This window comes from Stenotrophomonas sp. HMSC10F06, from assembly GCF_001807865.1.
Lineage (GTDB): Bacteria > Pseudomonadota > Gammaproteobacteria > Xanthomonadales > Xanthomonadaceae > Stenotrophomonas > Stenotrophomonas bentonitica_A.
This window is the reverse complement of the sequence record NZ_KV791259.1, coordinates 1-55,331: the sequence shown is the minus strand read 5'-3', so window position 1 is coordinate 55,331 and position 55,331 is coordinate 1. Positions and strand designations below refer to the sequence as shown.

General features: G+C 66.7%; 56 protein-coding genes and 3 tRNA genes (1 of these 59 running past the window's edge). 33 read left to right on the top strand and 26 right to left on the bottom strand.

Annotation, left to right across the window (positions count from 1 at the left end):
• The 6 genes from nusA to pnp form a co-directional block, all read left to right on the top strand.
• Positions 1-130 carry the final stretch of a transcription termination factor NusA gene (nusA, locus tag HMPREF3113_RS03900; protein ID WP_019182690.1) on the top strand. The gene continues 1,382 nt to the left of window position 1, outside the view, so 130 of the gene's 1,512 nt are visible here — the last part of the coding sequence; its start codon lies beyond the left edge, outside the window; its stop codon occupies positions 128-130.
• Positions 131-225: 95 nt separating this feature from the next.
• Positions 226-2,868: a translation initiation factor IF-2 gene (gene infB / locus HMPREF3113_RS03895; protein ID WP_070470910.1), complete on the top strand. Its 2,643-nt coding sequence runs from the start codon at positions 226-228 to the stop codon at positions 2,866-2,868.
• 75 nt (positions 2,869-2,943) lie between these two features.
• Positions 2,944-3,366 carry a 30S ribosome-binding factor RbfA gene (gene rbfA, locus HMPREF3113_RS03890; protein ID WP_019182692.1) on the top strand — a complete coding sequence of 141 codons (423 nt, stop codon included), beginning with the start codon at positions 2,944-2,946 and terminating at the stop codon, positions 3,364-3,366.
• Between the two features lie 118 nt (positions 3,367-3,484).
• Positions 3,485-4,396 (top strand): tRNA pseudouridine(55) synthase TruB, encoded by a 912-nt coding sequence (gene truB / locus HMPREF3113_RS03885; RefSeq protein ID WP_070470908.1) that lies wholly within the window; start codon positions 3,485-3,487, stop codon positions 4,394-4,396.
• 173 nt (positions 4,397-4,569) lie between these two features.
• On the top strand, positions 4,570-4,830 hold the full coding sequence (gene rpsO, locus HMPREF3113_RS03880; RefSeq protein WP_019182694.1) for a 30S ribosomal protein S15: 261 nt from the start codon (positions 4,570-4,572) through the stop codon (positions 4,828-4,830).
• Between the two features lie 147 nt (positions 4,831-4,977).
• On the top strand, positions 4,978-7,089 hold the full coding sequence (pnp, locus tag HMPREF3113_RS03875) for a polyribonucleotide nucleotidyltransferase (protein ID WP_019182695.1): 2,112 nt from the start codon (positions 4,978-4,980) through the stop codon (positions 7,087-7,089).
• A 241-nt stretch (positions 7,090-7,330) separates the two neighbouring features.
• Here pnp and HMPREF3113_RS03870 read toward each other — a convergent pair whose 3' ends face one another.
• The gene (locus HMPREF3113_RS03870; protein WP_216636719.1) at positions 7,331-7,714 is read right to left on the bottom strand and encodes a VOC family protein; all 384 of its coding nucleotides are present in this window, start codon (positions 7,712-7,714) and stop codon (positions 7,331-7,333) included.
• A gap of 364 nt (positions 7,715-8,078) precedes the next feature.
• On the opposite strand from HMPREF3113_RS03870, the gene HMPREF3113_RS03865 reads away from it, so the two are divergent.
• Both HMPREF3113_RS03865 and HMPREF3113_RS03860 read left to right on the top strand, forming a co-directional pair.
• Complete coding sequence (locus HMPREF3113_RS03865) at positions 8,079-9,263, top strand: glycoside hydrolase family 18 protein (protein WP_070470907.1); 1,185 nt, start codon at positions 8,079-8,081, stop codon at positions 9,261-9,263.
• Between the two features lie 50 nt (positions 9,264-9,313).
• On the top strand, positions 9,314-10,912 hold the full coding sequence (locus tag HMPREF3113_RS03860; RefSeq protein WP_254427755.1) for a winged helix-turn-helix domain-containing protein: 1,599 nt from the start codon (positions 9,314-9,316) through the stop codon (positions 10,910-10,912).
• On the opposite strand, the gene HMPREF3113_RS03855 is transcribed toward HMPREF3113_RS03860, so the two are convergent.
• The 4 genes from HMPREF3113_RS03855 to HMPREF3113_RS03840 form a co-directional block, all read right to left on the bottom strand.
• The gene (locus tag HMPREF3113_RS03855) at positions 10,881-11,960 is read right to left on the bottom strand and encodes a serine hydrolase domain-containing protein (protein ID WP_083298716.1); all 1,080 of its coding nucleotides are present in this window, start codon (positions 11,958-11,960) and stop codon (positions 10,881-10,883) included. The genes HMPREF3113_RS03860 and HMPREF3113_RS03855 overlap by 32 nt on opposite strands.
• Before the next feature lie 108 nt (positions 11,961-12,068).
• Positions 12,069-13,634: a PepSY-associated TM helix domain-containing protein gene (locus tag HMPREF3113_RS03850; RefSeq protein ID WP_070470904.1), complete on the bottom strand. Its 1,566-nt coding sequence runs from the start codon at positions 13,632-13,634 to the stop codon at positions 12,069-12,071.
• Positions 13,635-13,644: 10 nt separating this feature from the next.
• A complete protein-coding gene (locus tag HMPREF3113_RS03845; RefSeq protein ID WP_070470902.1) occupies positions 13,645-13,908 on the bottom strand; it encodes a hypothetical protein in 264 nt (87 codons plus the stop codon).
• Positions 13,908-14,204, bottom strand: a complete 297-nt coding sequence (locus tag HMPREF3113_RS03840) for a hypothetical protein (RefSeq protein ID WP_019182702.1) — start codon at positions 14,202-14,204, stop codon at positions 13,908-13,910. The genes HMPREF3113_RS03845 and HMPREF3113_RS03840 overlap by 1 nt, the downstream gene beginning before the upstream one ends.
• 407 nt (positions 14,205-14,611) lie before the next feature.
• Here HMPREF3113_RS03840 and thrS point away from each other — a divergent pair, with 407 nt between their 5' ends.
• From thrS to HMPREF3113_RS03795, 9 genes are all read left to right on the top strand, one after another.
• Positions 14,612-16,516: a threonine--tRNA ligase gene (thrS, locus tag HMPREF3113_RS03835; RefSeq protein ID WP_070425580.1), complete on the top strand. Its 1,905-nt coding sequence runs from the start codon at positions 14,612-14,614 to the stop codon at positions 16,514-16,516.
• 48 nt (positions 16,517-16,564) lie between these two features.
• Positions 16,565-17,104: a translation initiation factor IF-3 gene (gene infC / locus HMPREF3113_RS03830; protein ID WP_172838068.1), complete on the top strand. Its 540-nt coding sequence runs from the start codon at positions 16,565-16,567 to the stop codon at positions 17,102-17,104.
• 451 nt (positions 17,105-17,555) lie between these two features.
• Positions 17,556-17,753, top strand: coding sequence for a 50S ribosomal protein L35 (gene rpmI, locus HMPREF3113_RS03825; RefSeq protein ID WP_017355265.1), 198 nt, complete (start codon positions 17,556-17,558; stop codon positions 17,751-17,753).
• Between the two features lie 10 nt (positions 17,754-17,763).
• Positions 17,764-18,123: a 50S ribosomal protein L20 gene (gene rplT, locus HMPREF3113_RS03820; RefSeq protein WP_017355264.1), complete on the top strand. Its 360-nt coding sequence runs from the start codon at positions 17,764-17,766 to the stop codon at positions 18,121-18,123.
• Positions 18,124-18,318: 195 nt separating this feature from the next.
• Positions 18,319-19,314: a phenylalanine--tRNA ligase subunit alpha gene (locus HMPREF3113_RS03815; protein WP_070470901.1), complete on the top strand. Its 996-nt coding sequence runs from the start codon at positions 18,319-18,321 to the stop codon at positions 19,312-19,314.
• A gap of 90 nt (positions 19,315-19,404) precedes the next feature.
• On the top strand, positions 19,405-21,786 hold the full coding sequence (gene pheT / locus HMPREF3113_RS03810; protein ID WP_070470899.1) for a phenylalanine--tRNA ligase subunit beta: 2,382 nt from the start codon (positions 19,405-19,407) through the stop codon (positions 21,784-21,786).
• Between the two features lie 26 nt (positions 21,787-21,812).
• Positions 21,813-22,112 (top strand): integration host factor subunit alpha, encoded by a 300-nt coding sequence (locus HMPREF3113_RS03805; RefSeq protein ID WP_005410432.1) that lies wholly within the window; start codon positions 21,813-21,815, stop codon positions 22,110-22,112.
• Positions 22,093-22,449 carry a MerR family transcriptional regulator gene (locus tag HMPREF3113_RS03800; protein WP_019182707.1) on the top strand — a complete coding sequence of 119 codons (357 nt, stop codon included), beginning with the start codon at positions 22,093-22,095 and terminating at the stop codon, positions 22,447-22,449. The genes HMPREF3113_RS03805 and HMPREF3113_RS03800 overlap by 20 nt, the downstream gene beginning before the upstream one ends.
• A gap of 67 nt (positions 22,450-22,516) precedes the next feature.
• Positions 22,517-22,593 (top strand) — tRNA-Pro (locus tag HMPREF3113_RS03795).
• A gap of 193 nt (positions 22,594-22,786) precedes the next feature.
• On the opposite strand, the gene HMPREF3113_RS03790 is transcribed toward HMPREF3113_RS03795, so the two are convergent.
• Positions 22,787-23,248 carry an Lrp/AsnC family transcriptional regulator gene (locus HMPREF3113_RS03790; protein WP_070470897.1) on the bottom strand — a complete coding sequence of 154 codons (462 nt, stop codon included), beginning with the start codon at positions 23,246-23,248 and terminating at the stop codon, positions 22,787-22,789.
• 119 nt (positions 23,249-23,367) lie between these two features.
• Here HMPREF3113_RS03790 and HMPREF3113_RS03785 point away from each other — a divergent pair, with 119 nt between their 5' ends.
• The 4 genes from HMPREF3113_RS03785 (at position 23,368) to HMPREF3113_RS03770 (ending at position 25,959) form a co-directional block, all read left to right on the top strand.
• Positions 23,368-23,985, top strand: coding sequence for a LysE family translocator (locus HMPREF3113_RS03785; RefSeq protein WP_019182770.1), 618 nt, complete (start codon positions 23,368-23,370; stop codon positions 23,983-23,985).
• Between the two features lie 30 nt (positions 23,986-24,015).
• Entirely contained in the window at positions 24,016-24,861 is an 846-nt protein-coding gene (panB, locus tag HMPREF3113_RS03780; protein WP_070470895.1) for a 3-methyl-2-oxobutanoate hydroxymethyltransferase, read from the top strand.
• A 372-nt stretch (positions 24,862-25,233) separates the two neighbouring features.
• Positions 25,234-25,689 (top strand): GNAT family N-acetyltransferase, encoded by a 456-nt coding sequence (locus HMPREF3113_RS03775; RefSeq protein ID WP_019182773.1) that lies wholly within the window; start codon positions 25,234-25,236, stop codon positions 25,687-25,689.
• Positions 25,690-25,785: 96 nt separating this feature from the next.
• A complete protein-coding gene (locus tag HMPREF3113_RS03770) occupies positions 25,786-25,959 on the top strand; it encodes a DUF1328 family protein (RefSeq protein WP_019182774.1) in 174 nt (57 codons plus the stop codon).
• Positions 25,960-26,053: 94 nt separating this feature from the next.
• Here HMPREF3113_RS03770 and HMPREF3113_RS03765 read toward each other — a convergent pair whose 3' ends face one another.
• The 4 genes from HMPREF3113_RS03765 to HMPREF3113_RS03750 all read right to left on the bottom strand — a co-directional run bounded on the left by HMPREF3113_RS03765 (position 26,054) and on the right by HMPREF3113_RS03750 (position 28,418).
• Positions 26,054-26,824 (bottom strand): transporter, encoded by a 771-nt coding sequence (locus HMPREF3113_RS03765; protein ID WP_070470893.1) that lies wholly within the window; start codon positions 26,822-26,824, stop codon positions 26,054-26,056.
• Between the two features lie 135 nt (positions 26,825-26,959).
• Positions 26,960-27,376, bottom strand: coding sequence for a hypothetical protein (locus HMPREF3113_RS03760; protein WP_070470891.1), 417 nt, complete (start codon positions 27,374-27,376; stop codon positions 26,960-26,962).
• A gap of 38 nt (positions 27,377-27,414) precedes the next feature.
• Entirely contained in the window at positions 27,415-27,627 is a 213-nt protein-coding gene (locus HMPREF3113_RS03755; RefSeq protein WP_046273230.1) for a hypothetical protein, read from the bottom strand.
• A gap of 2 nt (positions 27,628-27,629) precedes the next feature.
• Entirely contained in the window at positions 27,630-28,418 is a 789-nt protein-coding gene (locus HMPREF3113_RS03750) for a MipA/OmpV family protein (protein ID WP_070470889.1), read from the bottom strand.
• A 115-nt stretch (positions 28,419-28,533) separates the two neighbouring features.
• Between HMPREF3113_RS03750 and HMPREF3113_RS03745 the strand changes: the two genes are divergently transcribed.
• The 3 genes from HMPREF3113_RS03745 (at position 28,534) to HMPREF3113_RS03735 (ending at position 30,887) form a co-directional block, all read left to right on the top strand.
• Positions 28,534-29,208, top strand: coding sequence for a response regulator transcription factor (locus HMPREF3113_RS03745; RefSeq protein WP_019182779.1), 675 nt, complete (start codon positions 28,534-28,536; stop codon positions 29,206-29,208).
• Positions 29,205-30,569 (top strand): sensor histidine kinase, encoded by a 1,365-nt coding sequence (locus tag HMPREF3113_RS03740; RefSeq protein ID WP_052727520.1) that lies wholly within the window; start codon positions 29,205-29,207, stop codon positions 30,567-30,569. Before HMPREF3113_RS03745 ends, HMPREF3113_RS03740 begins: the two co-directional genes overlap by 4 nt.
• Before the next feature lie 69 nt (positions 30,570-30,638).
• Positions 30,639-30,887, top strand: a complete 249-nt coding sequence (locus tag HMPREF3113_RS03735) for a hypothetical protein (RefSeq protein ID WP_070470887.1) — start codon at positions 30,639-30,641, stop codon at positions 30,885-30,887.
• 12 nt (positions 30,888-30,899) lie between these two features.
• On the opposite strand, the gene HMPREF3113_RS18305 is transcribed toward HMPREF3113_RS03735, so the two are convergent.
• Positions 30,900-31,160, bottom strand: coding sequence for a peptidase (locus HMPREF3113_RS18305; protein WP_080341530.1), 261 nt, complete (start codon positions 31,158-31,160; stop codon positions 30,900-30,902).
• A gap of 288 nt (positions 31,161-31,448) precedes the next feature.
• On the opposite strand from HMPREF3113_RS18305, the gene HMPREF3113_RS03730 reads away from it, so the two are divergent.
• The 3 genes from HMPREF3113_RS03730 (at position 31,449) to HMPREF3113_RS03720 (ending at position 33,536) form a co-directional block, all read left to right on the top strand.
• Entirely contained in the window at positions 31,449-32,489 is a 1,041-nt protein-coding gene (locus HMPREF3113_RS03730; protein WP_070471066.1) for a linear amide C-N hydrolase, read from the top strand.
• 118 nt (positions 32,490-32,607) lie between these two features.
• Positions 32,608-32,811, top strand: a complete 204-nt coding sequence (locus HMPREF3113_RS03725) for a hypothetical protein (RefSeq protein ID WP_019182784.1) — start codon at positions 32,608-32,610, stop codon at positions 32,809-32,811.
• A 167-nt stretch (positions 32,812-32,978) separates the two neighbouring features.
• A complete protein-coding gene (locus HMPREF3113_RS03720) occupies positions 32,979-33,536 on the top strand; it encodes a DUF3011 domain-containing protein (RefSeq protein WP_046273229.1) in 558 nt (185 codons plus the stop codon).
• A gap of 116 nt (positions 33,537-33,652) precedes the next feature.
• Here HMPREF3113_RS03720 and dxs read toward each other — a convergent pair whose 3' ends face one another.
• The 9 genes from dxs to HMPREF3113_RS03675 form a co-directional block, all read right to left on the bottom strand.
• The gene (gene dxs / locus HMPREF3113_RS03715) at positions 33,653-35,563 is read right to left on the bottom strand and encodes a 1-deoxy-D-xylulose-5-phosphate synthase (RefSeq protein ID WP_070470885.1); all 1,911 of its coding nucleotides are present in this window, start codon (positions 35,561-35,563) and stop codon (positions 33,653-33,655) included.
• Between the two features lie 116 nt (positions 35,564-35,679).
• Entirely contained in the window at positions 35,680-36,339 is a 660-nt protein-coding gene (locus HMPREF3113_RS03710) for an HNH endonuclease (protein ID WP_019182787.1), read from the bottom strand.
• Positions 36,340-36,599: 260 nt separating this feature from the next.
• Positions 36,600-38,393 (bottom strand): acyl-CoA dehydrogenase C-terminal domain-containing protein, encoded by a 1,794-nt coding sequence (locus tag HMPREF3113_RS03705; protein WP_070470882.1) that lies wholly within the window; start codon positions 38,391-38,393, stop codon positions 36,600-36,602.
• Between the two features lie 47 nt (positions 38,394-38,440).
• The gene (locus HMPREF3113_RS03700) at positions 38,441-38,926 is read right to left on the bottom strand and encodes an LEA/WHy family protein (RefSeq protein ID WP_070470880.1); all 486 of its coding nucleotides are present in this window, start codon (positions 38,924-38,926) and stop codon (positions 38,441-38,443) included.
• 174 nt (positions 38,927-39,100) lie between these two features.
• Entirely contained in the window at positions 39,101-39,640 is a 540-nt protein-coding gene (locus tag HMPREF3113_RS03695; RefSeq protein ID WP_070470878.1) for a lipocalin family protein, read from the bottom strand.
• A 123-nt stretch (positions 39,641-39,763) separates the two neighbouring features.
• The gene (locus HMPREF3113_RS03690; RefSeq protein WP_083298715.1) at positions 39,764-40,480 is read right to left on the bottom strand and encodes a hypothetical protein; all 717 of its coding nucleotides are present in this window, start codon (positions 40,478-40,480) and stop codon (positions 39,764-39,766) included.
• A gap of 127 nt (positions 40,481-40,607) precedes the next feature.
• Positions 40,608-41,144 (bottom strand): hypothetical protein, encoded by a 537-nt coding sequence (locus HMPREF3113_RS03685; RefSeq protein WP_070470876.1) that lies wholly within the window; start codon positions 41,142-41,144, stop codon positions 40,608-40,610.
• Between the two features lie 95 nt (positions 41,145-41,239).
• Positions 41,240-41,315, bottom strand: a tRNA-Phe gene (locus HMPREF3113_RS03680).
• Positions 41,316-41,518: 203 nt separating this feature from the next.
• Positions 41,519-42,700: a YbfB/YjiJ family MFS transporter gene (locus HMPREF3113_RS03675; protein ID WP_070470874.1), complete on the bottom strand. Its 1,182-nt coding sequence runs from the start codon at positions 42,698-42,700 to the stop codon at positions 41,519-41,521.
• A gap of 99 nt (positions 42,701-42,799) precedes the next feature.
• On the opposite strand from HMPREF3113_RS03675, the gene HMPREF3113_RS03670 reads away from it, so the two are divergent.
• Positions 42,800-43,600, top strand: coding sequence for an AraC family transcriptional regulator (locus tag HMPREF3113_RS03670; RefSeq protein ID WP_254427754.1), 801 nt, complete (start codon positions 42,800-42,802; stop codon positions 43,598-43,600).
• Here the strand turns inward: HMPREF3113_RS03670 and HMPREF3113_RS03665 are convergent.
• On the bottom strand, positions 43,590-43,979 hold the full coding sequence (locus HMPREF3113_RS03665) for a hypothetical protein (protein ID WP_070470870.1): 390 nt from the start codon (positions 43,977-43,979) through the stop codon (positions 43,590-43,592). The genes HMPREF3113_RS03670 and HMPREF3113_RS03665 overlap by 11 nt on opposite strands.
• 223 nt (positions 43,980-44,202) lie before the next feature.
• On the opposite strand from HMPREF3113_RS03665, the gene HMPREF3113_RS03660 reads away from it, so the two are divergent.
• Positions 44,203-45,225, top strand: coding sequence for an NADP-dependent oxidoreductase (locus HMPREF3113_RS03660; RefSeq protein WP_070470868.1), 1,023 nt, complete (start codon positions 44,203-44,205; stop codon positions 45,223-45,225).
• Positions 45,226-45,349: 124 nt separating this feature from the next.
• A complete protein-coding gene (locus HMPREF3113_RS18745; RefSeq protein ID WP_167390307.1) occupies positions 45,350-45,520 on the top strand; it encodes a hypothetical protein in 171 nt (56 codons plus the stop codon).
• A 69-nt stretch (positions 45,521-45,589) separates the two neighbouring features.
• Here the strand turns inward: HMPREF3113_RS18745 and HMPREF3113_RS03655 are convergent.
• Together HMPREF3113_RS03655 and HMPREF3113_RS19085 are read right to left on the bottom strand one after the other, a co-directional pair.
• A tRNA-Ala gene (locus HMPREF3113_RS03655) sits at positions 45,590-45,665 on the bottom strand.
• Between the two features lie 103 nt (positions 45,666-45,768).
• Positions 45,769-45,891: a hypothetical protein gene (locus tag HMPREF3113_RS19085; protein ID WP_261798213.1), complete on the bottom strand. Its 123-nt coding sequence runs from the start codon at positions 45,889-45,891 to the stop codon at positions 45,769-45,771.
• Between the two features lie 278 nt (positions 45,892-46,169).
• On the opposite strand from HMPREF3113_RS19085, the gene HMPREF3113_RS03650 reads away from it, so the two are divergent.
• Positions 46,170-48,515: a TonB-dependent receptor gene (locus HMPREF3113_RS03650; protein WP_026069716.1), complete on the top strand. Its 2,346-nt coding sequence runs from the start codon at positions 46,170-46,172 to the stop codon at positions 48,513-48,515.
• Positions 48,516-48,601: 86 nt separating this feature from the next.
• On the opposite strand, the gene rnd is transcribed toward HMPREF3113_RS03650, so the two are convergent.
• Positions 48,602-49,681: a ribonuclease D gene (gene rnd, locus HMPREF3113_RS03645; protein WP_070471061.1), complete on the bottom strand. Its 1,080-nt coding sequence runs from the start codon at positions 49,679-49,681 to the stop codon at positions 48,602-48,604.
• A gap of 252 nt (positions 49,682-49,933) precedes the next feature.
• Here rnd and HMPREF3113_RS03640 point away from each other — a divergent pair, with 252 nt between their 5' ends.
• On the top strand, positions 49,934-51,805 hold the full coding sequence (locus HMPREF3113_RS03640) for a formylglycine-generating enzyme family protein (protein ID WP_254665232.1): 1,872 nt from the start codon (positions 49,934-49,936) through the stop codon (positions 51,803-51,805).
• Between the two features lie 103 nt (positions 51,806-51,908).
• Positions 51,909-52,811, top strand: a complete 903-nt coding sequence (locus HMPREF3113_RS03635) for a M48 family metallopeptidase (RefSeq protein ID WP_070470864.1) — start codon at positions 51,909-51,911, stop codon at positions 52,809-52,811.
• 30 nt (positions 52,812-52,841) lie between these two features.
• Here the strand turns inward: HMPREF3113_RS03635 and xseA are convergent, their stop codons facing one another.
• Entirely contained in the window at positions 52,842-54,182 is a 1,341-nt protein-coding gene (gene xseA / locus HMPREF3113_RS03630; protein WP_102788044.1) for an exodeoxyribonuclease VII large subunit, read from the bottom strand.
• Positions 54,183-54,243: 61 nt separating this feature from the next.
• Positions 54,244-55,331: tRNA epoxyqueuosine(34) reductase QueG (gene queG / locus HMPREF3113_RS03625; RefSeq protein ID WP_343124048.1), on the bottom strand; the 1,088-nt coding region annotated here is incomplete at its 5' end.

Genomic DNA, 55,331 nt, shown 5'->3' with positions numbered 1-55,331 from the left:
GGACCTGTCGGACCTGGCCGCCGACGAGATCCTCGAGTTCGGCATCGAGGACATGGACCAGGAGCGCGCCGCCGCCCTGATCCTTGCCGCCCGAGCCGAGGAGATCGCCCGCCTGGAGCGCGGCGAATGAGCCAGCGATGAACAGTGCCCTGACCCGCTCAGGGCTTAGACTCCGCGCTGCCTTCGCACGTTTCGAGGGAGCGCCAACCAGATCATAGGATCCGAATGTCGCAGCAAACCACCATCCGCAAGCTTGCCGAACTGGTCAATACCCCGGTCGATAAACTGCTCGTACAACTTGCCGAAGCCGGCATGAAGTTCAGCGGTCCCGACCAGGTCGTGACCAGTACCGAGAAGGTGAAGCTCCTGGGCTTCCTTCGTCGCTCGCACGGCAAGACCGAGCAGCCCGTCGAGAGCACCGACGAAGCCGCCAAGAAGATCACCCTGAACCGTCGCAAGTTGCAGGAAGTGACCGTCAGTGCCGGCCGCAGCAAGACCACCGTCAACGTGGAAGTGCGCCAGAAGCGTACCTACATGAAGGACGCCAGCGGCAAGCCGATGACCGCGGATGAGGAGCGCGCCGACATCCTGCGCAAGCTGGAGGAATCCCGCCAGCGCAATCTGGACGAGCAGCGCGCACTGGCCGAGAAGGACCGTGCGCGCGATGAAGAGATCGCCCGCAAGCGTCAGGAAGAAATCGACGCCAAGGAACGTGCCGAAGCCGAGCGCAAGGCGGCTGAAGCTGCTGCCGAAGCGGCCAAGAACGCACCGCCGGCCCCGGCCCCGGTTGCCGCCAAGCCCGCTGCTGCCGATGCACCGGCGCGCAATGCGCGCCCGGCGGCACCGTCGGCTGCCCGTCCGGCGCCGCGTTCGGACGATCGCAACTCGAACAACAACAACAACCGTCCGGGCGCCAAGCGCGACGACGATGGTGGCAACCGCTTTGCCGGTCAGCTGCATCTGTCGGCCGCCGATCGTGCCCGCCGCGGCAACAACAGCAACTCGCGCGGTCGTCCGACCGGGCGCGCGCAGCACGGCAGCCGCCGTGACAGCAACCAGTCGCGCAGCGGCGGTGGTGCCCATGGCTTCGAACGTCCGGTCGCTCCGATCGTGCGTGACGTCACCATCGGCGACACCATCACCGTCGCCGATCTGGCCCAGAAGCTGGCCGTCAAGGGCGGCGATGTGGTCAAGGCGCTGTTCAAGATGGGCGTCATGGCGACCATCACCCAGACCATCGACCACGACACCGCTGCGCTGGTGACCGAAGAACTCGGCCACAACGTGATCCGTGCCAACACCAACGACGCCGAAGACGCGCTGCTGGCGCTGGCCGGTGGCAACCAAGGCGAGCCGGTGGCACGTCCGCCGGTGGTCACCATCATGGGCCACGTCGATCACGGCAAGACCTCGCTGCTGGATTACATCCGCCGCACCAAGGTCGCCACGGGCGAAGCCGGTGGCATCACCCAGCACATCGGTGCGTACCACGTTGAAACGCCGAAGGGCGTGATCAGCTTCCTGGATACCCCGGGCCACGCGGCGTTTACGTCCATGCGTGCCCGCGGTGCCAAGCTGACCGACATCGTGGTGCTGGTGGTGGCGGCCGATGACGGCGTCATGCCGCAGACCAAGGAAGCCATCCAGCACGCCCGTTCGGCGGGTGTGCCGCTGATCGTGGCGATCAACAAGATCGACAAGTCCGGCGCCGATCCGATGCGCGTCAAGAACGAGCTGCTCACCGAGCAGGTCGTGTCCGAAGACTTCGGTGGCGATACCCAGATGGTCGAGATCTCGGCCAAGGCTGGCCTGGGCATCGACGACCTGCTGGACGCGATCTCGATCCAGGCCGAACTGCTGGAGCTGAAGGCCGTGGCCGACGGCCGCGCCAGCGGCGTGGTCATCGAGTCCTCGCTGGACAAGGGCCGTGGCCCGATCGCCACCGTGCTGGTGCAGCAGGGTTCGCTGAAGAAGGGCGATTACCTGGTCTGCGGTATCCAGTACGGCCGCGTGCGTGCCCTGTTCGACGAAACCGGCGCACAGCCCGACCAGGCTGGCCCGTCGATTCCGGTGCAGGTGCTGGGTCTGTCCGGCGTGCCGGATGCCGGCGATGACTTCGTCGTGGTCGAAGACGAGCGCCTGGCCAAGGACGTCGCGCAGCAGCGCGAAACCAAGCGCCGTGAATCGCGCCTGGTGCAATCCGCTGGCAGCCGCATGGAAGACATCATGGCGACCCTGGGCAAGGGCGACGGCCAGCAGGTGCTGAACCTGGTGATCAAGGCCGACGTGCAGGGCTCGGTGCAGGCGCTGAGCCAGGCACTGGTCGCGCTGTCCAACGATGACATCCGCATCAACGTGATCCACTCCGGCGTGGGCGGCATCACCGAGTCGGACGCCAACTCGGCGGTTGCCTCCAAGGCCACCGTGATCGGCTTCAACGTGCGTGCCGACGCCTCCGCGCGTCGCATCATCGAGTCCAACGGTGTGGACCTGCGTTACTTCTCGATCATCTATGACGTGATCGATCAGGTGAAGCAGGTGGCCTCCGGTCTGCTCGGCGTGGAAATCCGCGAAGAGATCATCGGTATCGCCCAGGTCCGCGATGTGTTCCGCAGCTCGAAGTTCGGTGCGGTCGCAGGCTGCATGATCATCGAAGGTACGGTGAAGCGCAGCAAGCCGATCCGCGTCCTGCGCGACAGCGTCGTGGTCTTCGAAGGCGAGCTGGAATCGCTGCGTCGCTTCAAGGAGAACGTCGAGGAAGTCCGCAACGGTACCGAATGCGGTATCGGCGTGAAGGCTTACAACGACGTCAAGCCGGGTGACCAGATCGAGTGCTTCGAGCGTATCGAAGTGCCGCGCACCCTGTAATGTTCCAGGCCGGACCGCATCTCGCGGTCCGGCTTTTTCGCTTTCGCATCACCCTTCAAGACGAGTCCGCCTACCGTGCCAAAGACCTTCCATCGAACCGACCGTGTTTCCGCCCAGATCCGCCGTGAACTGGGAACACTCGTGCACAACGCAGTGCGTGAACACGGCCTGCCTTCGGTGAGCGTCTCCGACGTGGAAATCACCCGTGACATGGCGCATGCCAAGATCTTCGTCACGGCGCTGATGCCCGAACGTTCGGTGGAAGCGATGAAGGGCCTGAAGGAACTGGCCTGGGGCCTGCGCATGGAGCTGGCGCGTGCGATGAAGCTGCGCCACGTGCCCGAACTGCACTTCCACTACGATGATTCGGTGGATCGCGGCGAGCGCATCGACAACATCCTGCGCGACCTGCCCGATACGCTGGCGGCAGAGAAGAGCCGGCAGGGCGATGACGACGGCGGCGACGATGCTGCCGACGAAGGCGAAAAGAACGCCTGATGGACCAACAGCCCGCAAGGGCTGTTGTCTTATGGGGCGGGGCCTGTCGCAGTGCGACCGCTCCGCCGGAGGCCGGATTGACCGGCAGCGCCACACGGCGCCGATTTGAATTGAATGCATGGCACCCCGAATTTCGTTCCGTCGCCTGGATGGCATCCTGCTGCTCGACAAGCCGACCGGCATGAGCTCCAACGCAGCCTTGCAGGTGGCACGCCGTCTGTACCGCGCCGAGAAGGGCGGCCACACCGGCAGCCTGGATCCGCTGGCGACTGGCCTGCTGCCACTGTGCTTTGGTGAAGCCACCAAGATCGCCGGCCTGCTGCTCGGCTCGGCCAAGGCCTATGACGCCGAGGTGGTGCTGGGCCAGACCACCGATACCGATGATTCCGATGGCGCGGTACTGCGCGAGCGGCCGGTGCCGGCCATCAGCGCGGCCGAACTGGAGGCGGCGCTGGCACCGCTGCGCGGCCGCATCCGCCAGCGCGCCCCGATCTATTCCGCGCTCAAGCAGGGCGGCGAGCCGCTGTACCTGAAAGCCCGCCGCGGTGAGGCGATCGAGGCCCCCGAACGCGACGTGGAGGTCCACGCCCTGGAGGTGCTGGACCAGCAGCCGACCCGTCTGTCGCTGCGGGTGACCTGCGGTTCAGGCACTTACATCCGCAGCCTGGCCCGCGATCTGGGCGAGACCCTGGGCTGCGGCGCCCATATCGCCGGCCTGCGCCGGCTGTGGGTGGATCCCTTCCGTGAGGCGCCGATGGTGACCCTGGACACCCTCCGCGGCCTGGCCGAGCAGGGCGATGAGGCCGGCATGGAGGCCCTGCTGCTGCCGCTGGACGCGGGTCTGGCGCATTACCCCCGGGTTACGCTGAACGAGGAGCAGGCCCCTCGCTTCCGCGTGGGCCAGCGCATCCGCGATGCTGGCTGGCCGCAGGGTGGGGTGGTCGTGTTCGGGCCGGGCGAGGCGATCCAGGGCCTGGGGCAGGTCGACGAGACCGGTCTGCTGGCCCCGCAGCGCCTGTTCAACCTCTGACCGGCCCCGGCCGGGCACCACCCCGGTCCTTGTCCCGGACGGCCGCTGACGTTACAATTTCGCGGCCTTTTCAGGCTTCCCGCGTTCTGCGGGTTCATCCTTTCGTTAACGGCGAGTCGCGCGGTACGTCAACCGGACGTTTCTGCGGGCCACGCATCCAAGAGAAAACTGATATGTCGATCGACACCCAGAAGGTCATTGAAGAAAACAAGCGCAGCGCGGCTGACACCGGCTCCCCGGAAGTCCAGGTCGCCCTGCTGACCGCCCGCATCGAACTGCTGACCGGCCACTTCAAGACCCACAAGAAGGATCACCACAGCCGTCGTGGTCTGCTGCAGATGGTCAACCGTCGCCGCAGCCTGCTCGACTACCTGAAGAAGAAAGACGCTCCGCGTTACAAGGCCCTGATCGAAAAGCTCGGCCTGCGTCGCTAAGCACGAACCCCCCCCGCGGCGCAGGAATGCGCCGCGGTTTTGTTTTGGTAGTACCGCAATAAACGCCTGGGCCGGACAACCGGTCACCCGTCGGCGGCAAGGGTCGCCCGCGGTCCATTGAAGAAAGCATCATCCAAGGAAACCCCCGTGGCAAAAATCACCAAAACCTTCCAGTACGGCAAGCACACCGTCACGCTTGAAACCGGCGAAATCGCCCGTCAGGCCGGCGGTGCCGTCATCGTCAAGTTCGACGACACCGTGCTGCTGGTCTCCGCCGTTGCCGCCAAGAGCGCGCGTGAGGGCCAGGACTTCTTCCCCCTGACCTGCGACTATCAGGAGAAGTTCTACGCCGGTGGCCGTATCCCGGGCGGTTTCTTCAAGCGCGAAGGCCGCGCGACCGAAAAAGAGACGCTGATTTCGCGCCTGATCGATCGCCCGATCCGTCCGCTGTTCCCGGAAGACTACAAGAACGAAGTTCAGATCATCGCCACGGTGATGTCGCTGAACCCGGACATCGATGGTGACATCGCTGCCCTGATCGGCGCCTCGGCCGCGCTGTCGCTGGCCGGCACCCCGTTCAAGGGTCCGATCGCCGCCGCCAAGGTGGGTTACAAGAACGGTGAGTACATCCTCAACCCGACCGTGACCGAACTGAAGGATTCGGAGCTGGAACTGGTTGTCGCCGGTACCGCCAACGCCGTGCTGATGGTGGAATCCGAGGCCGCGCTGCTGTCCGAAGACGTGATGCTGGGCGCCGTGACCTTCGGTCACCGCGAAATGCAGAAGGTCATCAACGCCATCAACGAGCTGACCGTGGAAGCCGGCACCAAGCCGTCGACCTGGGAAGCCCCGGCCAAGAACACCGCGCTGATCAGCGCCCTGCAGGAAGCCATCGGCCCGCGCTTGGGCGAAGCCTTCCAGGTGCGCGACAAGCTGCAGCGCCGTGACGCCATCTCGGCGATCAAGAAGGACGTGACCGAGTCGCTGGCAGGCCGTGTGGCCGCTGATGGCTGGAACCCGGCCGAGCTGTCGAAGGAATTCGGCGAGCTGGAATACAGCACCATGCGCAACTCGGTGCTGGACACCAAGGTCCGCATCGACGGCCGTGCGCTGGACACCGTCCGCCCGATCTCGGTGAAGACCGGCATCCTGCCGCGTACCCACGGTTCCTCGCTGTTCACCCGCGGTGAAACGCAGGCCATCGTGACCATCACCCTGGGCACCGCCCGTGATGGCCAGGTCATCGATGCCGTTGCCGGTGAGTACAAGGAAAACTTCCTCTTCCATTACAACTTCCCCCCCTACTCGGTGGGTGAGACCGGCCGCATGATGGGCCCGAAGCGTCGCGAAATCGGCCACGGCCGCCTCGCCAAGCGCGGCGTGCTGGCAGTGATGCCGTCGCTGGAAGCCTTCCCGTACACCATCCGCGTGGTGTCGGAAATCACCGAATCCAACGGCTCCTCGTCGATGGCCTCGGTCTGCGGTTCCTCGCTGGCCCTGATGGACGCCGGCGTGCCGGTCAAGTCGCCGGTGGCCGGTATCGCCATGGGCCTGGTCAAGGAAGGCGATCGCTTCGTCGTCCTGTCCGACATCCTGGGTGACGAAGATCACCTGGGCGACATGGACTTCAAGGTGGCCGGTACTGCCGAGGGCATCTCCGCCCTGCAGATGGACATCAAGATCGAAGGCATCACCGAAGAGATCATGAAGCAGGCACTGCAGCAGGCCAAGGCTGGCCGTCTGCACATCCTGGGTGAAATGGCCCACGGCCTGACCGCCCCGCGCGAAGAGCTGTCGGACTACGCGCCGCGCCTGCTGACCATCAAGATCCACCCGGACAAGATCCGCGAAGTGATCGGCAAGGGTGGTTCCACCATCCAGGCCATCACCAAGGAAACCGGCACCCAGATCGACATCCAGGATGACGGCACCATCGTCATCGCCTCCGTCAACGCGATCGCTGCGCAGGCTGCCAAGGCCCGCATCGAGCAGATCACCTCGGACGTCGAGCCGGGCCGCATCTACGAAGGCAAGGTCGCCAAGATCATGGACTTCGGTGCGTTCGTCACGATCCTGCCGGGCAAGGACGGTCTGGTCCACGTGTCGCAGATCTCCAGCGACCGCGTCGAGAAGGTCGGCGACGTGCTGAAGGAAGGCGATGTGGTCAAGGTCAAGGTCCTGGAAGTCGACAAGCAGGGCCGTATCCGCCTGTCGATGAAGGCCGTCGAAGAAGGCGAAGGCGCCGCTGCCGCCGAGTGATCGGCCCACGCCGATCGGTCGGTAGGTGAGGACCATTGGTCCTCACGCGTCCCGGATGGTAGGTGAGGACCGTTGGTCCTCACGCTTCCCGGTCGGTAGGTGAGAACCGTTGGTCCTCACGCTTTCGCAGACAAAAAAAAGCGGGCTTCGGCCCGCTTTTTTTGTGCCCGCATGTCCAGCCAACAGTGCCGGTTCGCGGTGGAGTGCCATGCGATGCATGGCTGCCGTTGGGTGGGGCGCATTACGCCAGATAGCGCGATACCTCGATCAGATTCCGGTCCGGATCGCGGAAATACACCGAGAGGATCGGTCCGGTCGCACCCGTCCGCTGGACCGGTCCTTCTTCGACGGTCACGCCCTGCGCCTGCAGGTGCGCCAGGATCTCGTCCATGGTCGCGTAGGTGATCAGGCACAGGTCCGCCGAGCCCGGTGTCGGCCGTTCGGCCTTGGGGTCGAATTCGTTGCCGTGCGCATGCAGGTTGATCTTCTGCAGGCCGAAGCGCAGCGCCTTGCGCCCCTCGCCGAAGGTATCCACCTCCATGCCCAGCACGCGGTGGTAGAACTCACAGGTCGCGGCGACATCCGCCACGGTCAGGACCAGGTGGTCCAATCGGTCGATATGCAGGTCGGTCATCGGTGTCACGCAGCAGGCAGTCACTATCGCTGAACTGTAAAACCGATGACGCAAGGCGGGGGTGAACACCTGTCGCCGTCAGGCATGCACGCATGCAGGCATACATGCGGGCGGCGCGGGCGGGCGGCGCGGCAGAGCGGGACAGACCGCGCGGTCGTCCGCTGCGGGCGACGACTTCGAGTGACGCGTCCGTGGCGCGTACCGGGTGTTGCCGCACGGCCTGTGGACAGCCGTCAGGCCTGCGTGGGTCAGCCGTCAGTGTCCGCTGGACGGATTCGCAGGACATCACCGCGCAAAGCGCCCGCGCACCACAGCACGCTGCTAACGTGGCTTTGCCTTCGCCCCGGGAGATCCCATGTTCCGTCAAACCGTCGCTGTCCTGGCCGTTCTGATCGCCAGCGTGATGCCGCAGGCCGCCTCCGCCACGGAGTCGTTGCCCAAGGTGATCGGTGCGTACTACCCGGGGGGTTCGGCGGACCGCTACCCGGTGGAGACCATTCCGGCCGATACGCTCACCCATCTGTTCTATGCGTTCGCCACCATCGACCAAGGTCAATGCGTGGTCGCGCCGCAGGCCGATGCGCATTTCAGGGCACTGGCCGCGCTCAAGCGTGCGCATCCGACGCTGCACACCCTGATCTCGATCGGCGGCTGGAACGCGGGCGGGTTCTCCGATGCGGCGCTGACCCCGGAAAGCCGCGAACGCTTCGTGGCCTCCTGCGTGGCGATGTTCTTCGAGCGCCATCGCGGCAGCTTCGATGGCGTGGACATCGATTGGGAGTTCCCGGTATATGGCGGCCCGACCCCGATCACCGACCGCCCGGAAGATCGCCGCAACATGACCCTGCTGGTGCGCGAGTTCCGCCGCCAGCTCGATGCGCTGGACAAGAGAGACGGCCAGCACCGGCTGGTCACCGCCGCGCTGCCCGCCGGCCGCGTGCAGACCGATGGCCCGTATGATCCGGCCCGAAGCTATGAACTCAAGGAGCTCGGCCGCGCGCTCGATTTCATCAACCTGATGAGCTACGACATGGGCACCGGCTTCTCGGCGGTGTCCACCTTCAACGCGCCGCTGCACGCAGTGCCGGAAGATCCGCTGGCGCCGGAATTGAAACGTTGGAACAGCGTGGCCGGGGCGGTGGCCTACTACGAGCAGCACGGTGTGCCGAAAGACAAGCTGGTGCTCGGCGTGCCGTTCTACGGCCGTGGCTTCCAGCTGGAGAGCGATGCCAACCAGGGCCTCTACCAGCACTACAGCGCGCCGCATCCGGCCGGCGACTGGCGGCAGATCCAGGCCAGCATGCTCGGCCAGCCCGGCTGGGAGCGGCACTGGCACCCGGTCGCGCAGACGCCGTGGTTGTACAACGCCACCGGGAAGGTCTTCGTCAGCTATGAGGATCCCACCTCGATCGGTCTGCGCGCCACCTTCGCCAAGGACAGCGGTCTGCGCGGCGTCTTCATGTGGGAGCTGACCGGTGACGACGCGCAGGGCAGCCTGCTCAAGGCCATGGTGGCGCCGTTCCGGGTACCTGCGAAGTAAGCGCACCGAAGGGCGCCGCCACGCACGCGGCGTGCCCTATGCTTGCCGCCATGGAGAACGTCCGCTTGCTGGATCTGCACATCGACCGCCCTGCCCAGCAGGTGCGGCGAGGGGATCAGGTATTGCCGGTCGGCGGGTTGAGTTGGCGGCTGCTGGACTGCCTGCTGGCCCACGGCAACGCCGTCGTCGATTTCGACACGCTGGCCGATCAGGTCTGGGCACCGGCGGTGGTCGGCGAGGATGCGATCAGCCAGCGGGTGAAGCTGCTCCGGCAGGCGCTGGGCGATGACGGCCGCCGGCCGCGCTACATCCGCTCGGTTCGTGGCCGTGGCTACCAGTTGTGCGCCTCGCCACAGCCGATGATCCGTGATGCCGTCGCCAGCACCAGCACGGACGGTACTCCCGTCACACCCGGCGCGCGCGCACCCGCACGGTGGGTCTGGCTGGCTGGGGTAACGGTCGCCGCTGCTGCCGTCGTGTTCACCTTGGTACGTCCCGCCAGCGCACCGGCGTCGCCAGCGGAGGCGGTCCTGCAGCGCGCCGCTTATTACGCGGGTATCGGCCAGGCCAGCAACAACGAACGGGCGATCGCGTTGTACCGCCAGGCGCTGCAGATCGACCCTGAATCGCTTATCGCACGGCGTGGACTCGCCCGAGCGCTGGCGGCCGATGCCTGCTTGTTCAACGGCGCGCGCGAGCGTGCGCAGGAGGCGCTGGTGTTGAGCAGCCAGCTGGTGCTCAAGGCGCCGGAAGATGCCGCCGGCTGGGCCGCACGCGGCTATGCCCACGACTGCCTCGGCGCGATGTCGCACGCCATGGCGGACTACCGGCAGGCACTGCGGCGCGACCCGGGTGACGAGCGCACGCGCGCATCGCTGGCCTATCTGCAGCAGGAAAAAGGCGACCTCGCGCAGGCCCTGCAGGACAACCTGTCACTGCGCGCGCCCGAGCGGGTTCGCTTCCGCGACGTACAGGTCGCACGCGAACTGGAGCTGTTGGGGTTCACCGATGCGGCCGCTCGCCGGCACGCGCACAACTTCCAGCTCTATCCGGACAATGTGTTCGCCAACATCGCCTGGCCGCACAGCCTGTTGGCAATGGGGGAGTCGGCAAAAGCACAGCAGGCGCTGGATCAGGCACTGGCTCGCGGGACGCCACATCCGCAGTTGCTGCGCCTGCAGGGCGAGATGCTGTTGTTGAGCGGGAATCGGAAGGGCGCCGCCGGAGCCTTCGAGCAGAGCCGGGCATTGCGCCCGCAGCAGTCGATGGGGCAGACCCTGGCCGGCCTCTATGGCGATCCGGCGCCTGCCCCGACCTGGATCGCCGAGCGCCTGCAGATGCTGGAAGGGCAAGGCGATGATGGCTGGTCCGACACCGCACTCGAGCGTGCGATGGTGCTGCAGGCCCAGGGCGATGAGGCCGCTGCGCTGGTGGCCCTGCATCACGCGGTGAACGCCGGCTTCCGCGACTCGGCGTGGTTGCGCGCCACCCCCTTGTTTGCGCCGCTGCACGGTGTGGCCGGCTGGCAGGAACTGCTCGACACGATCGAGAAAGACGTATCCGCCCAGCGCGCCCGGGTGTTGGCCGCTCCATGGCGGCCAACAGACCTCGACGGCCTCAGCGCAGCGCGGGCAGCAGGAACTCGGTAAGGATGCGGCGCGACTGCGGGTGGGCGTAGCTGCGGTTGTAGGCCTGGCTGGTGATCACCGCGACCAGCTTCTTGCCGGGTATCACGAACACGTAGTTGCCGCCGTTGCCGGACATCGACCAGACCGTGGTCTGGTGCCCATCGACCGGAAGCTTCAGCCCCCACCACTGATAGCCGTAGTCGCTGCCATCACCGGTGGTGGCCTGGGCGCTGACCATCGCGCGGACATAGCGCGCCGGGATCAGCTGCTTGCCCTGCCAGCGCCCCTCGGCGAGCACCAGCTCGCCCAGCCGGGCGAGGTCCCGGCTGCGGTAGCGCGTCCCGCCGCCGCCCATGCCGATGCCTTCCGGGGAGCGGTTCCATCTGCTCGTCGTGATCCCCAGCGGTCGTTCCAGCGCCTGCGCGGCGTAGTCGGCCAAGGGCCGCTTCGTGGCCTGTTCCAGTACTGCGCCGAGCACGAAGGAATTGGCCGTGCAGTAGGCATGCGCGCGGCCGTGCGGGCTGTCTTCCGGTCGCGTCATCCACGGTGCGAAACCCTTGACCGGCAGCGACAGCGCGAAGTCCACCCAGTGCTCGGTCACGTACATGCGCTCTTCATTGCCGGCCGAGAACGCATTCTCGTCATCGCACTCCCACAGCGTGCTCATGGTGAGCAGGTCTTCCACCGTCATCGCGCGCAGCCGGGGATCGACGGGATGGCCAGCGGTGAACGCGGGGAAGTAGTCGTACACACGGGCCTGTACGCCGGGCAGGGAACCGTCGCCGATGGCGGCGCCGACCAGCATCGCGGTGACACTCTTGCTGGCCGAGCGCACGTCGTTGAGGGTATCCGCCGTGCCGCCGTTGAAGTAGCCCTCGTACGCCACCTGGCCGTCCACCAGCAGCACGATGCTGGTGAGCTGCTTGATGTCCTGGCTGGCGATCGCCGACTCCAGTGCGGTGATCCGGGCTGCGTCCAACTGGGCGGGCCCGGCCAGTGCGGTCGGTGGCAGGACAACCGCCAGGGCGAAGATCAGCGCGGCGGAAAAACGGGGGCGACAGGGGTGCATGGGCAAGGCTCCTCGAGATGAGGGCCGACTACGCCACGGGGCGGTCTGAAGTGCTGGAAACCCGGCTGAAGAATTCTGAAGGCCCGCCGCAGCAAGCCTTCGAGGCGATCAGCGCGGTGCACTCCAGACGCTGTTCGGATCACCATGCCGTGCCCGGCGCAGGCTCGCACGCGCCAGGGTGGCAAAACCAAAGGCCAGTGCCAGCGCCACCGCGTCCACCCAGAACAGCGGCCAGTAGCCCCGTGCCGCGCTCGCCCATGGCCAGAAGCCGGTCAGGGCGCCATGCATTACCGCTACCAGCGCGGTGCTGATCGCGGCCGCCCACAGCAGCTCACGGGCCGCCTGGTCGGGGCGACGCAGCGCCGCCCACAGGGCGCAGACGCCCCAGGTGACGAAACAGATCCAGCGGATGCCGTGGTCCACCGCCTGCGGCGCGACCTGCTCCAGGATCTGTGCGCCGACGAAGCTGGCCGAGATCGCCACGCACAACCCGATGCATACCCCCACTGTCGCGCGGGCCATGTTGATCTGCGCGCGGCCTTGTTCGACCTGGCGTCGCTTGCGCCGCGATTCGATCCACAGCAGGTTGCCGGAGTAGAACAGGAAGGCGCCGCCCAGGCCGAGCAGGAAGTACAGCCACACCACCACGCCATTGCCGAATTCACCGAAATGCAGCGCATAGGCGGCACTCAGGGTGGCGTGGTTGGCATCGCGCTGGCCAGGCAACTGGCTGCTCAGCAGGCGGCCGCTGGCCGTATCCAGGCCGACCGCGCCGAGCGGCCCCAGGGTGCCGCCGGATTCGCCGGTGATCTCGATCGTGGCGTTGGCATCGCCGGCATGGGCGAGCTTGAGGAAGGCCGGCTCGAAATCAGCCACGCCCTGCGCCCGGGCCACCTCGATGGCGCGGGCATGCAGCATGCGCAGGTTGGTTTCATCGCCTGGCTGGCCGCTGGGCTCGCGTATCGGCGCGGTGTCCATCGCTGCCGGCACCGCCTGCAGCAACTTGCCGTCGAAGATCAGCGGATTGAGCGCCGCCATCTGCAGGAAGATCAGGCAGAGCAGTGCGCCGGTCACCGCGAACATGAGGTGGAAGGGCAGGCTGAGTACGCCGATCACGTTGTGCGCGTCCTGCCACATCTGCTTGAGGTTGCGGCCCGGGCGCAGCGCGAACAGATCGCCCAGCAGTCTGGGCAGGTGGATGACCAGCCCGCTGAGCAGGGCCACGCCATACAGCAGGCTGACGATGCCCATCAGGTAGGTGCCCGCGACCGGCAGGCCGAGGCTGTAATGCAGCTCGTTGACCAGCTCCGCCAGCCCGGTCTGCGGGGGCGTGACACTGCCGTCGTAATGGTCCAGCCACGCGTACAGCCAGGTGCCCTTGGCGTCCTGCCAATACGCGATCGGCTGCGGGTGATCGCCACCGGGGAAGGTCATGCCGACGTGGGCACGCGCGGCCGGGTGGCGTTCGAGCACGCCATCGAGCAGGCGTTGCGCGTCGTCCAGGCTCGCGGCCGGCGTGTCCACCGCATGCGGGGTCTGCCACAGCGGCAGATCGTGGTGGAACAGGGTCAGCGCGCCGGCGTAGAACGCGACGAACAGCGCGAAGCCGGCGACCAGGCCGACCCACGTGTGCACGGTGGTGAAGGTACGCAGGGTCTGGGAACTGAACTTCATCGCATCGCTCTCATTGCACCGCGCCGGTCAGGCGCAGCAGCCACAGCAGGCCGAACCCGGCCCCGGCGGTGGCACTCATCACGGCCCACGCCCGCAGCCCGGTGCGGAAGCTGAAGGCCCAGATCGCGGCCAGCATCCACAGCGGGATGAACGCGATCAGGCTGGGTACCAGCGCGTTCTGCCACGGTCCCGGTGGCAGCCAGGCGATCAGCCCGGTCGCCGCGGCGGCCACGAAGAACCCCGCCAGGACGCCGGCGCCGGCCCGTGCCCACATCAGCGTGTCACCTGCGCCGGGCGGTGCCAGGCGGCGAGCAGGGGCAGCGCGATCGCCACCAGCATCCAGCTGCACAGCATCACCACCACGCCGGTGGCGATGCCCAGATTGGCGATCCACAGCCAGAGCGCCGCCACCGCGGCGACCAGGCTGATCTGCCGACCCAGGCGGCCGGCCCGGCGCAGGCGCGGCCAGCGGCAGTGCGGCGAGGCGGCATACAGCGCCAGCGCCGAGAACGCCGAGCCGGCCAGCGCCAGGCTGCAGAAGCCAAGCGAGGTCAGGGCGACCGTGATCATCGGGTGGCCGCCAGCGCACGCGGCAGGGCGCGGCAGGCCGGGAAGGAAGCGGGGCAGGGCATGGGGGAATCCAATCGGCAACCCTGTCCTGGTCAGGACAGTAACCCGCGCATGGTAATCATTGCCGTTTATGGGCGCCACACGTACACATTCAGGCGCCTGGGCAGGGGCATGCCGGCGCGCGGCGGCGCATTCATCGGCAGATTGGTTTAAGATCAGGGCATCTCTATCGAGGCAACAAGGTGGCCCGCGCCCTGCGCCGGTCTAGCGTGTGACATGAGCACTACCACCGCCCACCGCTGAACGCCCCCGACGGCCCCTGACGCAGGCGCCTTCGTGGCGCTTTTTTATTGCCTCGCCCCCGGATTCTCCAGGCCCCCTGCGGGCCACCAGACCAAAGCACTCTCATGATCGCGATCACGCTCCCCGACGGCAGCCGCCGTGAATTCGAACATCCCGTCAGTGTCATGGACGTCGCCCAGTCGATCGGCGCCGGCCTGGCCAAGGCCACCATCGCCGGTTCGGTGGATGGCGTGCTGGTCGATGCCAGTGACGTCATCGACCACGATGCCAGCCTGCGCATCATCACCGCCAAGGACGAGGAGGGCGTTGAGATCATCCGCCACTCCGCCGCCCATCTGGTCGGCCATGCGGTCAAGCAGCTGTACCCGGACGTCAAGATGGTGATCGGCCCGGTCATCGCCGAAGGCTTCTACTACGACATCTACTCCGAGCGTCCGTTCACGCCCGAAGACATGGCCGCCATCGAAAAGCGCATGGGCGAGCTGATCGCGCAGGACTACGACGTGATCAAGAAGGTCACCCCGCGTGCGGAGGTCATCGAGATCTTCAAGGCGCGTGGCGAGGACTACAAACTGCGCCTGATCGAAGACATGTCGCCGGACATCCAGGCCATGGGCATGTACTACCACCAGGAATACGTGGACATGTGCCGCGGCCCGCACGTGCCCAACACGCGCTTCCTGAAGGCCTTCAAGCTGACCCGCATTTCCGGCGCCTATTGGCGCGGCGACGCGCAGAACGAGCAGCTGCAGCGCGTCTACGGCACCGCCTGGGCCGACAAGAAGCAGCTCGATGCGTACATCAAGCGTATCGAAGAGGCGGAGATGCGCGACCACCGTCGCATCGGCAAGCAGCAGGACCTGTTCCACCTGCAGGAAGAGGCCCCGGGCCTTGTGTTCTGGCACCCGAAGGGCTGGGCGCTGTGGCAGGTGGTCGAGCAGTACATGCGCAAGGTGTACCGCAATACCGGCTACGGCGAAGTGCGCTGCCCGCAGATCCTGGACGTGTCGCTGTGGCAGAAGTCCGGCCATTGGGACAACTACCAGGACGCGATGTTCTTCACCGAGTCGGAGAAGCGTACCTACGCGCTCAAGCCGATGAACTGCCCGGGCCACGTGCAGGTGTTCAACCAGGGGCTGCACAGCTACCGCGACCTGCCGATCCGCTACGGTGAGTTTGGTGCCTGCCACCGCAACGAGCCCTCCGGCGCGCTGCACGGCATCCTGCGCGTGCGTGGCTTTACCCAGGACGACGGCCACGTGTTCTGCACCGAAGACCAGGTCGAGGCGGAAGTGACCGCGTTCCACCAGCAGGCGCTGGCGGTGTACCAGCACTTCGGCTTCGAGGAGATCCAGGTCAAGATCGCGCTGCGGCCCGAATCGCGCCTGGGCGATGACAGCACGTGGGACAAGGCGGAGGGCGCATTGCGCTCGGCCCTGTCCAGCTGCGGGGTGGAATGGCAGGAGCTGCCGGGCGAGGGCGCCTTCTACGGCCCGAAGATCGAGTACCACCTCAAGGATGCCATCGGCCGCACCTGGCAGCTGGGCACGATGCAGGTGGACTTCATGATGCCCGGCCGCCTTGGCGCCGAGTATGTGGACGAAAACAGCCAGAAAAAGCATCCGGTCATGCTGCACCGTGCGATCGTCGGTTCCATGGAGCGTTTCCTGGGCATCCTGATCGAGCACCATGCCGGCCAGTTCCCGGCCTGGCTGGCCCCGACCCAGGTGGTGGTGGCCAATATCACCGACGCTCAGGCTGAATACGTCAGTGAAGTCAGGAAAACCCTTGCAGATCAAGGGTTCCGCGTGAACGCCGATTTGCGCAACGAGAAGATCGGATATAAGATTCGCGAGCATACGCTGCAGCGGGTCCCGTACCTGCTGGTGGTTGGCGACCGTGAGAAGGAAAATGGCGCCGTGGCCGTGCGTACGCGCTCTGGCGAAGATCTGGGCAGCATGTCCGTCCAGGCCTTCATCGAGCGGTTGCAGGCAGAACAGTCCGTGTAAGAAAGTCCCGGCCCTGCGGATGCTCCGCGATGGGCCGGTTTGATTCCTCTGGGAGATTGCAATATCAGTACCCCTGACAACAAACAGAACCGCAAGAATCAGGAAATCCGGGTGCCGCGCGTCCGCGTGATCGGCAGCGACGGAGAAATGATTGGTGTGTTGACGCGTGACGAAGCGCTGTCGATGGCCGAAGACGAAGGTCTGGACCTGGTCGAGATTCAGCCGCAGGCTGATCCGCCGGTGTGCAAGATCATGGACTTCGGCAAGTTCAAGTTCGAAGCGCAGAAGAAGGCCAACGAGGCCAAGAAGAAGACCAAGCAGGTCGAGATCAAGGAAGTGAAGTTCCGCCCGGTCACCGATGAAGGTGATTACCAGATCAAGCTGCGCAAGATGCGCGGGTTCCTGGAAGAGGGCGACAAGATCAAGGTCAACATCCGCTTCCGTGGCCGTGAAATGAGCCATCAGGAACTGGGTCGCGAGATGGCCAGCCGGATCGAAGGTGATCTGGGCGAAGACATCGTGATCGAGTCCCGTCCGCGCCTTGAAGGCCGGCAGATGGTGATGATGATCGCGCCGAAGAAGAAGTAACCGGCCATCGGGCCTGGCCCGAACCGGCGGGAGGTAGAGCCGACCGCGGCAAAGGTAGAGCCGACCGTTGGTCGGCTGCCCAGCCCCGGCCGCACCTCTTCGCGCACACAGCGGGCGCCCATCGGCGCCTTCTGTCGTTTCCCGCGCGCGGCCTGGCGTCACGCCCGGGCTCGCGCCCGTTCCGTTCAGGTTCGGCCGCGCCGCGGTAAACACCCGCCCAATCAAGCGTTTGCAACTGTCCGTATACACGGGCATAATGGGCGGCCCCGTTTTGCGGGGGTGCTGTTTTGAACGGTTTCCCGCCCCACAAAGGCACGCTGTTCCAACGGCAAACAGGACCGGCCTGGTTCCCATCGGGGATCCCGGGCTTACAAGCAGGCAAGGGCACGGACGGAAAGTGTGGCAATGCCACCGCCCTGGTCAGTGACAAAACATCATCAAGGACATAGCAATGCCCAAGATCAAGACCAACCGGGCGGCGGCCAAGCGTTTCCGCAAGACCGCCTCCGGCAAGTTCAAGGCTGGCCACGCCAACCGCAGCCACATCCTCACGAAGAAGTCGACCAAGCGGAAGCGCAATCTGCGTCAGACGAACCATGTTCGTGCAGAAGACGCAGGCCGTTTGAACCGTATGCTTCCCTACCTCTGAGGACTGACCCATGGCACGAGTAAAGCGTGGCGTACAGGCGCGTCGCCGCCACAAGAAAATTCTGACCCTGGCGAAGGGTTACTACAACGCTCGCCGCAAGGTCTTCCGCGTTGCCAAGCAGGCCGTGATCAAGGCACAGCAGTACGCCTACATCGGCCGTAAGCAGAAGAAGCGCAATTTCCGTTCGCTGTGGATCACCCGCATCAACGCGGCTGCCCGCATCAACGGCCTGAGCTACAGCCGTTTCATGAACGGCCTGCTCAAGTCCGGCATCACCCTGGACCGTAAGGTTCTGGCTGACATCGCCGTGCACGACGCAGCTGGTTTTGCTGCACTGGCCGAAAAGGCCAAGGGCGCACTGGCGGCATAAGTCCATTCCCCTGCCGTTGCCGTTCACGCGCAACGGCTGTGGGTAAGGCAAATGCATGGGGAAGGGCGCAAGTCCTTCCCCATTCTTTTTTGTGTTGGCGGTGGCCCTCCCGGTGCCATCGATCGACAGCGGTGGCGACGGGGGTCGGCCCGACGCGCATCGCGATGGCATACCGACGCGAGGCTCCGGCTATCCATGAGTGACATCCAATCCCTGACCACGCAGGCACTGGCCGACGTGGCCGCTGCCCAGAGCCCCGACGCGCTGGAAGCCCTGCGCGTGGCCCTGCTGGGCAAGAACGGCAGCATCACCGCACAGCTCAAGCAGCTTGGTGGCCTGCCGGCCGATGAGCGCAAAGCCGCCGGCGAAGCCATCAACCGTGCCCGTGACGCGCTGACCAGCGCGCTGGGTGATCGCAAGACCGTGCTGGAAGACGCTGCGCTGGACGCGCGCCTGGCCGCTGAAGCGATCGACATCACCCTGCCGGGCCGTCGCGATGAGCGCGGTGGCCTGCACCCGGTGACCCGTACCCTGGAGCGCATCACCGAGATCTTCGGCCGCCTCGGTTACGAGCTCTCCGAAGGCCCGGAAATCGAAGATGACTGGCACAACTTCGAAGCGCTGAACTTCCCGCCGCACCACCCGGCGCGCGCGATGCACGACACTTTCTATTTCGGCGATGGCCGCCTGCTGCGCACGCATACCTCCGGTGTGCAGGTGCGCTACATGGGCGAGCACGCTCCGCCGCTGCGCATGATCGCGGCCGGCAAGGTGTACCGCAGCGACAGCGACCAGACCCATTCGCCGATGTTCCACCAGGTCGAAGGCCTGCTGGTCGACGAGCACTCCACGTTCGCCGATCTGAAGGGCACGCTGTCCGAGTTCGTGCGCGCGTTCTTCGAGCGCGATTTCGAGATGCGTTTCCGTCCCAGCTACTTCCCCTTCGTGGAACCCGGCGCGGAAGTGGACATCGCCTGGCAGCAGCCTGACGGCAGCACCCGCTGGCTGGAAGTGCTCGGCTGCGGCATGGTCCACCCGAACGTGCTGCGCAGCGTCGGCATCGATCCGGAGCGCTACACCGGCTTCGCCTTCGGCCTGGGCGTGGAGCGCTTTGCGATGCTGCGTTACGGCGTCAACGACCTGCGCGCGTTCTTCGAAAACGACGTGCGGTTCCTGAAGCAGTTCGCGTAACAGCGGAACCGCCGGGCAGCCCCCGGCGCTACGTCGCACCACCATTCATCACGGCCCAGGCGCCTGCGCCGGGCCCACCAGGGTGACACCATGAAATTCTCTGAAAACTGGCTGCGCAGCCACGTCCCGACCACCGTCTCGCGCGATGAACTCAGCGCGGTGCTGACCGCGATCGGTCTGGAAGTGGAAGAGGTCGATGCGCTGGGCGATGGCCTGCAGCATGTGGTCGTGGCGAAGATCATTTCCGCCGAACGCCATCCCGAAGCCGACCGCCTGCAGATCTGCCAGGTCGATGCGGGGCAGGGCGAGCACCTGCAGATCGTATGCGGTGCGCCGAACGCGCGCCCGGGCCTGGTCGCACCGCTGGCAATGGTGGGCGCCCAGATCGGCGATCTGAAGATCAAGCCGGCCAAGCTGCGCGGCGTGGAATCCAACGGCATGCTGTGCTCGGCCAAGGAGCTGGGCCTGGACACCGATGCGTCCGGCCTGTTCGAACTGCCCGACGATGCGCCCGTCGGCCAGACCCTGGTCGAGTACCTCGGCCTGCCCGACGCCAGCATCGAGATCAAGCTGACCCCGAACCGCGCCGACTGCTTCAGCATCCGCGGCATCGCCTTCGACGTGGCCGCTGCGTGCGCCAGTGAAGTGGTGCCGTTCGACGCTGCGCCGGTGGCCGCCGTGGGCACGCGTGAACTGTCCATCCAGCTGGACGCTGGCGCCGAAGCGCCGCGTTACGTTGGTCGCGTGATCGAGGGCGTCAACGCCCGTGCCGCGACCCCGCTGTGGATGGCCGAGCGCCTGCGCCGCAGTGGGGTGCGCCCGGTGTCGCTGCTGGTGGACGTCACCCAGTACGTGATGCTCGAGCTCGGCCAGCCGATGCATGCCTTCGATCTGGGCACCCTGCAGGGCAGCATCGGCGTGCGTCGTTCGCGTGCGGGTGAGACCCTGAAGCTGCTCGATGGTCGCGACGCCGCGCTGGACGACAGCTTCCTGCTGGTCACCGATGCCGACCGCCCGATCGCGCTGGCCGGCCTGATGGGCGGCTTCGATACGCGCGTCACCGACGACACCACCAACGTGTTCCTGGAGGCCGCGCACTTCGCGCCCGCCGCGATCATGGGCCGTGGCCGCAAGCTGGGCCTGCACACCGATGCCGGCCACCGCTTCGAGCGCGGTGTCGACCCGGTGCTGCCGCGCGCGGCGATCGAGTACGCCACCCGCCTGATCCTGGACCTGGCCGGCGGCACGCCTGCGCCGGTCACCGAGGCCGTGCGCGACGCCGACCTGCCGGCGACCGCCACCATCGGCCTGCGCCGCGCCCGTATCGCGCGCGTGTTGGGTATCCAGATCGCCGATGCCGATGTGGAGCGCATCCTGCGCGCGCTGGGCATGGACGTGACCGCGACCGCCGATGGCTGGCAGGTCACCGCGCCGAGCCGCCGTTTCGATATCGCCATCGAAGAAGATCTGATCGAAGAGCTGGCCCGTATCCACGGCTATGAGCAGATCCCGACCACGCTGCCGGGCGGTGCCTCGCGCATCGCCATGCCGACCGAGACCCGCCTGGACGACCTTAGCGTGCGCCGCCAGCTGGTGGCCCGTGACCTGCAGGAAACCATCAATTACGCCTTCGTCGATGCCGCGCTGCTCGCGCAGTGGCAGCAGAGCGAGGGTCTGGTCGCGCTGGCCAACCCGCTTTCCGCCGAACTGGCGGTGATGCGCCCGTCGCTGCTGCCGGGCCTGGTCGCGACCCTCGGCCGCAACGCCGCGCGCCAGCTGGGCCGCGTGCGCCTGTTCGAACTGGGCCGCGTATTCCATCAGCAGGCCGGCGAGGGCCAGCCCGCCCCGCTGGAGACCCAGCGCGTGGCTGCCGCGATCTGTGGCGATGCCGACACCCAGCAATGGGGCCTGCCGACCCGCAAGGTCGACTTCCACGATCTCAAGGGCGACCTGGAATCGCTGGCGGTCGCCAGTGGCGCCGAACTGGAGTTCAAGCCGTCGCAGCGTCCGTATGGCCACCCGGCACGTTCGGCCGAGGTCTACCGTGACGGCGTCAGCCTGGGCTGGATCGGCCAGATCCACCCGCGCCTGGCCAGGGCCATGGATATCGACGTGGACGTATTCGCTTTCGAGCTGGACCTGGCCCCGCTGGCCGCCCGCGCCCTGCCGCGCGCCACCGAGCTGTCGCGCTTCCCTTCGATGCGCCGCGATCTGGCCTTCCTGGTGCCCGAGGCCGCCGCCTGGGCCGACCTGGAAGCGACCCTGCGCCGGGCCGTCGGCCCGCTGCTGCGCGAGGTCACGCTGTTCGACCGGTACGTCGGCCAGGGGGTCGAGCCGGGCTTCAAGAGTCTCGCTATGGGCTTGATTTTGCAGGACAAGTCGCGCACTCTGACGGACCGCGACGTGGATGCGGTGGTGGCCGAGGCGGTCTCTGCCATGGAGCGTGAACATCACGCCCGGATCCGCGGTTGAGCGGGAAGCATGGGGGATAGCAGGCAATGGCATTGACCAAGGCGGAGATGGCCGAGAAGCTGTTCGACGAAGTCGGTCTGAACAAGCGCGAAGCCAAGGAATTTGTCGACGCGTTCTTCGATGTGCTGCGTGAAGCATTGGAACAGGGACGTCAGGTGAAGCTGTCCGGCTTCGGGAATTTCGACCTGCGGCGCAAGAACCAGCGCCCGGGTCGCAACCCCAAGACCGGTGAGGAAATTCCGATTTCCGCCCGTACGGTGGTCACCTTCCGTCCGGGCCAGAAGCTCAAGGAAAGGGTAGAGGCATATGCTGGATCCGGGCAGTAACCGAGAACTTCCGCCGATACCGGCCAAGCGCTACTTCACCATCGGTGAAGTCAGTGAGCTGTGCGACGTCAAGCCGCACGTGCTGCGTTACTGGGAAACCGAGTTCCCCAGCCTCGAGCCGGCCAAGCGCCGCGGCAACCGCCGCTACTACCAGCGCCACGACGTGCTGATGGTCCGCCAGATCCGCGGCCTGCTCTACGAGCAGGGCTACACGATTGGCGGCGCGCGCCTGCGCCTGGAAGGCGCCGATGCGCGCGAGGAATCGGCGCTGAGCAACCAGATCATCAAGCAGACGCGGATGGAACTGGAAGAAGTGCTTCAATTGCTGCGCCGCTGAACCATTTTTCACGCAAACCCGTTATACTCGTCGGCCCGCTGAGAGGCGGGGACATTGCCAGCATCATCGGGGCGTAGCGCAGCCTGGTAGCGCATCTGCCTGGGGGGCAGAGGGTCGTCGGTTCAAATCCGGCCGTCCCGACCAATGTTGGTGATTCGATCAAAGGCTTGTGCAGCGATGCGCAGGCCTTTTTTCTTTGTGGGCTGCTTACCCGCGGCGGTGCTCACGGCTCAGCGAATGTACCCGGACCGCAAGATCACCTCATCCACCGCCGCCACGTCGTCATATCATTCATCGTTGGATGCAGGCCGCGGTCGGAAGGCATGACGCCGTTGCCTCAACGCCCGTGCAACGGCAACGGCCGGTCGATCACCACATCCTTCATCACCAGGGTCGAGGTCAGCCGCTGCACGCCGGGCAGGGCGGAAAGGTGTTCGTCGTAAAGCTGCCGGAACGCGGCCAGGTCGCGGGTGATGACGTGCAGCAGATAGTCCGGATCGCCGAACAGGCGCTGCGCCTGCAGGACCTGGGGCACCTCGGCGACAGCCTGCTCGAAAGCGTCCACGGCGTGGCGGTCGCCGTCGCGCAGGGTGATGAACACCAGCGCCGAGAACTTCAGGCCCAGCGCGGCGGGATCGAGCTCGGCGCGGTAGCCCCGGATCGCGCCGGACTGTTCCAGCGCCCGCACGCGACGGTGGCAGGGCGAGACGCTCAGGCCGATGCGCTCGGCCAGTTCGGTCACGGTGAGGCGGCCGTCTTTCTGCAGCTCGGCAAGAATCCGCTGGTCGGTGATGTCCATGCGCAAGAGTTTCCTCCTGAGTGGCCGTGCCGGGCAAGTATTTGGGAGCACATTCCAAAGGAGCGGGAATATTCTTCTGTCTGGCACACGGATCGCGGCAAGACCGCCCTTTGGACCCCATGCAACCCAGCGTCATTGCCGCCTTCTGGGCGGTCTCGATCCTCTTCGTGCTCACCCCCGGCGCGGATTGGGCGCACGCGATCGCTGCCGGCCTGCGCGGGCGCGCGGTAGTGCCGGCGGTGGCCGGGTTGTTGTCCGGTCACCTGCTGGCGATCGGGCTGGTCGCTGCGGGCGTCGGCGCGCTGTTCGCCCAGGCACCGGTCGCGCTGCACGTACTGACCGTCCTTGGCGCGCTGTATCTGCTGTGGCTGGGCATCGGACTGCTGCGCCATCCGCCGGTCGCCGCCGCCGAAGCGGGGCAGGCCGTGGCGGGCTGGCGCCACTGGGCGGTCAAGGGCGCCTGCGTGAGCGGGCTCAATCCCAAGGTGCTGTTGCTGTTCCTGGCGCTGCTGCCCCAGTTCATTTCCGCCAGCGCGGCATGGGCGATGCCTGTGCAGATCCTCGCGCTGGGCATGGTGCATCTGGTCAGCTGCGCGGCGGTCTATCTGGCCGTCGGGTATGGCGCCGGTGCCGTGCTGCGCACCCGCCCCCGTGCATCACGCGTGGTCGGCCGCATCTCGGGCGCCGCGATGATCCTGATCGCGGTGCTCTTGCTGAGCGGAACCGGCACACTCTGACCCCACGTTGTCCCCACGAGGATCCTTGGCATGACCGAACAGCTCCATCCCTACGCGACGCCGGGCAGTGCCCCGGTCCCGGCCCCGCGCGTGCGTATCCCGCATCTGCAGCAGATGAAGGAGCGCGGCGAGAAGTGGGCGATGCTCACCGCCTACGACATGTATACCGCGGCGATCTTCGAAGACGCCGGCATTCCGGTGTTGCTGATCGGCGATTCGGCGTCCAACAACGTGTTCGGCAACGACTCGCTGCTGCCGGTCACGGTCGATGAGCTGATGCCGCTGTTGCGCGCGGTGAGCCGCTGCACGCGCCGGCCGCTGGTGATCGCCGATCTGCCATTCGGTTCCTACCAGGCCTCGCCGGAGCAGTGCTTCCATACCGCCGTGCGTTTCATGAAGGAAGGCGGGGCGCATGCGGTCAAGCTGGAGGGCGGCATCGAGATGGTGCCGCAGGTACGCAAACTGGTCAGCTGTGGCATTCCGGTGATGGCGCACATTGGCTTCACGCCGCAGTCGGAGCATCAGCTGGGTGGCTTCCGCGTGCAGGGGCGGGGCGACGATGGCGCGCGCCTGATCGAGGAAGCGCGTGCGCTGGAGGCGGCAGGTGCGTTCGCCGTGCTGATGGAGATGGTGCCCGGCGCGGTTGCCGCCCAGATCACCGCGGCGCTGAAGATCCCCACCGTCGGCATCGGGGCGGGCAGCGACTGCGATGCACAGGTGCTGGTCTGGCAGGACATGGCCGGGCTGCGCACCGGCAAGCTGCCGCGCTTCGTGAAGCAGTACGCGGACATGCACGGGCTGCTGCAGAAGGCGGCACGTGAGTTCGCGGCTGAGGTGGGGGCAGGCACGTTCCCCGGCCCGGAACACACGTTCTGATCGACAGGCGTATCGCCTGAGGCGCGTGCCCACCCCGCCCAATGCCGCCGGTCAGCATCCGGTGATGGATCATCTGGAGCTGATCGTGGGCGCGCAGGGCGATGCGCAGGGGCTGAGCATGCACACGCGGGTGTTCGGGGCTGGCGATTGGACCGGGCAGGGCGCGTGGCGCTCGGTGTCCTGGGTGCTGCCGGTGCCCGCACGCGGCGGGTTCGTCCGTGCCCGGGGCAGCAGTACTGCCGAGCGCTCGCCACTGCCCGATGTGCCGGGTGAGGATCCCTGGCCTGCCCCCGCATGCGACGAAGAATGGGCGGGTAGGGGCCATCGGGGTAGAGTGACTGCTCAACCCCATGGACGAGGAAAGAGAAAAAGATGGCGGTGCGCACCTTGGTAGCGGCGGATCTGGAACAGGCCAGCCGCATCTGTATGGCGGCCTTCATGGGATCGGTGGCCGATTCACTGACCCCAGTTGGTATCGAGACGTTTTCCCGCATCGCTTCGGTGGAAGGATTCCGTACGCGGATGTCGCACGACAACCTCATGCTGGTGTTCGAACAGCAGGACCGTATCGTCGGTGTGGCGGAGCTCAAGGAGGGCCGCCACGTGGCGATGTTGTTCGTGGACCCTGCCGCTCAGCAGCAGGGCATAGGCAAGGCGCTGATGGCCGCCATGATCGATCACGCACGCGTGGATGTGCTGAGTGTCAGCGCTTCGCTGTCGTCGGTGCCGGCGTATGAGCGCTATGGCTTTGCGTGCGCAGGCGAGGCGGCCGAATCCTCCGGCCTGAGGTATCAGCCGATGAACATGCAGCTCATGGCCCGCCCCTGACTTCACACCGTTCAGCCGACGCGTTCACGAAGGTGAGACAGCCCAGTGGCTACGGTGGAGTCCTGTCATTCAACCCGATTCGGGGAAAGGATCATCATGATCAAGTGGGCCATCATTTTTGCTGTCATCGGCCTGATCGCCGGCGCCCTCGGTTTTGCGGGCATCGGTGGCGCCGCCATCGGCATTGCCAAGTTCCTGTTCTGGGCGGGCATCATCATCGCCGTCGTGCTGTTCGTACTGGGCATGACCATCGCCAAGAAGGTGACCTGACCGGGCGCGCGCCTGCGCCAACGGTCAGGAACGAAGGCCTGCGCGATTTCGCGCAGGCCTTTTCATTGGTGGCTCTCGTTCCAGCGCACGCAGCTCACTGGAAATACACCGATACCCCCAGCCCGGCCTGCGTGTCCGGGCTGTCCTCATCCAGGCCCACGTCGAACGAGGCATCCAGCTGGACTGTCGGGGTCACCATCCAGGTGATGCCAGCCCCCGCTATTCCGGCCGAAGGCTCACCGTCGCTATCGGTGAAGCCCGCCTCCAGATAGGTGCTGATGGTATCGGTGGCGGCAAAGCTCAGGCTGGGTGCCCAGGTCACGCTGTCCTCGCTGCCACCGCGGGTGACATTGGCGTACAGCGCGCCGGTCCAGTGATCGTTGAACGCGTACTCGTAGCTCGCACCCAGCGCGTACTGCGTGGCGCCTTCGCTGAAGTCGCGCGAGCCGGTGGCGAAGGTGGTACTGGCCAACAGCGCCACGGCGTGCGTGTCCGAGGGCAGGGGCAGGGCGAACTTCAGGCCGACGCCCACATCACCGGCACCGCTGCTGCGCTCGGCGGGGGCATTGCGCGGTGCCACGCGCAGATGGTTCCAGGGCGAGGTGAAGGCCTGCAGTTCCACATGGCTGGCCAACCCGATACGGAGGTTGATGTCGGCACTGTACTGCGTGCTCAGCACCCCCCCGTCGTCGCGGTCTCGGCTGAAAGCGGGCAGCCCCGCCTCGAGCGCGACGCCACCGAGGGGCAGGGTCGAGGCGGCAAAGCCGATGCCGGGGCGATCGAAGGCCAGGTCCGGCGGCGCGTCCTGCTGCGCGTGCACCGCACCGGAGAACAGCAGAGAAACCAGCAGGGCCGAACACCGCATGCGCACGCTCCAGGCCGGCCGATACCGGCATCAGGCGCAGTCAGCCTGCCCCTTGGCCGGAATGTACCACGGTGATTTCGGCGGTCATGTGCAGGTGTCGGCGGCACCCGCCCGCAGGGCGGTGTGCGATGTCGCTCAGCGTGCTGGCCGGGTCATGGCGATGAGGGCATCACGCACGCGGTCGGTCGCCGCGTCCGGCGTGGCGTCACAGCCGAGCACACAGGCGCGGAGCAGGAAGCCATCGGCGGCATGCCGCGCGGCGGTCAGTTGCGCATCACCACGGTCCAGCGGATGTTCGCGCAGGACCGCATCGAGCCACGCACGCCGTGCGGTGATCCAGTCGCTGTCGACGTGGTGCGGCCGGCACTGCGCACTGATGGTGCGCCCGATATCGAACAGCTCGGCGATGTAGGCACGCGAGAACCGGCCATGGGCCTGACTGTCACGGTCCATGCGCTGCTGGATCGCGCGGTGGAGATTGGCCACGATCGCATGCGCGGCCAGGTCGTCATTGGCTGCTCGCAGCAGCAGGGTATCGGTTGCGTTGTGCATTCGCGCCTCCAGGACACCGGTGGGGGAAAAACGTGGGTTCAGCCGCGTGGCAGCGCCGGACCGCCCTGCCGCAGCAGCGTGTCCAGCAGCGCGACGACGCGTTCGCCCTGGCCTTGGCAGGCCAGCTCGAACGTGGTCTGCCCGTCGAGCGCGGGCAGGGGGGAATGCAGAATCCATTCAAGAACGGCGGCGCGGTCCGGTTCGATCTGCAAGGCCAGATCCGCGACACGACGTACGATTCCCTGACGCATGATCAGAATCCGTAACTGAGGGAGAGGGCGGCGGTGTCCATGTGATCGCCACGGGTCATCGGGCTGTCGCGCACGGCATCGGCCAGCGACGTGCGACGGATCGATGCGGTCGCGGTCCAGCGCGGGCCCAGCGGCATCACCGCGGCGATGTCCATGTATGGCGACACGCCGCTGCCGGCCGAGTAATGCGCCAGGCCACTGCGGGCCGCTTCGCGTTGGCTCACGCCGAAGTAGTAGTCGTTGAGATCGGCGCTGGTGTAGGTCACCCCCACCGCAGGCATGAAGGTCACGCGGCCGGCGGGAACCGGGTAGGCGTATCGGGCATCGGCCGAGAAGCCGCCCCCGTGCCCGGTCACTTCGGCCTGCGCGTTGGCCTGCAGCACGCCCCAGTCGGCCTGGTGGCGCCAGGACACGCCCAGCATCCCGGACAGGCTGCGGTTGTCCAGCTGGCGCAGCTGCGGGTCATGGCTGTCGCGGCGTTTGAAGCGCATCACGTACGGCGAGGCGGTGAGTGCCAGTTCGGACTGCGCGGTCTGGTGGAGGCGATAGCCCACGCTGCCACCGCGGAAGAAGAACGAACGGCCTTCCCAGCTGATGATCGGGGCGGCCAGACGGTCGGTGTCATAGCCGGCGTAGGGGGCCTTGAGGGCGACAACGGCGATGCCGACGCTTCCTTTCCTGCCCGCTTCGGGGGCATCGGCGGCCTGGGCGCCGGTGGCGGTCAACGCAGTGCCCAGGGCCAGGCCAAGCAGAGCGGAAGAAGGACGCGAAAAGCGGAAACGGACGTGCATGGACCTGCCGAAGGGGAACAACCGGAGCCTCATGGTGGGCGCCCTACATTGTCGGAACGTTACGTCGGCGTGCGCGGTACCATCGCCTCCTTCGTACCCCGCAGGCAACGCTCCCATGCGCCTTCTTCTCCTGGAAGATGATCCGGAAATGGCCAGTGCGATCCAGGTCAGCCTGGCGCGCCATGGCATGGTGGTCGACGTGGTCGGCTCGATGGCCCAGGCCGATGAAGCGCTCAAGGCCGGCGTACACCAGATCCTCCTGCTGGACCGCCAGCTCCCCGATGGCGATGGCGCCAGTTTCGTCCAGGTCGCCCGTGAGCGGGTGCCGAACCTGCCGGTGATCATGCTGACCGCGCGCGCTTCGGTGGCCGACCGGGTCACCGGGCTGGATGTCGGTGCCGATGATTACCTGACCAAGCCCTTCGCCGTGGAAGAACTGCTCGCACGGATCCGCGCGATCTCCCGGCGCCCCTCGCAGATCACCCTGCCGGTGTTGTCACTGGGCCGGCTGCAGTTCGATTTCGTGGCGCGCGAGGCACGCGTTTGCGATGTGCTGCTGGCATTGCCGCGGCGGCAGCTGCTGGTGCTCGAAGCGCTGGCGCTGCGCCAGGGGCGCACGGTGGGCCGCGCTTCGTTGCTGGAGGCTGTGTACGGTTTTGACGATGCCATCCAGTCCAATGCGCTGGATGCGCATGTCTCCAAGCTGCGCAAGGCGCTGCTGGAAGCTGATGCCGGCGTGGAGATCCATGTCATGCGCGGCATCGGATACCTGCTCAAGGACACGCCGTGAGACTGCTCAAACCCGATTCCCTGGCCTTCAACCTGGTCTGGAAGGTGTGCCTGATCCAGGCGGCGACCATCGCGCTGGCGTTGAGTGCGATGGTGCTGACCTACGGCGACCGTCGCTCGGCCTACATCGACTGGAAGACCAGTGACCAGATCGCATCGGCGATCTCCGTTGGCGCCCAGGGGCTGGAGGCGGATCCACCCAAGGTCGCCCTGGCCGTGCCGCGCCCGCCGGCCACGTTCTGGTTCGCCGCCGCCGACGAACGCGGCCGGCGGCTGGTGCATGGCGAGGTGCCCGTGCAGTACCGCCCGTTGGTCGCGCGGCTGGATCACATCGAGCAGACCGATATCCGCACCCGCATCAATGCCGATGCGCTTGCCGTGCGCGTGGTGGTCGTGGATCGGCCCGAAGGGCGATTGCACGTGGCGGTGGGCGGCATTCCCGAACGCAGCATCGTGCGGCAGCTGCTGTTGATCTTCCGCTATCTGGGGGGCTGGATCGCATTGCCAGTGTTGGTGATCACGCTGGTGGTGGCGCCGTGGGTGATCCACCGCGCGCTGCGCGGGGTCAACCGCGTGGCAGCGCAGGCGGCCGCGATCCAGGTCAACGAGCGTGGCAGCGGCCTGGATACGCGTGCGGTACCGCTGGAGATCTACCCGCTGGTGGATGCGTTCAACGCGGCGGTGCGCCGCATCGGTGAAAGCTACGACGCCCAGGACCGCTTCCTCGCCGGCGCTGCGCATGAGCTGCGCATGCCGATCGCGATCCTGGCCACGCGGCTGGCCGATCTGCCGCCCGGCGAGGCACGCTCGCGCCTGCAGCTGGACCTGAGCCGCCTGAGCAACATCGCCGAGCAGCTGCTGGATCTGCAGCGGCTGGACCGCCACGGCAGCCAGTCGCAGCGCATCGACCTCTCCGCACTGACCCGTGAGGTTGCCGCCGACGTGGCGCCGCTGGTCGTGGATGCCGGTTACGGCTTCTCGGTGGACGCCCCCGACCAGCCGATCTGGGTCCGCGGCGATCCACATGCACTGCACCGTGTCATCGCCAGCCTCCTGCAGAACGCCATCGCCCACGGCGGTGGCCGCGGCATGATCGCGGTGGCGCTGCACGATGACGGCAGCCTGTCGGTCAGCGATGAAGGCCCTGGTGTGCCCGAGGCCGAGCGGCTGTCCGTGTTCGAGCCGTTCCATCGGTTGCGGCCCAGCGGCAGCGGCAGTGGGCTGGGCCTGCATCTCGCGCGTGAGATCGTGCTGCGGCATGCCGGCACCATTGCCGTGGACAGCGCCCCCGGTGGTGGCGCGCGGTTCCTGGTGGTGCTGCCGGTGGATCCGCGGCCGGTGCTGGCAGCGACCCCGGCATGACCAATGGCAGCTGATCGGGCAGAGGCGTCGTGGGACAACGGACAGGTCCCCCTTTCAGGTGCCGGTTCGATGCGCGTACATTCGCTGTTCGGTGTGATGGTGACATCCGGCCTGGCCCTGTCTGGCCTGTCCGGGTGCGCCACCTATGACGATGTCGCCTCGCGCCCGCAGTGCGAGGATTCGCCGCAGGTGAAGGACCTGCCGGCGCAGGTCGCCCGCCGGGAAAGCCGCTGCAATGAGTTGAACATCCGGTTCAATGATGGTCGAGGCGGCGACAGCAAGCCGCTCGATTTCGGCGGCAAGAACAAGGATGGCTGATCCCGTGTGGGATCAGCGTTTCGCCGGCCCGGCCGGCGGCTCAGCGCAGTAGGCGGTGATGACCTCGGCGGTATTCTCCAGCCCCTTGGCCTTCGCCAGCTCCCAAGGACGTTCGCACTGCTGTGTGCGTTCGCACCAGCGGTAGCCTGCCGAGCCGATGCACCCGTGCGCATCGCGGTCTGCGCCCGGTACGCCCGCAGTGGGTGAGGGTGGCGGTGCAGGATGGGCGCAGGCGGTGAGGGCGGCGAGCAGGGGAAGCAGGGCGGCTCGAATGGACATGCACCCTCCATGGGCGCTTGAGGTCGCAGGCAGTCTCACGCCGGGTCCGTCGATGCCACGTGCAGGATGCCGGGTTCACTCCTCCATCACTTGGCGTGGGCTGATATGACGCGGAACGGTTCCGCCGATGCTGCGTTGTAGTGCATGACCAGCGCCGTGGAAGCGATGATGCGTTGAAGCAGGATGCTTGCGACGAGTCTGCGTGGGTATCGCCTGTATCAGGTTCGACGCCAGCTTGTCAGCGCCACGGCCAGGAGGCACGCCATGAAACTGCTGTTTTCGATGCGTCACATTACGCTTGCTGCGGCACTCACCTGTGTCTGCGCCCAGGCCGATGCCTGCACGCGCGTGGTGTACCTGGGCGACAACCAGGACGTGATCACCGCCCGCTCGATGGATTGGAAAAGCGATGTCGCCACCAATCTATGGGTGTTGCCCAAAGGCATCAGTCGCGATGGCCAGGCCGGGCCGCGCTCGATCCGCTGGACGTCGCGCTACGGCAGCGTCGTCGCCACCGGCTACGACATCTCCACCACCGACGGCCTCAACGAAGCGGGACTGTCAGCCAATCTGCTGTGGTTGGCCGAATCGGGGTACCCACAGCAGCGTGGCAGCAAACCCGGGCTGGCGATTTCGTTGTGGGCGCAGTACGCGCTCGACAATTTCGCCACCGTTGCCGAGGCCGTCGCCGCGCTGGAACGCGAGCCGTTTTCCATCGTGACCGACAAGGTGCCGGGCGAATCGCGACTGGCCACGCTGCACCTGTCCTTGTCCGACGCCAGCGGCGACAGCGCCATCGTCGAGTACATCAACGGCAGGCAGGTGATCCATCACGATCGCGCTTACCAGGTGATGACCAACTCGCCCGTGTTCGACCAGCAGTTGGCGCTGAACGCGTACTGGCAGGAGATTGGTGGCACCGTGATGCTGCCCGGCACCAACCGCTCGGCCGATCGGTTCGCACGCGCGAAGTTCTACATCAACGCCATTCCCAAAAGCGAAGATCCGGTGGTGGCGCTGGCGAGCGTGTTCAGTGTGATCCGCAATGTGTCGGTGCCCTATGGAATCACCACGCCGGGGGAGCCGAACATTTCTTCCACCCGCTGGCGAACTGTCGCCGATCACAAGCGCAAGCTGTATTTCTTCGAATCGGCGATGACCCCCAATACCTTCTGGGTGGATCTCAACAAGGCCGATTTCTCGCGCGGTGCGCCGGTGCTGAAACTCGACCTGGGGCCGGACCAGCGCAATGTGTTCGCCGGCGACGCGCTGCCCCGATTCCAGCCGGCCGAACCTTTCCGGTTCCTTGGTACCGATAGTTGAGCAAAATCAGACTAATCCGATACCCGTAGGCTGCGGCCTGCTCTATCGTTCCTGCTGAGGGATGGATCCCTCCCGTCGTGAGCTTCTCGCCCAGGCATGCCGCAAAGGAACGATCCGCATGGTGATCAAACTGCAACATATCGAACGCCGCTGGCACGTCGTGCATCCGGCCAAATCCGCACCGATCGCATTCCGCAACGGTGCTACCGCCTTTGACTTCGCCGATGCTCTGGCGCGCGAGCATTTTGCCGAAACCGGCAACAGCAGCGCCGTCCGGGTGCAGGTGCTGGAAACCTACGTGGACGCCGTGCGCTACGGCTGAGCGGCCGTGAAGCAGCCACCATAACGGATGTGACCGGCTTCGGTCGGCCCAGTCAGCCTCGCGTCGGGTACCTAAATAGGGCATGAAATCAGCGACTTCTGGCCTATGTCGCCCGGCCGGACGATCACCGATCCTGTGCGCCTCCCCACACAGCATCGAGGTCCCCCATGTCCAACAACCGCCCTTCCCAGGCAGCCAGACGATTGCGCTGGGCCGTGGTGCCGGCCCTGATGGCGCTGGCCGGTGCCGCCCAGGCGCAGAACTACGACCGCTACTACGACGACGGTTACAGCGGCGGCCCGGTGCGTTGCGAGTCGATCAAGAACCGCACGCAGCAATGCGCCTTGCCGGGCCGTGCCCGTCTGGTGCGGCAGATCTCCGGCTCGCCCTGCGTGGAAGGGCAGACCTGGGGCCAGGCCCGCAACGGCGTATGGGTGACGCAGGGTTGCCGGGCCGAGTTCATCGCCGAAGGTGGCCGCGGCGGCCGCTGGAATGGCGGCGGTGGCTGGGGGCACAACGGCGGCGGCAACAGTGGCCGGGGCCAGATCCTGACCTGCGATTCCAATGACCATCGCCGTCAGCGCTGCGTGGCCAATGTGCGCCGCGAGGCGCGGCTGATCCGCCAGACCTCGCGCAACGCCTGCATCGAAGGCCGCACCTGGGGCTGGGACCGTACCGGGGTCTGGGTGGACGGCGGCTGCCGGGCGCAGTTCCAGATTTACTGAGGGCCGCTGCACAGCGCCAGGGTGCGTGATGCAGGCTGAAACGAACGAGGCCGCGTCGATCAGACGCGGCCTCGGTGTTTCTGCGGCGAGCCCACCCGACGGTGGCCGACAGTGCGTCAGCCCGCTGCGCTGAGCGCCTGGCCGCTGTTGACCAACATCGGCCAGCGCTTGAGCACGGCCTGGCGGATCCCGCCGGCATCGATGCCGGCTTCGGCCAGCAGGTCTTCGCGGCTGGCATGGTGCTGGAAGCTGTCCGGCAGGCCCAGGTGCAGGAACGGCTTGAGCACGTTCTCGGCGTTGAGCAGCTCGGCCACGCCGGAGCCGGCACCGCCGGCGACCACGTTGTCTTCGATGGTGACGAAGCCTTCGTGGCGCTGCGCAAGGTCCAGCAGCAGGGCACGGTCCAGCGGTTTGATGAAGCGCATGTTGACCACGGTCAGGCCCAGCTCGCGGCCCACCTGTTCGGCGGCGGTCACGGTGCTGCCGAAGGCGAGCAGGGCGATGCGGCTGCCCGGCAGGCGCAACTCGGCCTTGCCGATTTCCAGCGTGGACAGGTCGGTGCCGGCGGCAACGCCGGTGCCGCTGCCGCGCGGGTAGCGCACCGCTGCCGGGCCGGCATGACGCAGGCCGGTGGTCAGCATCTGGCGGCACTCAGCCTCATCGGAGGGGGCCATGACCACCATGTGCGGAACGCAGCGCAGGAAGCTCAGGTCCAGGTTGCCGGCATGGGTCGCGCCATCCGGGCCGACCACACCGGCGCGGTCGATCGCGAACAGCACATCCAGCTCCTGCACGGCCACGTCGTGGACCAGCTGGTCGTAGGCGCGCTGCAGGAAGGTCGAGTAGATCGCCACCACCGGCTTGGCGCCCTGGGTGGCCATGCCCGCCGCCAGGGTCACGGCGTGCTGTTCGGCGATGGCCACATCGAAGTAGCGGTCCGGGTATTCCTTGCTGAAGCGCACCAGGCCAGAGCCCTCGCGCATCGCCGGGGTGATGCCCATCAGCTTCGGTTCGGCCGCGGCGGCATCGCACAGCCAGTCGCTGAAGACGTCGGTATAGGTCGGCTTCTTGGCCCCGCCCTTGGCGACCAGGCCCTTGTCCGGATCGAACGGGCCAACCGCGTGGTAACCGATCTGGTCACCTTCGGCGCGCTCGTAACCCTTGCCCTTGGTGGTCATCACGTGCAGCAGCTTCAGGCCTTTCAGGCTCTTGAGCGTTTTCAGCGTGGCGACCAGCGCCGGCACGTCGTGGCCGTCGATCGGCCCGGTGTAATGGAAGCCCATTTCCTCGAAGAACGTGGACGGCACGAACATGCCCTTCCAGTGTTCTTCCCAGCGTTTGACGAAGCGCGCGGTCGGGTTGTGCTTCTTGTCGCCGAGGATCTTCTTGCCGCCTTCGCGCAGCGCATTGAGCGTGCGGCTGCCGGTGGCCCGGCCGAGCATCTTGGTCAGCCCGCCGACGGCCTCGGAGATCGACATGTTGTTGTCGTTGAGGATCACCAGCAGGTTCGGTTCCTGCTCCATGCCGCCGGCGTGGTTGAGCGCCTCGTAAGCCATGCCGGCGGTCATCGCGCCATCGCCAATCACGGCCACGACCTTGCGGTCATCGCCTTCGGCCTGGCGTGCGATCGCCATGCCCAGCGCCGCGGAGATCGAGGTCGAGGAATGGCCGACGCCGAAGGTGTCGTACTCGCTTTCCTCGCGCTTGGGGAACGGCGCGACGCCGTCCTTCTGCTTGACGGTGTGGATTTCGTCGCGGCGGCCGGTCAGGATCTTGTGCGGGTAGGTCTGATGGCCCACGTCCCAGACCAGCTGATCCACGGGCGTCTGATAGAGGTAGTGCAGGGCGACGGTCAGTTCGATCACGCCCAGGCCGGCGCCGAAATGGCCGCCGCTCTTGCCCACCGACTCAATCAGGTAGGCACGCAGTTCATCCGCGATCGCGGGCAGTTCGGATTCATCGAACCTGCGCAGGTCATCCGGTGACTGGATGCGCGCAAGGCGGGGATAGCGGGCGGAGTCGATCATGTTTATCGCGCTTCTTCTGAGCGCCTATTTTCCCCCCCAAATGGGGGTGGGGCAAGCAAACCGCCTTTTCAGTGAGTAAACGGTGACGGCAGCTGCGACAGAACGTCGCAGTGCACTCAGGCGCAGAGCTTGGAGCGCTTGGGCAGCTGCGCCTTCAGGAACGCCATCTGGTCGGCCAGGATGTTGCGGTTGGACAGGATCATGTGTTCGATCCAGCTGGGCCGGTAAGGCACGGCCAGCAGCGGCATGCCGGCCTGCTGCGGGGTCCGGTTGCTCTTGCGCGAGTTGCAGTGGAAGCACGCACTGACCACGTTCTCCCACACGTCCAGGCCGCCCTTGGAGATCGGCATGACGTGGTCGCGGGTCAGTTGCGGGCGGTTGAACTGTTGCCCGCAGTACAGGCACAGATGCGCATCGCGCGCGAACAGGGCCGGATTGGAGAGATTCGGAGTGGGGTCGATCGCACGGGAACGGGCATGCCCGCGGGCGGCGATGATCGGGTGCAGGTCCAGCCCGCTCTGCAGGCCGGTGGTGCGGCAGATGCCGCCGCGGATGTGCAGGCAGGGGTCACCGAGGGTCCAGGCGACCGCACCGCGTGCGTAGAGGCAGGAGGCGTCCTGCCAATTGATCCAGTCGAGTACGCGCCCGTGGGCGTCCAGGGCCAATAACCGTACCGAGCCGGGCCGATGCAGCGTAACGATCGGCGATACCTCGGCGACCGGGGCGGACGAGGCTCCGGTATCGATCAGACCCAAGCGTGTAGTGTCTGTCTCCATCGGGAAAACAGCTTATACCCGAATCGTTACCAAATGGGTATAGGCGGCAGGCGCCTACCCATTTGGTAACGATTCGGCCCCGGGCATTCCAGCTTATCCCCGCGCCGTTGGCGCGCCCCCTTGAACATCAAGGGGGCTTTTCTCCAGCACGTGTATCGGGGTGCCGACCAACGGTCGGCACCTACCGACGATCAGGTATCGGTGCTCCGACTGGCGGTCGGCACCTACCGACGATCAGGCGTCGGTGGTCCGGCGACCGATCAACCTTCGCCGAAATGCGCGTCGGTCATCGCCATCAGCGGTTCGGCGCCGGCCTGGATCGCGGCGGCGTGGCTGAGCGTGCGGGGCAGCACGCGGGCGAAGTAGAAGCGGGCGGTCTCGCGCTTGGCCTGCTTGAACGCAGCGCTCTGCGCGGAGGCATCGGCGGCAGCGACGCTGCGTGCCCACCAGTAGGCCAGCACCACATAGCCCGAATAGAACAGGTAATCGAAGCTGGCCGCGCCGAGTTCATCGGGGTTGGTGGCCGCGCGCTGCAGGGTCGCCAGGGTCAGCTTGCCCCATTCGTCCGCCTTGGCGCGCAGTGGGGCGATGAACTCGGCCAGCGCCGGGTTGCCTTCATTGGCCTTGGCGAAGGCCTCGATCTCGGCCAGCATCAGTTTCAGGCCGGCGCCCTGGCTGGAGGCGGTCTTGCGACCGATCAGGTCCAGTGCCTGGATGCCGGTGGTGCCTTCATACAGCGTGGTGATGCGGGCATCGCGTGCCAGCTGCTCCATGCCGTGCTCGCGGATATAGCCGTGGCCACCGAAGCACTGCAGCGCGTTGTAGGTGTTCTCGATGCCCCATTCGGTCTGGCAGGCCTTGGAGATCGGGGTGAGGAAGCTCACCAGGGTGTCGGCGCGTTCGCGTTCGCCGGCATCCTGCGCATGGTGGGCGACGTCGATCAGGGTGGCCGCGTGCAGGGCCAACAGGCGGCTGCCTTCCACCAGCGATTTGATGGTCAGCAGCATGCGCCGCACATCCGGGTGGACCAGGATCGGGTCGGCCGGCTTTTCCGGGTTCTTCGGGCCGCTCAGCGAACGCGACTGCAGGCGCTCGCGGGCGTACTTCAGGGCGTTCTGGTAGGCGCGTTCGGACAGGCCGATGCCCTGCAGGCCAACGCCCAGGCGTGCGGTGTTCATCATGGTGAACATCGCCTGCAGGCCCTTGTGCGGCTGGCCCACCAGATACCCTTCGGCGCCGTCGAAATTCATCACGCACGTGACCGAACCCTTGATGCCCATCTTGTGCTCGATCGAGCCGCAGCGCAGCGCATTGCGCTCGCCCATCTTGCCCTCGCGGTCCACCTTGAACTTCGGGGTGACGAACAGCGAGATGCCCTTGGCGCCGGCCGGTGCATCTGGCAGCTTGGCCAGCACCAGGTGGACGATGTTGTCGGTCAGGTCGTGCTCGCCGGCGGTGATGAAGATCTTGGTGCCGGTGATAGCGTAGCTGCCGTCCGCGTTGGGCTCGGCCTTGGTCTTGAGCAGGCCCAGGTCGGTGCCGCAATGCGGTTCGGTCAGGCACATGGTGCCGGTCCAGCGGCCTTCGATCAGCGGCTTGAGGAAGGCCTCCTGCTGCCACGCCTCACCGTGCTGCTTGAGCGCCTCGATGGCGCCGTGGGAGAGCAGCGGGAAGTTGCCCCACGCCAGGTTGGCGGCATTGATCATTTCGTTGAGCGGCACGCCCAGCGTGTGCGGCAGACCCTGGCCACCCAGCTCCGGCGCAGCGGTCAGGCCGGTCCAGCCGCCCTCGACAAACTGCGTGTACGCCTGCTTGAAGCCAGGCGGGGTGGTGACCTCGCCGGTGCTCTGGTCCAGTACACAGCCGATCTCATCGCCCACGCTGTTCAACGGCGCCAGCACGCTGGCACTGAAACGGCCGGCTTCTTCCAGTACGGCATCCACCACATCGGCGGTGGCATCGGTCAGGCCGAGGCGCGCGAACAGCGGCTCGACCTTGAGCACGTCATGCAGGGCGAAACGGATATCGGAAAGCGGGGCGGTGTAGCTGCTCATCGGGGACGGTCTCGATCAGTGGCGAAGGGTGGCGGACAGCCCGCCGGTCAGCGCAGGACGCCGGCCAGGCCAGGGGCCTGGTTGAGCGTGCTGCGGCTGTCAATCTCGAAGGTGCGTTGCTTCTTTTCCTGCGGGGTCGCGCTCACCGAACCCTTCAGCGAATAGGCCAGGGTACGGTTGCCGGCCAGTGCATCGGCCATCACCAGGCGTGCGCCCGAGCTCGGCTTGAGGTCGACGTTGACCACATCGGCCGACACGCCACCAATCGACAGCGCCGGCTGCAGCTGCAGCGCACCGGCGTCCTGATCGCTCACCTTGAGCTGCAGGGACACGTTGTCGAAGGTCATGGGCATGGAGCTGAAGTTCTGCAGGCGCAGCGCGATCGTCCAGCTGCCATCGGCACGCACCGTCAATTCCTGCACGCTGGCGGCCGGCTCGGAGACGCGTTTGACCGTCTTGTTGCAGGCGGCAAGGGTCAGGCAGGCGACGGCGATCAGGCTGATGGGCAGGGCGGAACGGAAGCGGTGGGACATGGCGCAATCCTCGGGCGGATACTGCATGGGTATGAGCATACTACGGCGTATGGTGTCCGTGCTGCTCCGGGGCAGCAGGGGGCAAGGGTAGGGCACCGGGATGACCGGGCCACGTGCTTTTAGTCTGGGGGAACACGGCCGAGCGGCGGCGCGGCGCGTGGCCGGCGCGCCAGGTCAGTCCAGCGGCGCCATCACCCGCAACGGGGCCAGGTCATAGCCCATCGCCTCGGCACGCGCCTTGAGCTGCTCGAACAGGGCGGTGTCCATGCTCGGCGAACGCGAGAGGATCCACAGGTATCTGCGGTCCGGCTCGCCGACCACTGCCCACTGGTAGCCCGGATCCAGGGCGATCACCCAGTAGTCGGCCCAGACCAACGGGACCCAGGAGAGCCAGTCCGGCACGAAGCGCACCTGCAGCCTGCCAGGGTGACCCTCGACGGGCCGTGCCACGCCATCGGCGGCGACGCGATCGCCATCGGCCTGGCGGCAAGCGTTGTGCACGCTGATCCGGCCATCCGCGCGCAGGCTGTAGGTGGCGGTGATATCGCTGACGCACTTCTTCTGGAACGATACCGGCAGGTGCGCGATCTCATGCCACTGGCCGGCGTAGCGGTCCATGTCCAGCGCCTCCACCGAGGTCACCGGCGCGGCCGCCCAGGCCGACCCGGTGGCGGCGAGGGCGAGCAGGGCACTGATCAGATAGCGGCTGCGCATTGTCGACACTCCACACAAGACGCAGCGAGCTTAGGCACAGGCAGGACGGAAATTGTGAATATTCCGTCATGCAGTGGCCGTCTCACGTGGCTGGCGTGCGCGTGGCAGCGTGCGGCACCCGCGCTACCGACTGTCAGCGGAGAGTTCCCGCGTGGCGTTGCCGTTCTCGTCCAGGAAGCGCACCTTGGCGTCTCCCGCGGGCGTGACCACTAGCTCAAGCCGCGGCTTCCCTTGACCATCGCGCAGGGTCAGCATGGCATCGCGCGCATCAGATTTGCCAAGGAACACGCGCTCGGTGATCGCAGGAACGCCATTCCGATGAAGTGCTTCGTCCCGCTTGGAGAAGAACGGACGGTCCAGGCCGTCGGCAACGTCATTGAAGGTCAGCCCTGCCGAGTGTGTCCCTGCTTCGTCCACGCCCAGCAACTGCATCTGCTGGTCCTGCTGATAGCGATCAAAGGTCAGGCTCATGCCGCTGGAGGGCTTGCCGTTCTTGTCGAGCGAGCCGTTGTAGATCAGCCCGCCGTTTTCCGTGCCTTCATCGTTGAAGAACAGCATGCCTGCCATCGGGCGCGGATGCGGTTGCTCTTTGTTGTGGATGAGCACCCCGGGAAAGAGCGTGCGATTGGAGATCGCCAGTCGCAACGTCCCATCAGGTTCCTTGATGTTGATGCGCTGGGCATCGATGACGTCGAAGCTGGCGCTGCGCTGCGACGTCGCCCCCATCATCAACGCCGCCACGGCCAGGACGCCGAACCCCGCGTAGCCCAGCGTGAGTCTTCGTTGACTGCGTTTCAGCTGCGCGATCTGCGCCTGCAGCACGTCGATGCCGTTCGACATTCACTTCTCCCTGTGTGCGCGGCCATGAGGTGCGAACAAGCGTGGCCGCAGACGACACTGTCCGCCAGGTGAGCATGCCAGCGCGTGGCGATGAACGGCAAGGCATGCCATTGCGTCACGCAGGACATCATCCCTGGTCGGTTTGCCCGCTCTGCAATGCGCGATGGATCTCCGCCTCGATCATCGCTTCGTCGTCGCGTGCGGCCCAGCGGCTGATCCTGACGATCACCAGCACCGCGGCGGCGATGAGGTAGGCGGCAGGCACGACCGCCAGACTGGCGAACAGTGCGGGGGCGAGCTCGTGTGTGAGCTGCCAGTGCTTCACCACCGCCACCAGCGGAAAGATGAGCAGGCTGACGAACATGCCGATCACCAAGGTGCGGATGAAGGGGTGCATCTGGAACGCACCTTCCAGCCGCGCGCCGCGCTCGGTGGCAATGCACCGGCCGATGAAATACGGCTTGAACGAATTGGAGACGAAGGGGCGTTTCCAGCACAGGCGGATCCGTTGAGCGGAGACCTTCCCGCGCATCCCCGCGGCAGAAAGGCGAGGGCCGTGCTGGATCGACTGCCTGAGCTGCAGCACGGTCGCCTCGAGCGGGTGCGTGCTGTGGAAGACAGCATGGCGTTTGCCGAACAGCGCGGCGAACAGAGCACGAACCATGTGCAGACCCCCCTTCCTTGAACGATGCGCGATGTGGCCTGGTCGAACGCCAGACAAAAAAAATGACCTGCATTTCTGCAGGTCATCTGAAATTGTGGTGGCCGGGGACGGAATCGAACCGCCGACACGGGGATTTTCAATCCCCTGCTCTACCAACTGAGCTACCCGGCCACTTCATCGCTGCGTTGCCGCTGGCGAGGACGCGAATAATACGGAGGTATGAGGGGTTCGGCAAGCGTTTCGCGAAAAAAATTTCACATTTGTTTCCAAACCCTTGTCCGCCCACATCCAAGTGCTTGATCCACCGGGCTCGAGCACATCACCGAAGCGCATGAACGTCGGTTCAGGCGGATGCGTTGCGCCGGTGCAGTTGATCAGCCCGGGGTGGATCGTGCGTCGTTGGGCATGCACCACAACAGCACGATGCCGATCACCATCATGATCGCCGCCAGCACCAATGCGCCCTGGTAGCTGCCGCTGTCGCGCGCCAGCGTGCCGGCGATCGCGGGGGCGATGATCTGGGCGACGCCGTAACTCAGCGTCAACGTCGCCATCGCCTTGGCAGGATTGTGCGGGTAGTGGCGACCCACCACGGTCAGGGTCAGACTGACGATGCCGGCGAAGGTCAGGCCGAACAGCACCGCGCTGGCCGCGCCGGCCCACAGCCCGCCATCCAGCAAGGGCAATACGAAGGACGTGGCCTGCAACGCATACGCGAGCATCAATGCACGGATCAGGCCGAGCCGGTTAGACAGCCGGTCCCAGGCAAACGTCGAGGGGATGGCGGTGAGGCCGACCAGCATCCACACCCAACTGCCGTGGCCGGCGAAGGCAGGGGTCTGCACCAGGATGGCGACGATGAAGGTCGCGCTGACCACGAAGCCGACCCCCGCGCAGAAGTACGAGGCGATCAGCAGCCAGCGCCAGCGCCGCCCGGGTGGCGGGGGAGCGTTGGCACCCGTCGTGCTGGAGATCGCTGCCGGCGGCGGCATCCATGCCCAGGCCGGGATCAGGAACACCACCGCGAGGGTGCCCAGGGCGATCCACTGCCGGGAGGACGCCAGTTGATCGGCCATCGCCGCAGCCGCCAGGCCCGAGACCGCGATCCCCACCCCGAGGCCGGCGAAGTGCAGGCCGAGCTGTGGGCGGCGCTGATGGGCTAGCAGCCAGTTGAGCACCAGCCCGGAGGCGAGCAGCAGGCCGGCGGTGCTGGACAGGCCGGCCACGAAGCGCAGCACGCCCCAGAAGGCCATGTCCGTGGTGGTGCCCATCAGGCCGGTGGATACCACTGCCAGGACCAGTCCGATGCGGTAGAAGCGGAATTTCAGCTGCATGTCGCCGACCCGGGCGACCAGCACGGTGCCGGCCAGGTAGCCCAGATAGTTGAACGTTGCCAGCCAGCCGCCGGCGGCGGCCGTGAGCCCGGCGTCGAGCCGCATCACCGGCAGCAGCGGGGTGTAGGCAAAGCGCGCCAGGCCAACCGTGAGTACCAGCGCGCAGATGCCGGCCGTGATGACCTGCCAGGCGTGGCGGGGATGCGGGACCGTGAGGGACATGGGTGTGGAGGGGAGCGGGGAGGGCCCATCGTCGGTGGGGGGAGGTGACCGCGTCTTTCGATAGAATGACCCATCCTGTCGATGAGACGTCACATGGCCATGGCTGAACCTACTGCGCCGGGTTGGCGCGAAGTTCCGGTGCCGCCGCTGCGGCGTCTACCCTGGCCGGTGGTGGCGCGCAGCCAGCGACTGGAGGCCGGCGAGCGCTTCCCGCCGCACGTGCACGGCTGGAACCAGCTGGTCCACGCCAGCACGGGTGTGCTGCAGGCCAGCGCCGGGCAGGCACGTCACGTGATCACCCCGCAGCAGGCGCTGTGGGTGCCGACCGGCACGCTCCATCACACGGGCGCGTTGAACACCTCGGCGTTCCGCAATCTTTACGTGGCCGATGGCCCGGAACTGGGTATGCCCACGCATTGCGTGGTGCTCGATGTGTCACCGCTGCTGCGCGAACTGATCATTGAACTCGATCGCACCGTGCCCGATCACGACCGCACCTACTACGCCACCTTGTGTACCTTGATCACTGCGCAGTTGCCGCGCCAGCGGCAGCACACCCGGCACCTGCCGTGGCCGCAGGATGCGCGCCTGCAGCGCTGGTGCCAGGCGCTGTACGAGCAACCCGCCGACACCCGCAGCGTGAATGACTGGGCACCCTTGCTGGGTGCATCGCCGCGTACCCTGGCGCGCCACTTTGAGCGCGAGACCGGCATGCGCCTGCGTGAGTGGCGGTTGCGGCTGCGCCTGCTGCGCGCCATTGAGTGGCTGGCGCAGGGGCGTTCGCCCACGGTAATCGCGCACGAGCTGGGCTATGCCTCGGCGTCGGCGTTCAACTACATGTTCCGGATCGAGATGGGCATGAGCCCGCTGCAATGGAGGCGCGCACGCCCTACGGCGTGACCGGGCAGGCCAGGCTGACCAGGCGGTCATCCTCGAAGCGTGCGCGGATCATGCCCTTGTCGGCTTTGCCTGCGGGCCACTCCGCGTCGGCCCCTGCACCGGGCAGGGGATTGCCCAGGTGGAAGTACACGCGGCCACGGCTGTCGCCGACCTGCACCTTGTTGCATGCCACGATGGGTGAAGCCATCTCGCCGCAGTCGCCCTGCAGCAGGCACAGGCGCGTGTGGCACTTGCCTGCACCGGACGACCAATGGCCTTGCGCGGCCAGGCAACCGGGCTCGGTCGCCAGGATCGCCCAGCATGCCAGGCCGAACACGGTGGTGGCGGACATCAACCCGGGCAGCAGGTAGCGGCGTCGGCGGGAAGCGGGAACGTTCATGACGCGATCATGCGCCCTGGCCGGCGGCGCGGGCAACGCATGCGCGGTGCAGCGTACGAATGGAATGCTGCGACGCCATCGGGACGATCGGTCCCTGTCGCACAAGGTGATTGCACAGCCGCGTCGTCCTGCACCGATGGAACGCTGTTTTACCCCCCGCCCGCACGTGCCCGGACGGCGTACTGTCGGGATTCCTTTTCCGTCTCCCCGGAGCGATCCGCTGATGAACGCACTTACCAACACCCGCATCGTGCTCGCTTCTCGCCCGAACGGTGCTCCCGTCTCATCCAACTTCCGTATCGAGCACGTGCCGGTGCCCGCGCCTGGCCCGGGCGAGGTGCTGCTGCGCAATCGCTATCTGTCGCTGGATCCCTACATGCGTGGTCGCATGGAGGAGGGGCCGTCCTACGCCGCACCGGTTGCGCTGGATGCGGTGATGGAAGGGCGCACCGTTGCTGAAGTGCTCGCCTCCAACCATCCCGGTTTCGCCATCGGCGAGCATGTGCTGGCACCGGGCAACTGGCAGACGCACGCGGTCATCCATGGCGATCAGCTCAGCCGCAAGCTCGAGGACAACGACCTGCCGATCAGCACTGCACTGGGTGTGTACGGCATGCCCGGATTCACGGCGTACGTGGGCCTGCAGGAAATCGGCAAGCCGCAGCCGGGCGAAACGCTCGTGGTGGCGGCTGCCAGTGGCCCGGTGGGCGCAACGGTGGGGCAGATCGCCAAGCTGCAGGGGGCGCGCACGGTCGGCATTGCCGGTGGCGAGCAGAAGCGCGCGTACCTGGAAACACTGGGCTTCGATGTGGCGCTGGATCACCGCGCCGACGATTTCGCCGCGCAGTTGCGCGCGGCGGTGCCCGACGGCATCGATGTCTACTTCGAGAACGTCGGCGGGCATGTGTTCGATGCGGTCGCGCCGCTGCTCAACGATTTCGCGCGCATTCCCGTGTGCGGCACCATCGCCACCTACAACGCGCGCGGCGCGGTGCTGCCCGGGCCGGACCGGCTGCCGGGTTTCATAAGCCAGGTGCTGCGCCAGCGCCTGACCGTGCGCGGCTTCATCCAGTCCGACCTGCACGCCTTCTTCCCGGCGTTCCTGCGCGAGATGGGGCAGTGGCTGAAGGACGGCCGCGTGCAGTATCGCGAAGACATCGTGGAGGGCCTGGAGAACGCGCCCGAGGCATTCTTCGGGCTGCTCAAGGGGCGGAATTTCGGCAAGCTGGTGGTCAAGCTGGATTGACCGGCGTATCGCGCGTGAGCGCGACGTGTGCGAGGCCGTGTCGATCGTGATTCGTGCATCACGATCGGCTGGTTAGTCTGCCCTTGAAGGCGCCGTCCCGGTGCCCGCATCAGTGAGTAGAACCATGGCAGACACCAAGCCCAGCGAACAAGGCAAGCAGGAAGGCATCGAAGAGAGCCAGCAGGACCGCAAGCAGGACGATACCGCCAAGCAGCGGCCGGGACAGACCGATCAGGCGATCCACGATGCAGGCACACGCCGGCCGGAGCGCAAGGACAATCCCGAGGGCGCGTAAGCAACCCGCGCAACCTGCAGAAACAACAACGCCCCGGAAACCTGGTTTCCGAGGCGTTGTCTTGAATAGTGGTGGAGCCAAGGAGGATCGAACTCCTGACCTCGTCGATGCGAACGACGCGCTCTCCCAGCTGAGCTATGGCCCCACGGGTGGTGCAACTGCGTGGCGTACCCGACCTCGGCCGTACCTCGCGATGGGCCTAGTCTAGCGCCGACCGGCATTGCCTGCCAAGGGGTGCCTGGTCCGGGTCACGGGCCGGCGCCGGGTGTCCTGCCAGGTGCCCATTCGACCTGCCGCAGCAGGGCTTTGTCCAGCTTGGCCGCCACGCCGACGCTGCGCCCGGCCAGGTTGGCCACCACGAAGGGCGACAAGCGCCGGGCGACATGTGACCGATGGCCCGGTAGGCGTCCAAACCCGAACGCTGCCCTTCCGGCGCGCGCGTGGGCCGGGCATAATCCGCGCCAGAAAACGCGGCCGCATAGCCAGTGGACCAGGGGGGCCGGACAGCCGTCGCCCAGAACGCCCTGACACCAATCTGCAACATCCAGCCAATACCGTGCCGCATCGCTGTCTCCACAGCGGTGTCGATTTCCTATGGTGCCCGGCCATCTCGCCGGCTGCCCCGATCTGTACTACCAGAGACCTCTGCATGCCCGCTCTACGCCACGCCCCTGTGTCGACGCGTCTTCTTTCCCGTTCCCTGCCGGCCGCCCTGCTGCCGCGCCGCCACGCCCTGGCGCTGGCCTGCGCTTCGGCTGCGCTGATGCTGTCCGCTGCCGCCTCGGCGCAGGACGCGCAGTCGGCCAGCGCGACCTCGCTGGACACCATCACCGTTACCGCCGACCACCGCGAGCGCAACCTGCAGGAAGTGCCGGTCTCGGTCGGTGTGGTGCAGGGCGAGAAGATCCGCGACTACACCGCCGGCGGCGACGACACCCTGCTGGCACTGTCGGGCAAGGTGCCCAGCTTCTACGCTGAAACCACCACCGGCCGCATCTTCCCGCGCTTCTACATCCGCGGCCTGGGCAACATCGACTTCTACCTGGGTGCTTCGCAGCCGGTCTCGATCATCCAGGACGACGTGGTGCTCGAGCACGTGGTGCTGAAGTCCAACCCGGTCTATGACGTGGACCAGATCGAAGTGCTGCGCGGCCCGCAGGGCACGCTGTTCGGCCGCAACACCACCGCCGGCATCGTCAAGTTCGACACCATCAAGCCGAGCCAGGACTACAGCGGCCGCGTGCAGGCCAGCTACGGTACCTACGGCAGCGTGGCGATCGACGGCGGCTTCGGTGGCCCGATCAACGATATCGCCTCGTTCCGCGTGTCGGCGCTGTACCAGCACCGCGATGATTACGTCGACAACACCTACCGCGGCCCCAGCGCCGATGGCACGGTCTCGCCGAAGAAGAACGCCATGGGCGGCTTCGACGACCGCAACGTGCGCGCGCAGCTGCTGCTGCAGCCGACCGAGAACTTCTCGCTGCTGGCCTCGGCCCATGCACGCGACTACGACGGCACCTCGACCCTGTTCCTGCGCAGCGCGCTGACCAAGGGCTCCAACAAGACCGACGTGCCGCGCGACCAGGTCGCCTACGACGAAGCCGACAACAACCCGCAGGCCTACAAGACCTACGGCGGCTCGGTGAAGGCCATCTACGATTTCGGCAACGTCTCGCTGACCTCGATCACCGCCTACGAAACCACCTCCGGCTACAGCCGCGGTGACACCGACGGCGGCGCGGCCGTGAACTACCCGGTCAACGGCGTGCCGAACGGTTACGGCCAGTCGATGGGCCAGATCCGCGATCTGGACCAGTGGACCCAGGAGTTCCGCCTGGCCAACGCCGACGACAACCGCCTGAAGTGGCAGGTCGGCGCGTTCTACTTCGACGGTCGCGACACCACCGATTTCTACCAGCGCGCCTGGTTCCTGCAGGGCAACGCGCGCAACCCGAACAACTGGGTTCGCCTGCGCAACGTCAACACCTCCTGGGCCGGCTTCGGCCAGGTCAGCTATGACGTGACCGACAAGTTCACCCTGACCGCCGGCCTGCGCCAGACCAAGGACGAGAAGAAGACCCGCCTGCTCAAGACCGCCGATACCGCCGCCGGTGCCGTGACCTACAAGGGCCGCACCTACGTGGAGATGTCCGACACCACGCCGAGCTGGGATTTGAGCGCGATGTATGCGTTCAACCCGCAGCTGAGCGTGTACGCGCGCGTGGCCCGCGGCTTCCGCGGCCCGACCATCCAGGGCCGTTCGGCCGTGTTCAATGCCGACTTCACCACGGCGAACTCGGAAACCATCCTGTCCTGGGAAGCGGGCATCAAGAGCAGCCTGTGGGACAACCGCCTGCGCGTGAACGCGGCTGCGTTCACCTATGTGGTCAACGACATCCAGCTCAACGGCAACGATTCGGACGGCAACGGCGTGCTCTTCAACGCCGACAAGGCCAAGGCCTACGGTCTGGAAGCGGACATGGAGCTGCGCCCGATCCCGAACCTGGCCCTGAGCGCCGGCGTCAGCCTGCTGCACAGCAAGATCCAGGACGACCGCGTGTACGCGCAGGTCTGCGCCCTGAACGGCGCCGTGGTGTGCACCGTGAACGACCCGACCATCAAGGTCGGTGCCAACACCTTCGCGCAGATCAACGGCAACCCGCTGCCGAATGCACCGAAGTACAACATCAACCTGGCCGCGCGTTACGACATGCCGGTCAATGACGCCGATGTGTTCTTCGTCTCCACCGACTGGAACAAGCAGGGCTACACCAGCTTCGTGCTGTACGACTCGGCCGAATTCAACTCCAAGGGCAGCTTCGAAGGCGGCCTGAAGCTGGGCTACTCGGCCAACTACGGTGCCTGGGAAGTGGCGCTGTTCGCGCGCAACATCACCAATGAGAAGAACCTCAAGGGTGTGATCGAGAACTACATGGCCGCGGTCTACAACGAACCGCGCACCGTGGGTGTGTCGCTCAACATGAACTGGTAAGACCCACGTCGCCGGTGCTGCGCTGCTGCGGCACCGGTGTGTCGGATCCAAGAGACAACGCCCCGCAGATGCGGGGCGTTGTCGTTTCAGGCAGGTGGCAGCAGAGGGGCCAGGATCGGCTCGAGCTGCGCCTGGCGCCAGCCGGCCAGCGCCGTGGGCCACTGGCGGCGTTCAATGTAGCTTTCCAGGTGCTTGCGCGAGGCCAGTACGCCGTCGGGCAGGCCAAGTTCGGCACTGCGCGCGCTGACCGCATCCTGCAGCCGCTTGAGGGCCTGCTTGTTGGCATCGTTGGCCGGCAGCGCCAAAGGGGCTTCGGCTTCATCGGCAAGCGGGGTGATCAGCGCCTGCCAGACCTGCGCGGCGAGTTTGCGCGGGGCCTTGGGGAAGCCTTCCATCAGTTTGGACAGCGCATCCACATCGGCCGGCGGCGTGCGTGCCAGCACGGCGGCCAGTTCGTTGTCGAGCACCCAGCTGCGCGGCTTGTCGCTGGCGCGGGCCTGCACGTCGCGCCAGCGCAGCAACCGCAGCAGGCGCAGCTGTGCCGGGGTATCCATGAACTGCGCCGAGCGCATCGCCACATGCGGCCAGCGCTCTTCATCGTGTTCCACACTGGCGAGCAGGCGCTCGGCATCGTCCTGCAGCCACTGGCGGCGGCCGAGTTCTTCCAGGCGTGCGTCGATGGTGTCGTGGATCTGGAACAGGTACTCCACGTCGTCGGCGGCGTACTCCAGCTGTGCCTCCGAGAGCGGGCGGCGCATCCAGTCCGAACGGGTCTCGCCCTTGGCCAGGGTGACGCCGGTGACCGCAGTGACCAGCTTCTGGTAACCCATGCCGCCGCCGATGCCGGCCAGCGCAGCGCCGATCTGGGTGTCGAAGAGCGGGCGTGGCAGCACGCCGCAGGCGACCTTGAAGGTGACCAGGTCTTCGCTGGCGCTGTGCATGATCTTGAGGATCGAGGTATCCGTCAGCCACGGGGCCAGGGCCTCGTTCATGCCGGGGATCAGCGGGTCGATGAGCAGGATTTCATCGCCGACCGCCATCTGTACCAGGGCCAGTTGCGGCCAGTAGGTGCGCTCGCGGATGAACTCCGTGTCCAGGCCGATGCGGGTGGGGCGCTGGCGGAAGCGCTCGTCCAGTTCCGCCGGGGTTTTGATCCAGTAAGCCACGTGGGATTCCATGTACTGCAAAGGGGTGCTCAGGTCGGGGAGGATAGCCTAACCCCGTGCCACGGCCGGCATGCCTGCGCAGTGCGATGAACGCCCGGGCTGCCAGCGGTCGCCGCCTGCGACGGTGGCGATTATGATGATCGCCTGTCCGCACCTGCGGCATGCCGCCTGGAACGCGACTGCACCCGGGGCACACGGCGTAAGGCAGGGTGCAGGCACTGCAAGACGATGCCATGCCCCAAGGACCCCCATTTGCGACCGTCAGGCACATTGCCGCTGCTGTTCACCGCACTGCTGGGGGTGCTGGCCGCCTGTTCGCCCGCGCCTGCGCCCGCCCCGGCAACCCCAGCGGCCACGCCCGCTGCGCCGCGGCCCACGCCCAGCACACCGGTGGCGCAGGTCACCATCGGTGGCGAGGATGCGGCCGAGACCGTGGAGCGCTGGCAGCCACCTGCGGTCACCCTCGTCGACGGCGAAGCCGCGCAGGCACGCCGTGACGCCGCGCGCGCCTTCGAGGAAGACCGGCTGTACCGCAGCGCCGAGGATGCGATTCCGATCTGGCTGGCGCTGCTGGAGCGCGATCCCAAGGACAGGGTGGCCCAGGCCGGCCTGAAGCGCGCCCGTCAGCGTCTGCTGGAGGAAGCGTCCGCCTTGTTGGACCGCCCGCTCAAGCAGCGTGAGGCGCTGGCCCAGGCCAGCGAGATGGCCCTGGTCCTGCTGACCCTGGCGCCCGACGATGCCAAGGTACGTGAGCTGCAGTCACGGGTGGAGATCGCCCAGCGCGTGGTGGCCTACAACCGCGCCGGTGAAGAGGATCTGCGTGCCGATCGCATCGGCGAAGACGGCGATGGCGCCATCCCCAATTTCCGCGAGGCGCTGGCGCTGGATGCGGACAATCCTCGTGCCCGGCAGGGGCTGGCCGCCGCAGAGAGCGCCCTGATCCGGCGTGCGGAAACGGCCGCGCGGGCCACTGACTTTGCGACCGCGGGGACGTGGCTGGCCGAAGCGGCCAAGGTGCGTGACTCTTCGATCACCATCGCCGATGCCTTCGAGCGCATCGAGAACATCCGCTCTGACACCCTGGCGCGGCTGCGCAACGAGGGCCTGCGTGATCTGGCCACGCCGCAGGGTCTCAAGCCGGCGCGGCAGAAACTGGAAGATGCCCTGCGCATCGCATTGCCCGGTGATCCCGTCGTGGGCCAGCTGCGCGAGCGCATCGAACTGGTCACCCATTACGGCAGCTTCCGGCCGCGGCAGGTGTTCAGCGATGCCCTGCGCGATGGTGGCCGCGGGCCCCAGATGATCGTGGTGCCGCATGGCGGATTCCAGATGGGCGCCGCCGAGAACGAACTGGGCGCGACCGATGCCGAGAAACCCTCGCATTACGTGCGGTTCGAGCGCGGCTTTGCGATGTCGATCACCGAAGTGACGGTCGCCGATTTCCGCCGCTACGTGCAATCCACCAAGGCCCGCCCACGTGCCACGCGGCGCGGGCATTCGATCGTGTACGACGAGCGCAGCGGCAACTTCGTCCGCCGCAGCGGCGTGGACTGGCAGTCCGATTACAACGGCGCCGAGGCGATCGCCAACCTGCCGGTGATGCACGTCAGCGTGCGCGATGCCGAGAATTACGCGACCTGGCTGTCCGAACAGACCGGACGCTCGTACCGCCTGCCCAGCGAGGCCGAATTCGAATACGCGCTGCGCGCGGGCAGCAGTGGCCGCTACCCGTGGGGCGATGCGGGCACGCCGCCCGCGCGCGCCGGCAATTTCACCGGCGCCGAGGATGTCTCACCCTCCGGCCGGCACTGGTACAACGCCTTCGTCGGCTACGGCGATGGATACTGGGGGCCGGCGCCGGTGGGCAGCTTCGATCCCAACCCCTGGGGCCTGCACGACATCGCCGGGAACCTGAGCGAGTGGGTGGCCGACTGCTGGCATGCCAGTTACCGGCGGGCACCTGCCGATGGCGTGGCCTGGTTCAACCCCGGCTGCCGGCAGCGGGTGATCCGTGGCGGCAACTGGGCCAACGCTCCGGCACAGACCCGCGCGGCGTGGCGGCAATCGCAGGACTCGGACACCACCAGCGCCCGGATCGGCTTCCGCCTGGTCCGCGGTATCTGACCAACGGCGCGCCGGGTCGGATTTTCACCCGGCCACCCACCGCGCGTTCTAGGATTGGCGCAGTGTCGGGCAGGGTGCCGCGGCCATCTCAGGAAGCAAGCGCATGCGCAACGATCCATTCGGCGGTCAGCAGCAGGGCCGCGCCCGGCGGCCGGGCCTGTTCGGCAACATCCGCTGGTGGGTACTGCTGGCCTTCGCCGGCTATGCCGCGTTCTACTGGTTCTCCAACCGTGCGGTGGATCCGTACACCGGCGAAAGCGTGTTGATCGACAGCTCGCTCGATGCGAGCCAAGAGAAGGCGCTCGGCCTGCAGGCCTACCAGGAAATCCTGGCCCAGGAGCGGCCGTTGGATCCGAATGCGCCACAGTCGCGCGAGATCCAGGCGATCGCCCAGCGCCTGATCGCCAAGGTGGACGTGGTGGAAACCGCGCTCGCCGAGGAACATGGGTTGAAGCCTGCGCACTTCGCGCGTGACTTCGAATGGGAGGTCAACGTGATCCCGTCCGACCAGGCCAATGCGTTCTGCCTGCCGGGCGGCAAGATGGCGGTCTATACCGGGCTGATTCCGGTCGCGCGTACGGTGGATGCGATGGCGGTGGTGATGGGGCATGAGATCGCGCATGCCTTGCTGCGCCATGGCGCGCAGCGCATGGCCCAGCAGAAGATGACCCAGATCGGGCAGATGGCCGGCGCCGCCAGCGGCATGGACCCGCAACAGCAGCAGATGATGATGTCGGCGATGGGCTACGGCTACCTGTTGCCCTATGCGCGCAGCCATGAAACCCAGGCCGATGAAGTGGGCCTGATGCTGGCCGCCGCGGCGTGCTTCGACCCGCAGGAAGCGATTCCGCTGTGGGAGCGGATGGGGCAGGCCAGTGGGGGGCAGTCGACCTCGGAATTCGCGTCCACGCATCCCAACCCGGGTACGCGGATCCAGAACCTGCAGGCGTTGATGCCCAAGGCGATGGAATACCGGCAGAAGTTCTGCGAAAGCGCGGGGCGTTGAAGGCGAACGGCGTGGCGTGGGCGCGCTGGGTCAGCGCGCCGGTTCGTTGACCGTTACGTCGATCACGCCGTCCTGCACGCGTGCCTGGAGCGTATCGCCGGGGCGCACCTGTAGCGGCGAACGCACCAGGCTGCCATCGTCCTCGCGGGTCAGGATGGCGTAACCGCGCGCGACGGTGGCCAGCGGGCTGACTGCTTCCATCGAACGGGCGAGCGCGCGCAGGCGCAGATTGTCGCGCTGCAGCTGGCGGCCGATTGCACTGTCTGCACGTGGCAGCAGCCGTTGCAGGCGCTCACGCAGGGCATCCAGCCGGCGCTGCGGGTGACCGCTGCGCAGTACAGTCGCGGCGTGGCGCAGATGGGCCAGGCGGCCCTGATGCTGTGTCGTCCACGCTGCGTGCAGGCGACGCGCGACATCCTGCTGGCGGCGCTGCAACAGCTGCAGGCGTGATTGCGGGCTCTGTGCGTTGAGGCGCAGCAGGGCGCGGTCCGCGCGCTGCATCGCTTGCCCGAGGCTGTGCCGCTGCAGCTGTGCCAGGCGCGCATCCAGGCGGCGCACGCGCAGCAGCAGGTCGCGCTGGTCGGGTACCAGCAGTTCGGCCGCGACCGAGGGCGTGGGCGCGCGCAGGTCGGCGGCGAAATCGGCGAGGCTGAAGTCGGTTTCGTGACCCACCGCAGAGACCACCGGTGTCTGGCTGGCGGCAATCGCGCGGGTCAGCTGCTCGTCGTTGAACGCCCACAGATCTTCCATCGAGCCGCCGCCGCGGGTCAGCAGGATGACATCGTAACGGCCACTGGCATCGGCCGAACGCAGCAGCGAGGTCAACTGCGCGGCGGCGCTGTCGCCCTGCACCAGGCTGGGCAATAGATCCACTTCCAGCATCGGGAAGCGCCGTTCCAGCACGCTCAGCACGTCGCGCACCGCCGCGCCGGTGGGCGAGGTGATCACCGCCAGGCGGCGCAGATGGGCCGGCATCGGCCGCTTGCGCTCGGGCGCGAACAGGCCCTCGGCCTCCAGCCGCGCCTTGAGCTGCTCGAAGGCGCGGCGCAGGGCGCCTTCGCCGGCTTCTTCCATGTGGTCGAGCACCATCTGGTACTCGCCGCGGGCTTCGTACAGGGTCAACCGGCCCCGCGCGAGCACGCGCATGCCTTCGCGCGGCACGAACTTCAGCCACTGGCTCTTGGGCTTGAACAACGCCGCGCGGATCTGCGAGCGCGCGTCCTTCAGCGTGAAATACATATGGCCTGAGGCCGGGCGGGTAACGCTGCCCAGTTCGGCTTCCACCCAGATCAGCGGGAACGCGCCTTCCAGCAGGTCGCGGGCCAGGATGTTGAGCTGGCTGGGCGTGAGAATCTGCGCGCTGCGGTCCATGGGGGGCATCAGGCCAAACGGTACGAACGGGGGGCCATGGTCGCACGTCGGCGGCGATGCTTCATCCCGCGGCGGCGCGCGTGGCGTGCTGTTGCAGGGCCCAGGCTACATGCTCGCGCACGATCGCCGAAGGGTGCTCGCGCCGTGCCTGCAGCGCGGCCAGGGTCTCGGCATGGGTCGGTGCATTGCCCAGCGCCACGGCGATGTTGCGCAGCCAGCGTTCATGCCCGCTGCGGCGGATCGGGCTGCCTTCGGTGCGGCGCAGGAACTCGTCTTCCTCCCAGGCGAACAGCTGGGCAAGCGAGGCGGTGTCCAGGTCATTGCGCGCGCGGAAATCGGGCTCGTCGGTGCGCTTGGCGAACTTGTTCCAGGGGCAGACCAGCTGGCAGTCGTCGCAGCCGTAGATGCGGTTGCCCATTGCGGTGCGCATCTCCTCGGGAATCGCGCCGTCATGTTCGATGGTGAGATAGGAAATGCAGCGACGTGCATCCAGGCGGTGCGGGGCGATGATCGCCTGGGTCGGGCAGACATCGATGCAGCGCGTGCAGGTGCCGCAGTGCGCGCTAGCGGGTGTATCCACCGGCAGCGGCAGGTCGATGTAGATCTCACCGATGAAGAACCACGAACCGCCCTGCTTGTCGATCAGGCAGGTGTGCTTGCCGATCCAGCCCAGCCCGGCATTGCGCGCGAGGGCGCGCTCCAGCACCGGCGCCGAATCGACGAACACGCGGTAACCGAAGGGACCGATTTCCGCGGCGATGCTGTCGGCGAACTTCTGCAGCCGGTTGCGCATCAGCTTGTGGTAATCGCGGCCCAGCGCATACCGCGCTACGTAGGCGCGGTCGGCGTCATGCAGGGTGTTCCAGGCTTCGGCGTCATCCTTGTGGCCGTAATCCATGCCGACCGAGATCACCCGCACCGTGCCCGGCAGCAGTTCATCCGGCCGCGCGCGCAGGGTGCCGTGCCGCGCCATCCACTCCATCGTGCCGTACAGGCCCTTGGCCAGCCAGTCGGCCAGATGGGCTTCGTCCTCGCGCAGATCGATCCCGGACACGCCGCAGCGCTGGAAGCCATGCACGCGCGCGATCGCACGGATGCGGTCGGCGGCGCGGGCCAGGTGGACGGGGGCGGGGAGGGGGACGGGGAGGG

Bases quoted from the DNA above. Each gene is read 5' to 3' on its own strand.
- infB (WP_070470910.1), top strand. From the start codon at position 226: ATGTCGCAGCAAACCACCATCCGCAAGCTTGCCGAACTGGTCAATACC.
- truB (WP_070470908.1), top strand. From the start codon at position 3,485: ATGGCACCCCGAATTTCGTTCCGTCGCCTGGATGGCATCCTGCTGCTC.
- rpsO (WP_019182694.1), top strand. From the start codon at position 4,570: ATGTCGATCGACACCCAGAAGGTCATTGAAGAAAACAAGCGCAGCGCG.
- HMPREF3113_RS03865 (WP_070470907.1), top strand. From the start codon at position 8,079: ATGTTCCGTCAAACCGTCGCTGTCCTGGCCGTTCTGATCGCCAGCGTG.
- HMPREF3113_RS03860 (WP_254427755.1), top strand. From the start codon at position 9,314: ATGGAGAACGTCCGCTTGCTGGATCTGCACATCGACCGCCCTGCCCAG.
- HMPREF3113_RS03855 (WP_083298716.1), bottom strand. From the start codon at position 11,960: ATGCACCCCTGTCGCCCCCGTTTTTCCGCCGCGCTGATCTTCGCCCTG.
- HMPREF3113_RS03850 (WP_070470904.1), bottom strand. From the start codon at position 13,634: ATGAAGTTCAGTTCCCAGACCCTGCGTACCTTCACCACCGTGCACACG.
- HMPREF3113_RS03845 (WP_070470902.1), bottom strand. From the start codon at position 13,908: ATGTGGGCACGGGCCGGCGCCGGCGTCCTGGCGGGGTTCTTCGTGGCC.
- HMPREF3113_RS03840 (WP_019182702.1), bottom strand. From the start codon at position 14,204: ATGATCACGGTCGCCCTGACCTCGCTTGGCTTCTGCAGCCTGGCGCTG.
- thrS (WP_070425580.1), top strand. From the start codon at position 14,612: ATGATCGCGATCACGCTCCCCGACGGCAGCCGCCGTGAATTCGAACAT.
- rpmI (WP_017355265.1), top strand. From the start codon at position 17,556: ATGCCCAAGATCAAGACCAACCGGGCGGCGGCCAAGCGTTTCCGCAAG.
- rplT (WP_017355264.1), top strand. From the start codon at position 17,764: ATGGCACGAGTAAAGCGTGGCGTACAGGCGCGTCGCCGCCACAAGAAA.
- HMPREF3113_RS03815 (WP_070470901.1), top strand. From the start codon at position 18,319: ATGAGTGACATCCAATCCCTGACCACGCAGGCACTGGCCGACGTGGCC.
- pheT (WP_070470899.1), top strand. From the start codon at position 19,405: ATGAAATTCTCTGAAAACTGGCTGCGCAGCCACGTCCCGACCACCGTC.
- HMPREF3113_RS03805 (WP_005410432.1), top strand. From the start codon at position 21,813: ATGGCATTGACCAAGGCGGAGATGGCCGAGAAGCTGTTCGACGAAGTC.
- HMPREF3113_RS03800 (WP_019182707.1), top strand. From the start codon at position 22,093: ATGCTGGATCCGGGCAGTAACCGAGAACTTCCGCCGATACCGGCCAAG.
- HMPREF3113_RS03790 (WP_070470897.1), bottom strand. From the start codon at position 23,248: ATGGACATCACCGACCAGCGGATTCTTGCCGAGCTGCAGAAAGACGGC.
- HMPREF3113_RS03785 (WP_019182770.1), top strand. From the start codon at position 23,368: ATGCAACCCAGCGTCATTGCCGCCTTCTGGGCGGTCTCGATCCTCTTC.
- panB (WP_070470895.1), top strand. From the start codon at position 24,016: ATGACCGAACAGCTCCATCCCTACGCGACGCCGGGCAGTGCCCCGGTC.
- HMPREF3113_RS03775 (WP_019182773.1), top strand. From the start codon at position 25,234: ATGGCGGTGCGCACCTTGGTAGCGGCGGATCTGGAACAGGCCAGCCGC.
- HMPREF3113_RS03770 (WP_019182774.1), top strand. From the start codon at position 25,786: ATGATCAAGTGGGCCATCATTTTTGCTGTCATCGGCCTGATCGCCGGC.
- HMPREF3113_RS03765 (WP_070470893.1), bottom strand. From the start codon at position 26,824: ATGCGGTGTTCGGCCCTGCTGGTTTCTCTGCTGTTCTCCGGTGCGGTG.
- HMPREF3113_RS03760 (WP_070470891.1), bottom strand. From the start codon at position 27,376: ATGCACAACGCAACCGATACCCTGCTGCTGCGAGCAGCCAATGACGAC.
- HMPREF3113_RS03755 (WP_046273230.1), bottom strand. From the start codon at position 27,627: ATGCGTCAGGGAATCGTACGTCGTGTCGCGGATCTGGCCTTGCAGATC.
- HMPREF3113_RS03750 (WP_070470889.1), bottom strand. From the start codon at position 28,418: ATGCACGTCCGTTTCCGCTTTTCGCGTCCTTCTTCCGCTCTGCTTGGC.
- HMPREF3113_RS03745 (WP_019182779.1), top strand. From the start codon at position 28,534: ATGCGCCTTCTTCTCCTGGAAGATGATCCGGAAATGGCCAGTGCGATC.
- HMPREF3113_RS03735 (WP_070470887.1), top strand. From the start codon at position 30,639: ATGCGCGTACATTCGCTGTTCGGTGTGATGGTGACATCCGGCCTGGCC.
- HMPREF3113_RS03730 (WP_070471066.1), top strand. From the start codon at position 31,449: ATGCGTCACATTACGCTTGCTGCGGCACTCACCTGTGTCTGCGCCCAG.
- HMPREF3113_RS03725 (WP_019182784.1), top strand. From the start codon at position 32,608: ATGGTGATCAAACTGCAACATATCGAACGCCGCTGGCACGTCGTGCAT.
- HMPREF3113_RS03720 (WP_046273229.1), top strand. From the start codon at position 32,979: ATGTCCAACAACCGCCCTTCCCAGGCAGCCAGACGATTGCGCTGGGCC.
- dxs (WP_070470885.1), bottom strand. From the start codon at position 35,563: ATGATCGACTCCGCCCGCTATCCCCGCCTTGCGCGCATCCAGTCACCG.
- HMPREF3113_RS03710 (WP_019182787.1), bottom strand. From the start codon at position 36,339: ATGGAGACAGACACTACACGCTTGGGTCTGATCGATACCGGAGCCTCG.
- HMPREF3113_RS03705 (WP_070470882.1), bottom strand. From the start codon at position 38,393: ATGAGCAGCTACACCGCCCCGCTTTCCGATATCCGTTTCGCCCTGCAT.
- HMPREF3113_RS03700 (WP_070470880.1), bottom strand. From the start codon at position 38,926: ATGTCCCACCGCTTCCGTTCCGCCCTGCCCATCAGCCTGATCGCCGTC.
- HMPREF3113_RS03695 (WP_070470878.1), bottom strand. From the start codon at position 39,640: ATGCGCAGCCGCTATCTGATCAGTGCCCTGCTCGCCCTCGCCGCCACC.
- HMPREF3113_RS03690 (WP_083298715.1), bottom strand. From the start codon at position 40,480: ATGTCGAACGGCATCGACGTGCTGCAGGCGCAGATCGCGCAGCTGAAA.
- HMPREF3113_RS03685 (WP_070470876.1), bottom strand. From the start codon at position 41,144: ATGGTTCGTGCTCTGTTCGCCGCGCTGTTCGGCAAACGCCATGCTGTC.
- HMPREF3113_RS03675 (WP_070470874.1), bottom strand. From the start codon at position 42,700: ATGTCCCTCACGGTCCCGCATCCCCGCCACGCCTGGCAGGTCATCACG.
- HMPREF3113_RS03670 (WP_254427754.1), top strand. From the start codon at position 42,800: ATGGCTGAACCTACTGCGCCGGGTTGGCGCGAAGTTCCGGTGCCGCCG.
- HMPREF3113_RS03665 (WP_070470870.1), bottom strand. From the start codon at position 43,979: ATGAACGTTCCCGCTTCCCGCCGACGCCGCTACCTGCTGCCCGGGTTG.
- HMPREF3113_RS03660 (WP_070470868.1), top strand. From the start codon at position 44,203: ATGAACGCACTTACCAACACCCGCATCGTGCTCGCTTCTCGCCCGAAC.
- HMPREF3113_RS18745 (WP_167390307.1), top strand. From the start codon at position 45,350: ATGGCAGACACCAAGCCCAGCGAACAAGGCAAGCAGGAAGGCATCGAA.
- HMPREF3113_RS03650 (WP_026069716.1), top strand. From the start codon at position 46,170: ATGCCCGCTCTACGCCACGCCCCTGTGTCGACGCGTCTTCTTTCCCGT.
- HMPREF3113_RS03635 (WP_070470864.1), top strand. From the start codon at position 51,909: ATGCGCAACGATCCATTCGGCGGTCAGCAGCAGGGCCGCGCCCGGCGG.
- xseA (WP_102788044.1), bottom strand. From the start codon at position 54,182: ATGGACCGCAGCGCGCAGATTCTCACGCCCAGCCAGCTCAACATCCTG.